Origin of the sequence: Comamonas sp. JUb58 (assembly GCF_004364775.1) — a bacterium.
Lineage (GTDB): Bacteria > Pseudomonadota > Gammaproteobacteria > Burkholderiales > Burkholderiaceae_C > Comamonas.
The window spans coordinates 1-57381 of sequence record NZ_SOAL01000023.1; the positions used below are offsets into that span (position 1 = coordinate 1).

Here is a 57381-nt window from a genome sequence, read left to right on the forward strand (position 1 = left end):
AACTTGTAGTCCAGGCCTTCCTGGTTGCGTTGCTCGATGGCTTGCCCGCCTGGCTCATATCGGTCATAGGCATAGTGGTGCTCCGGCCCGCCGCGCTCCTGGTGGGCAATCATCAAGTGGTTGCGCCAGGCAAAGCGGCGCACGACCTGGCCGTGGCGGTTGGTGACGGAAGTGAGGTCCCCTTGCTCGCTGTAGCTGTACTGCACCAAGGTAGTGGGATTGGTCTGCAGCATGGGTGCCAAAGGGTCGCGATAAAGGTCTACCTTTGACAATCGCACGCCGCTGTCGGCCTGCCAGAAGAAGTGCTCGTCTTCGTGGTCGTCGGTGTCAGTGCTCTTGTGGTGGAAGTGCTGGGCGTCTTGCGCTGCAATGGCTTGCGTGTAGTGCAGCTGGTAGCCCCTGCCTACGCCATCGTCGATGGTGGTGATTCGCTCCTGGCCCAGCACCTTGGTCCAGTGGTAGCGCTGGGACCGCCCCAGCCGGTCCACCTTGCCCAGCAAAATCCAGTTTGCATCGATATCCGGCTCGGTCACCGTGACCGGTTTGCCTGCGGTCTTCTGTTCATAGATAACTTTGCGCGCCGCTTCAATCGCCTGCCAGTTCGCCGGACCAAACACCCAGACGGTATCTCCGCTCCCATTGGCCGCCAGGATCATCAAATCCCCGCAGGCCATATCGCGCCGAATCCAGGAGAAGCGCCCCCGCCACCACAAGGGCGCCTGCTGGCTACGCGGAGGTGGGGCTTCAAAGCTATCTGCTGCGCCTGCCTCAGTGAACTTGGCGGGCCCGGTCATGGCCGCAAGATCGTGCGTCAGATTGCCTGGATGCCAGCCAGAGCGCAGCAGCCAGATATCTTCGCTGGGGCTGTAGATCGACTCCCCTGCTACCAGCGCATCAAAGGTGATCGTGCGGCCCTGGCTGTCGTGCAGCAGAGTGGCGCTTGCTTCCACCTTGATGCGCAGATCCATTGGAAGCCCCCAGCCGTAGCCCAGCACCCCGCAATGGCCGCCATGCTGCGCGTTGACATAGCTGCTGTACTGGCGCTGCCAGACCAGGGGCATGGCGCCGGGAAGGGCGAAGTCCAGATCCGATGAGCCAGACAGAACCTTGGCGCCCAGCTGCGGATTGACAGGATTGCCGACTGCCTCGCCACCCGGGCAGACGGAGCACGCCACCCCGCCTTGGCTACCTATCAGGACCGTCCTGGAGCCGGTGATGATTCGCGCATATTTGACCTTGTCATCTATTGGAGCTGCTGGCTTTCCGGACATGCAATCTCCAATCGAAAATGATTAATAGTTAGTTTTAATCTAACACATAGAAGATTTCGATTTGCAGTTTTGTGGCGGATGTAAGCCAACCCAGGGTTGGCCCTAGTTCATTTTCAGGCGTTTTGTATACACTTAATGTATGCATATGTGCACACAAAGCATAGCCATTGAGGCCCTGATTTTCTGCTGCACATGCCATGCATGGACCCGCGCACATGACGAGACAATGCCGGCCGCAAGGCCGTTAATAAGGCGCACCTGGATGCGCCCGATCCAAGGATGTCAATGACCGATCTTGCAGCAACCCAGAACGCAGGCTTTGCCTTCAACCCCGCCCAGCAGCGGCCCGCCGATGGCGGCGACTTGCCCGCCGGCGTATGCCCCTCGCTCTACAACAAGGACCTGGCTCCCACCAAAAAAGACAGCCGATCCTGGGGCGCTTACAGCCTGTTCACGCTCTGGGCCAATGATGTGCACAGCCTGGGCAACTACGCCTTTGCCATCGGCCTGTTTGCGTTGGGCCTGGGCGGCTGGCAGATTCTGACGGCGCTGATGATGGGCGCCGGCCTGCTGTTTGTGCTGCTGACCTTGTCGGGCTTCATGGGCCCCAAGACGGGCGTGCCTTTTCCGGTGATGAGCCGCATCAGCTTTGGCACCCGGGGCGCGCAGATTCCGGCGCTGATCCGGGGCGGTGTTGCGATTGCCTGGTTTGGCATCCAGACCTACCTGGCCTCCAAGGTGCTCGACGTGCTGTTGATCACCCTCTTCCCCAGCCTGCAGGCGCTGCTCGCGCACCAGGTGCTGGGCCTGCCGGTGCTCGGCTGGATCAGCTTCAGCCTGCTGTGGGTGGTGCAGACGATGATCGCCTGCTGGGGCATGGAGAGCATCCGCAAGTACGAGGCCTTTGCCGGCCCGGTGATTCTGGTGACCTTCATCGCGCTGGCCGGCTGGGTGCTGTACAGCTCGGGCGGCAAGATCCAATGGACGGCGCCCAAGCCCAGCACCGGTGGTGCCATGTGGGTGCAGATCATGGGTGCAGCCTCGCTGTGGGTCGCCATCTACGGCACCTTTGTGCTCAATTTCTGTGACTTCACCCGGGGCGCCACCTCGCGCAGCGCCGTGGTCAAGGGCAACTTCTGGGGCATTCCCATCAACATGCTGATCTTCGGCCTGATCGTCGTCGTGCTGACCGGCGGCCAACTGGCCATCGATGGCACCCTGATCCTGAGCCCCACCGACATCGTCGAGAAGATCCCCAACAAGCCGCTGCTGATTCTGGCCAGCCTGTCGCTGCTGATCCTGACCATCGCCGTCAACCTGATGGCCAACTTTGTCGCCCCCGCGCTGGCCCTGGCCAACCTGCTGCCGCGCCAGCTCAACTTCCGCCGCGCTGCGCTGGTCAGCGCCATCCTCGGCTTTGTGATCCTGCCCTGGAACCTCTACGATTCGCCGCTGGTGATCCTGTATTTCCTGGGCGGTCTGGGCTCCTTCCTGGGCCCGCTGTTCGGTATCGTGATGGCCGACTACTGGCTGATCCGCAAGGAGCGCGTGCATGTGCCTGCGCTCTACAGCGATGACCGCAACGGCCCTTACCATTACGAAAACGGTGTCAACCGCCGCGCCATCCAGGCCCTGGTGCCCTCGGCCCTGATTGCGCTGCTGTTCGCCTTCCTGCCGGCGCTGGAGTCGGTGTCCCATTTCTCCTGGTTTATTGCGGCCGGGCTCGGCGGCCTGTTCTACTGGCTGCTGACCCCCAAGGGCCAGCACTACGAAGACCAGGACGGCGAGGCCATTGCCGTGAACCATGCCCAACATTGAGACGGAGTTTTTTGCATGCGCATTCTGATCGTGAACGTCAACACCACCGAGAGCATGACCGAGGCCATTGGCGCCCAGGCGCGCCGGGCCGCATCGCCAGGCACCGAGATCGTCGCCCTCACCCCGCGCTTTGGCGCCGAATCGGTGGAGGGCAATTTTGAAAGCTACCTCTGCGCTGTCGGCGTGATGGATGCGGTGATGCGCTACGACCAGCCCTTTGATGCCGTCATCCAGGCCGGCTACGGCGAGCATGGCCGCGAAGGCCTGCAAGAGCTGCTGGAAGTGCCTGTGGTCGACATCACCGAGGCAGCGGCATCGACCGCCATGTTCCTGGGCCACAAATACGCCGTGGTCACCACCTTGGACCGCGCCGTGCCGCTGATCGAAGACCGGCTCAAGCTGGCCGGCCTGGATGCGCGCTGCGCCTCGGTGCGCGCCAGCGGCATGGCCGTGCTGGAGCTGGAGAGCCAGCCCGAGCGCGCGGTCGATGCCATCGTGCAGCAGGCGGCCAAGGCCGTTGAAGAAGACCATGCCGAGGTCATCTGCCTGGGCTGCGGCGGCATGGCCGAGCTGGAAGACAAGGTGCGCAGCCGCACCGGCGTGCCCGTGGTCGATGGCGTGGCCGCAGCGGTGACGATCGCCGAATCGCTGGTGCGCCTGGGCCTCAAGACCTCCAAGGTGCGCACCTATGCGCCGCCGCGCGCCAAGCGCATCACCGGCTTTCCGCTGCCCGATTCGCTGGGCCGCTGAACGTCTCCACGAACCCCTCTCCGTTTACTCCAACCGCCCTGCACCGCAGGGCTTTTTTCTGGCCGCCGTTGGCTGCTTTTGGAGGCTACTGGCTGGTCTTGAAGCCCTGGGTCGCCGCCCAGGCGGCTACATCGTCGCGGCGGATCGCAGCGGCCATCAGCTGCGGGAAGGCATCCGGCGTGCAGGCAAAGGAAGGCACGCCCAAAGCGGCCAGCTTGGCGGCCAGCGCGGCATCATAGGCGGGGGCACCTTCGTCGCTCAGCGCCAGCAAGGTGATGAACTGCACACCGGACTCCACCAGCTCATTGGCGCGGCGCAGCAGGCCTGACTCTACCCCGCCTTCGTACAGGTCCGAGATCAGCACCAGGATGGTGTTGCGCGGCTCGCTGATCAGGCTTTGGCAGTAGCCCACGGCACCATTGATGTCGGTACCACCGCCCAGCTGCACGCCAAACAGCACATCGACCGGGTCGTCGAGCTTTTCGGTCAGGTCCACCACGGCCGTGTCAAACACCACCAGCTTGGTAGCTACCGCTGGCAGGCTGGCCATCACCGCACCAAAGATGCTGGAGTAGACCACCGAGTTGGCCATGGAGCCGCTTTGGTCGATGCACAGAATCACCTCGCGCTGCGGGCGGCGCGCCTTGCGGCCGTAGCCGATCAAGGTTTCGGGGACGATGGTCTTGTACTCCGGCTGCCAGTGGCGCAGGTTGGCGCGTATCGTGCGGTTCCAGTCGATCTCGGCATGGCGCGGACGGCGGTTGCGCTGGCTGCGGTCCAGCGCGCCGGCCACGGCGCTGCGCATCGGCTCTTCGAGCTTTTTCATCAGCTCGTCCACCACCTTGCGCACCACCAGGCGCGCGGTGGCCTTGGTGTTTTGCGGGATGACCGAGCCCAGCGAAATCAGGTTGGCGACCAGGTGCACATCGGGCTGCACGTTCTCCAGCATCTCGGGCTGCAGCAGCAGCTCGCGCAGCTGCAGGCGCTCCATCGCGTCGCGCTGCATCACCTGCACCACCTGGCTCGGAAAGTACTTGCGGATATCGCCCAGCCAGCGCGACACCGAGGGCGAAGAATTGCCCCGGCCGCCCTTGCGCGAACCGAGCTGGCTGTCGCCCTCGTAGAGCGCGGCCAGCGCCTGGTCCATCTCCTGCAGGCGTCCGCCCACGGTTCCGCAGCTGGCATCGGCCGGGCTGCCCAGCACCATGCGCCAGCGCTGCAAGCGGGTGGTCGGCTGCAGCGCCTCTGCCGCGTCGGCTGCCAGGGTTTGGCTATCGTCTTGCGCCGGGCCTGGCGCGGGATGGGTGGCATTCGTCATCGTCATCACTCCAGCGTGGGGGCGTCGTTGCGGGGGGCCGAGGCAGCGGTGATCTGCGCCAGCAAATCGGGTGGCAGCTCCAGCCCCAGCAAGGTGTTGAGCAGTGGCAAGGCCAGCACGGCGCGCGCCTCGTCCCAGGGTGCATCCCCATCGCCCAGCGCCAAGGCGGCGGCAGGCACAGCCGCACCGGCCACCGGCGCGCGCCGGGCCTTGTCGCCCAGGCTCTGGCGCTCATGCTTGCTGAAGTTGGCAAAGCTGCGCCGCACCAGCGGCAAAATCTGCGCAAACTGCACTTCGCCCAACCCGGCCAGCCAGGCATCGACGGCACCCCAGATGGCCTCGTCGTGCAGCAGCACCAGTGCCTGCTGGTTCAAAAAGCCATCCAGCCAGGCGGCCACATCCAGCGGCGCCGCGCCCAAGGACAGGTTGCGGTTGAACTGCAGCACCACCTCGGCGCTTTCCAGCAGATGCTCATCGAGCAGCAGCCGGCAGGCCATGCCGCGCAGCAAGGCCGCAGCGGCATCGCCCATCGCCAGGCTGCGCAGCGCAGCGCGCCAGGCATCCACAGCGGCCTGGGCCTCCGTGCCGCGCAGGCGCAGCGCCTCGTGCGCGGCCAGCACCTTGCCCTTCATCGCCGCAGCGGCCTCTTCGTCCATCGCCATGCAGGCCACTGGCAAGCCAATGGCGGCGCGCAGCACCAGCGAATCGATGACCGTGGCCAGCAAGGCCGTATCGGTCTGGCGCACGCTGCCGTAGCGGTACACATTGGCCAGCGGCGGCAGTGCCTGCAGCAGCTGCGCCACATCGCCGGTGGTGGCCGCGCGCTCGGCCAGGGTCTCAATCAGCGACTCGACCAGCTGTGGCAGATTGGCCAGCAGCGCGTCATCAATCGCCTGCGCAATCTCGGGCAAGGGGGTATCGGGCGAGAGGCTGGCGCGCAGGCGTGCGGTGGCGGCCTGCGCCACGGTGGCGCCATGCACACTGGCCTCGATGATGCGCACGGCCAGCTCCGGCTCCCACTGCATCTGCCAGCTCTCGCGGAAGGTGCCACGGTTGCGTTGTGCATCGACCGCACGCGTGCCCCAGCCAATGCCCAACAAGCGCAGGCGGTGCAGAAAATGGCTGCGCGCCAGGTCGGTTTCCTTGCGCAGATCCAAGGCCAGCAGCTTGCTGGCCGCCTCGGGCTTCATGCGCAGCGATTTCTGCTGCTGCTCGATATCGCGCTGCAACGGCACCTGCGGCACATCGGCGGGCACGGTGCCCAGCACATGGCCGACGGTGAGCTCGTCGTCGATCAGGTTCAGCGGCGCGGTCTCTCCCATGCAGACCACCGTGACGATGGCCTCGTTGATCTCCTGCAGCCCCGGTATCGGCTGGCCACGCATGGCAGCCAGGCCTTCGGCCAAACGGGTGGCCTCGATGATGTGGGCGCTGGAGCAGTCCAGGTCCTTGTCGCGCAGCAGGCGTGCCACGCGGGTCAGCCAGCCTGCGGTGCGCAAGGTGGCGGCATCACGCGCGCTGCGGGCAGGTACGGCCAGGCCTTCTGCCGCTTGCTGTGCCAAGGCCGCATCGGCCCGGTAGCACTGCCAGAGATGCTCGTACCAGCCCGGCGAGGTGACGCCTGCGCCATAGCCGCTACGGCTGGCCAGGTTGCGGTAGGTCCAGGGCGCCCAGGTCGCCAGCACCTTGGCTTTGGGCAGGCCCTTGAGCACGGCGCTGTCGGCCTTGGCGGTGGTGCTTTGCTGCAGGGCGGGCACATGCCAGGCGCCGCAGACCACGGCAATGCGCTGGTAGCCGGCCCTAACTGCTTCACGGATGCACTGGCGCATATGCGCCTCCCGCTGGGCCTCGCGCAGCACATAGTGGGGGCCGCGCCAGGCCTCGCCCTCGTCGCCCAACTCGCTGCGCACCGCCGTCATGGCCTCGTTGATGCTGGTAAACAGCGCTTCGCTGTTGCCGCGTTCTTCCACCAGGCGGTTCCACCAGCTCTCGCCATCCTCAAAGCCGGCTGCATGGGCCAGCCAGTCGAGCGGGTCGCGCATCGGCGCTTGCGGGGCTGCAGGGGGTTCGCCGGCATCGCTGTCCACATCCGCCACCGGGGCCGTGTCGGCGCTGGCCTCGGCGGCATCGACAGGCGCCTCCTCCGCTATCGCCACCGCATCGTCCTCGCCCTCTTCCCCGTCCACGTCTTGCGCAGGCTCCGGCTTTTTCAGTGCCTGGCGCCGTGCCCAGTCCTGGGCCATCGCATGGGTTTGGGGCAGGTCGATAAAGCGCGTGGCCACCCCTTGCTCGCTCGCCCATTGCAGCGCCTGCCACTCGGGCGAGAACTCGGCAAAGGGGTAGAACGCCGCCTGGCTGGGCTCGTCTTGCATGTACACCAGCATGGCCACCGGCGGGCGCAGCTCGGCACTGCGCAGCATGGGCAGCAGGGCCTCGCCTTCGGGCGGGCCTTCCACCAGCAGGCAGTCGGGCTGCAGTTGCGCCAGCGCTTGCACCAGGCTGCGCGCACAGCCCGGGCCGTGGTGGCGAATGCCAAAGAAATGGACGTTGTCAGCAGAAGTGGCCATGGGCTCGTCAGCGTTGTCGGGGGCAGAAGAAGAACGGTGTCAGCGGCTTAGATTTGCTCGCGGCAGGCGCGGTACAGGTCTTTCCATTCGGCACGTTCTTTGACCACGGTCTCCAGGTATTCCTTCCAGACCACGCTGTCCTGCACCGGGTCCTTGATGACGGCGCCCAGCAGGCCGGAGGCGACATCGTGCGCACGCAGCACGCCATCGCCAAAATGGCCGGCCAGTGCCATGCCGCTGTTGATCACCGAGATCGCTTCGGCGGTCGACAAGGTGGAGCTGGGCGACTTGATGCGCACGGTCTTGCCGTCTTCGGTCTGGCCATTGCGCAGCTCGCGGAAGATCTGCACCACGCGGCGCACTTCTTCCAGCGCCGGTGCCTCGGCAGGCAGCTGCAGCGCGCGGCTTTGCTCGCCCACGCGCTTGGTGACGATCTGCACCTCCTCGTCCTGCGAGGCCGGCACCGGCAGCACGACGGTGTTGAAGCGGCGCTTCAAGGCGCTCGACAGCTCGTTGACACCCTTGTCGCGGTTGTTGGCCGTGGCGATCACCGAGAAGCCGGCAACGGCCTGGAACTCGGTCGAGAGCTCGGGCACCGGCAAGGTCTTTTCGGACAGCACGGTGATCAAGGTGTCCTGCACATCGGCGGGGATGCGGGTCAGCTCTTCGATGCGGGCGATCTTGCCCAGCTTCATCGCATGCACCAGCGGGCTGGGGATCAGCGCATTTTCCGAGGGGCCATGGGCCAGCAGCTGAGCATAGTTCCAGCCGTAGCGCAACTGCTCTTCGCTGGTGCCGGCCGTGCCCTGGATCAGCATGGTCGAGTCACCACTCACGGCCGCCGACAGATGCTCGGACACCCAGGACTTGGCCGTGCCGGGCACGCCGTACAGCAGCAGTGCGCGGTCGGTGGCCAGGGTCGAGACGGCAATCTCCATCAGGCGTGGGCTGCCGATGTACTTGGCGCTCACCTCAAAACCATTGCTCAGCTTGCCGCCCATCAGGTACTGCAGCACGGCCCAGGGCGAGAGCTTCCAGTTGGGCGGACGCGGACGGTCATCGGCCTTTTGCAGGGCATCTAGTTCTTCGGCAAATTGCTGCTCGGCATGCTGGCGTAGTACTTGGCTCATGGTGTGCTTCCGGTAGAGATCAAAAGGTTCGGGGTGGGCGCCATCAGGCGGGCTGGGCCGCTTGCAGCGCCAGGCGCAGATCGACAATGCGGTTGAGTTGGGTGAGCACCTGCTCGTCATCCCAGGGGCGAAGACGCGAGCGCTCCAGGCGCGCTTGCTGCTCCTGCTTGAGCTTGGCGATGTCGGCCTCGCTGCTGCCTTCGGGCACCACCAGCGCAGCGGCGTCTTCAGTCGCCGTGGGCTCGGCGGGCACTGGCGCCCGTGGCGCGCGCCACAGCTGCGCAAAGCGCTCCAGGTCGCCCTCCTGCAGGCGGCGTGCGCAGGCCAGAATCGCATGGTCGGCCTGCCAGCTGTGCCAGTTGCCGGCAGGCTGGCGCGCCTGCAAGGTGCTGAGCAAGGCCTCCAGCAACCAGCGGGACATCGCAGGCGACAGCAAGGCGGTGCGCTCCATGCTCTCGTCAATGCGGTGGATGGCCTCGATGAAGGCGCTCTTGCCCAGCTTGGCCTGCAGCTGGGCCAGCCACTGGGTTTCGCGTTCTTCGGCGCTGAGTTCGGCCATCAGCAGCGGCAGCACATCGCTGCTGCGCGAGTCGCTCTCCATGCTCTGGATCAGCGGCAGCCAGCGCACATCGCGCTGCGCACGCAGCGCCGCGATCCAGCCCTGGCGCAGCGCGCTTTTCCAGTCGCTGCGGCGGCTCCATTCCCAGAGCTGCTCGGGCGTCTTTTCCAGATGGCGGTGCCAGAAATCGAGGGGCGTGAGCTCTACCAGCTGCTGCAGCCACCAGGCGCGATGGCCCTTGATATAGGCGGGCGGCTGCAAAGTGACGCCGTCGCGCTCCCAGTCCTTGTGACCCTCTTGCGGCGGCTCGATCTGCCACTCGCCCTTGGCATCCTGGCTCAGCATGGCCTGCAGCGCGGCGCCCATGCGCTGGCTGTGCGGGCTGTGCGGCAGGCGTGCCAGCAGGCTGGCGGCCGACTCGCGCACTTCCTTGCTGCGGTCACCCAGCAGCTTTTCCAGCAAGGCCTCATCGTCTGCCGACAGGCCGCGCGCCAGGCTCTGCACCATGGGCGCACGCTCGCGGGCGCCCAGTTCCTTGAGGCTGGCCTCCAGCCGCGCGCGGGCGCCTGCCGGGTCGGTGGCGCGCTGCTGCTGCAGCAAGGCCACGCGCTGCTCCAGCGAGCCTTCCTGCCAGATCTGCTCGGCATCGGCCGTCTCTTGCACGCCATGCGCATAGGCCCACTGCGGGTTCTGTGCGGCCAGCCAGCGGCCGCGCTCGCCCAGCACCGGGGTCAGCCACTGGCGCAGTTCCACCGATTGGCGGCCCTGGTGCAGCGCATCCACCAGCAGCGCATAGGGCAGGCGCTGGCCGGCCGCATCGAGGCTGGCCAAGGCCAGTGCCAGCAGTTCGGGCGCATGGCCCTGCAGCACCTCGCCGAGCAGCCGCAACAGCTGATCGCCCTGGGGCGCCGGGCGCGATTCAGCCGCCGGTGGCGGCAAGGCTGCGGCTAGCGCCGTCGCAGCGGGCGTTGCGGGGCGCCAACCGGCGCGCTCCAGCACCGCAGCCACAGCGGTGGCGCGCAGCAGCTGCACCGCCTTGCTGTCTGCCGGCAGCAGCAGCGCCGCCTGCAGCGCTTGCTGGCTGGCCGGCGCCGTGCGGTCGATGCCCTGGCTAAAGATGGCTGGCAGCGCCAGCCGCTCGGCACCCACCAGCGCCGATTGCTGCAACGCAGCCCAAAGATTTGCATGGCTCACAGCACTTCACCCCGGTTCTGCCAGATGTTGGTCCAAGGCGCCTGGCCATCGCCCGCCTGCCAGGCACTGAGCAGGCGCCAGCGCCCTGACTGCTGGCCGCCTTCCCATTCGCCAAACAGCGCCATCGGAGAGCCACCACCCAGCGCCTGCAGTTGCCAGGCATGGTCATCGGCCACGGCCAGCGGCACCAGCGCGGCGGCCGCGTCCCCTTGCGGCCAGACGGCATACCACTGGCCCGCGCTGACCTGCAAACGCGCCTGGCCGCACCACAGCGGCTGCACCGCCTGCAGGGGGTTGGCGGCAATGCGCTGGCTCAGCTGCGCCAAGGCATCGCGCCATGCGGCCTCGCCCAAAGGGGCGCCGGCGCCGGGCGCCAGCAGTTCGATATCAGCACCCGCAATGGCGCGCAGCGGCGCCTGGCCGGGGTAGAAATGCAGGCTGCCCCGGTAGCATTGCGCCGGCACCCAGGCGGTCTCAAAACCCCGGCCGCCTTGCGCATAATCCAGCAGCCAGGCGATGCGCCCGCTCTGCTGGCCTTGCAGCCATACGCGGCGCTCCAGCAAGCGGCCTTCGCGCTCGATCTGGCGCAGGCCTACGACCCGCCAGTCATCGGCCACCACCTGGCCGCGCGCCTGCACCTCGGCCTTGTCCATGGGCCAGCCCAGCGCGGCCATCACATCGGCACGGGTCTCGGCGCTCAGGGCATCGCGGCGTGCCACCGCATCGGCCAGCAACTGCCAGTGGCCCAGCTGCACCAGCAGGTCACGCGACCATTGCGGGTGGCTGTCCACCAGCTCCCAGGCCTCCTTGATGCGGGCGGCCATGCCGCTGGCCTGCGCATCGATCATGCGCGCGGCCATGGTGTTCCAGTGCTGGCGCGCCTGGTGGTCGCCCGAGAGGTTGGCCAGGCCGTTGCGCAGCATGTCCTGCATCCACAGCTGCAGCTCCTGCATGCCGGCGGCCACCTTGTCCCAGCGCTTGTCGTCGCGCTTGGCCTGTTGCTTGGCCATTACCTCGGGATCGGGCGGCGGCGCAGCAGCAATGGCGGCGGCCTTGGCTTCTTTTTTCTCGGCTTTTTCAGCGCGGCTGTCCAGCCAGGCGCTGACCCAGGCGGGCGGCTCGGCATTGTCAGCCACCTGGCCGGCAGCGCGCAGCAGCATCAGCGCCAGGCCATGTTTGCAGGGGAATTTGCGGCTCGGGCAAGAGCACTTGAAGGAGGGCCCGCTCAGATCAACCTGGGTCTGGTAGGGCTTGGAGCCGCTGCCCTGGCATTCGCCCCAGGCTGCCGTTTCGTTGCAGCCCAGGCTGGGCCATTTGCTGGGGTTCTTCAACCCTTGTGCCGCCTTGGTGGAAGAGGCATCCGGTGACAGCGCCACCACCTCGGCTTCGGTTGCTAAGACACGTGACAAACCGCCTCCCCTTCCGTTCAATCTGTTAGTAATCCGCTTTATAGATTTATTACTAGCGGCATCGCACGATTGTAGGCAGGGTCCAAGACGAAATGATGCAAGACGGGCCTCCAACCCGCCTGGCGTCTCACTTTTTTACAGATTTGCGGCGTTCCCAAGCCAGCATCGTGAGGATGACGATGGCGGCGCTGAGCGAGATATGGCCGCACCAGGTGACCAGGCCCAGCGACCAGCCCTTGAGCCCGACTGCGATGGCCAGCGAGGCCAGCAACGCAAGCCAGCCGGCCAGGCGCAGGCCCCGGGTCTGGCCGGGTGGCAGCTCACGGCCAAACAGGTCGAGCTGGTGGCGGTCCATGGCCAGCGCCAGCAGTGCAAACGCCGGCAGCGATACCAGTTGAATGGCAAGGTGGTTCATGGCCGGGCCTCCTGCAGATCGGACGCAATGGCAGCATTGGCAGCCACGGCGCCACTATCAGCAGCACGGGCGGCAGGCGCTTGCCGTGGCGCCGCCTGGCGCTGCGGCTTGAGCTTGGGCTTGTGGCGCCAGGTGCGCACCGCCAGCCAGGCATGCAGCGCGGCCAGCGCCAGCAAGGTCAGCTCCAGCCCGCTGAACACCCAGTCACCCTCGACCAAGCTGCGCCACAGCGGACGGTCAGTGGTCAGCACATTGAGGACCGGCAGCAAGGCCAGTGCCGCGCAACCGGCCCAGAGCAGCTCCACCCAGGCGCGTTTGGCTGGCCGCAGCATGGCCCAGACCAGGCTGGCACCCCAGAGGATGAAGAACCAGTGGATCTCCCAGTCGCTGCGCTTTTCCATGCCCAGCGGCAACAGGCGGTTGGCCCAGAGCATGGCGGCCATGCCAATGCTGAGGCCGGCAATCGCAGCAATGTTCAGCCGCTCCACCAGCCAGAAGCCAAAGTAAGGCTTGTCCGGATTGGGCAACTTGGTGCGGCGCTTGACGGTCCACATCACCAGGCCGGTGCCGACCATGGCCGTGCCCGCCAGGCTGGTGAGGAAGTAGAGCCAGCGCACGGTGCTGTCGCCAAAGCGGCCCAGGTGCAGGGCATAGAGCACGCCCCGCGTCTCGGCCGCTGCGCCAACCTGATCCTTGACCTCCAGCAGCTTGCCGGTGCTGCCCTCGAACAGCATGTATTTGGGGCTGATCGACACGCGCTCGAAATCGCCATAGGTGACGATCACGCGCGCCGAGGCATCGCCGGCGTTGTTGACGGTGACGCGGCCAATGCGGTCCTCGCCCCAGCGCTGCTGGGCCTGGCGCACCATGTCGCCCAAGGGGGCCAGCGGCGCGGCCACACCACTGGGCTTGCCTGCTGGGATGAACGAACTCAGCTCGCTTTGCATGGCCTGGCGCTCAGCCTGGGTCTTGAAGGCGGCGCTGCCGGCCCAGGGCATGGTCATGGCCATCAAGGTGACCAGGCCGGTATAGGTAATCATCGCGTGGAAAGGCAGCCCGAAGACCGACAGCGCATTGTGCGCATCCAGCCAGGAGCGCTGGCCCTTGCCCCAGCGGAAGGTGAAGAAGTCGACAAAGATCTTCTTGTGCGTGATCACGCCGCTGACAATGGCCACCAGCATGAACATGGCGCAGAAACTGGCCAGCCAGCGGGCCCAGAGCACGGGCATGTAATGGAACTGGAAGTGGAAACGGTAGAAGAACTCACCGCCCACGGTCTCGCGGCCGGCTACCTTCTGGCCGGTCTGCGGATCGAACACCGCGCTGCCAAAGCCGCGCTCGCCCTTTTCGGGCTTGGCAATGCGCCAGAACGCGCTCACGACGTTGTTGCGCGCATCGGGCATGCCCAGGCTCCACTGGTTGCTGCCAGGGGCCACTTGCTCCAGCACCTGCGCCACGCGCGGTGCCACTTCGGCAGCATCGGGCACCACGGCCTGGTGGGCCAGCTCGGGCCGCATCCACTGCGAAATCTCTTCCTTGAAGTAGCTCACCGTGCCGGTGAGAAACATCGCATACAGAATCCAGCCCACCAGCAGCCCGGCCCAGATGTGCAGGTCGGACATGGTCTGGCGAATGCCGCGTACCGCTGGCTTGCTCGGTTTGCTATCTTTTTTATCAATGGCAGTCATGCCGGAGTCACTCCATTCCATACCGGCCAGGCGGCCAGCAGCAGCGGTACCGCGGCCAGCAGCAGCCCCACCCAGGCACGGGTGGCCGAACGCACCGCAAACACCCAGATCACCGCGCCGGTGTAGACCAGAAAGCTGGCCATGGTGCCGGCCAGCACGGCCTGGGGTTTGGCCATGGGCAAGGCCAGCACGGCCACGCTGGCCACGGCCGCCAGCGCGTAGCCGCCGCCAATGGCGGCGACGATGCGCGACAGCAGCGGGCCGACCTGGCAGGCCTTGGCCAGCGCGGCGCGCAAGGCGCCGCTCAGCACTTGGCTGGTCATTTGGCCGGGTTGGGCGTTGCCACAGGGCCAGCAGCCACGGGAGCCACGCCTTCAGGCTTCACATAGGTAACCGAGGTCACATAGCTCACGCCGTCGTACTTTTCGCCAGCGCGTTCGCCGGGCGTGCGGTCGTTGTGCTTGATCTCGGCCACGTACTGGCCTTGCCATGGCAGGTCGAAATGCACCAGGCCTTGGGCATCGGTGTGGCCCTCTTTCATCCAGCCCGATTGGGTGACCACGGCGACCTGGGTCTTGGCCAGCGGCTGGCCCTTGAAGGTGGCCTTGAACTCACCGTCCTTGCCGGTCGGGGTCAGGTCCAGCGCCAGCTTGGGCTTTTGCGCGGCAAAGCCGGTGACCAGGCGTGCAGCGGGGTGGTACCAGTTGGTGACATCCTTGCCATCGCGCTTGAACTTGGACAGCGGGTAGTTGGCATCTTCAGCGACGATGGAGACACCGTCCTGGACGTTGAACGGCAAGGTGAAGCCATTGGCGGTCTTGTTGCCGGCAGCGGCCTTTTCCTCGCCCTTGGCGTTGATCAGCACGCCCTGGGGCTTGCCAAAGTGGTCCAGCAGGCCGGGGGATGCTTCGCGCAGGTTGTCGCCAAACTCGCCAAAGCGCAGCACCACCGCATGGTCTGCACCGGCAGGCTCCAGCCAGATCTGGTGGGCTTGGGCGGACATGGCCAGCACGGCCAGGCTCAGGGCAGACAGGGATTTCTTCAACATATGCTCTCTCTCCTTTTTTGATAAACATGCTGCCGGCGCCTTGCGCGCTCCCGCAGCCCACTCCCCAGAACCGGTGGGCGGTCTCTACGCAGCTGCGCGGAAACCACCCTTAGGTTCTCAAAAATCAACCGTTGCCGACAGCACCACGGTACGCGGTGCGCTCAAGGTCAGGTAGTTATTGCCACTGATCAACCAGACGTTCTTGCCCGTCAGGTTCTCGACATTGGCACGCAGCACCACGGCCTTGCCGCTGACCAGGGTGCGGTAGCGCGCGCCCACGTCAAAGCGGGTCCAGCCCGAGAGCTTGAGGGTGTTGGCATTGCTGGCCCAGGCCGAGCCGGTGTGGATCATGCGGCCGTTGACGGACAGGCCCTGCACGCCGGGTACATCCCAGTCGGCGCCCAGGTTGGCATTGATCTTGGGCACGCCGTAGGCATCGTTGCCCTGGTACTGTGCCGCCTTGGTGACCTTGGCGCGGTTGAAGGTGAGGCCACCCATCAAACGCAGACCGCGCTGCAGCTCGCCATAGGCGGCCAGCTCCAGGCCCCGGTTGCGCTGCTCACCATCAAAGCTGTAGATGTTGGTGGTCGGGTCGGTCATGCTGTTGGGGCGGCTGATCTGGAACAGGCTGGCCGTCGTCATGAAGCTGCCCCAATCCACCTTCACCCCCGCTTCGTACTGCTTGGATTTGAATGGTGGAAACACCTCACCGGCATTGACCGCCGTGTTGGGTGCCGTGGCACCGCGCGACAGGCCAGCCGTGTAGTTGCCGTAGACGGAGACCTGGTCATTGGCCTTGACCACCAGACCGACCAGCGGCGTGGTCGCGCTCTTGGCGTAGCTGCTGGTCTGCGCGCCGGTAGCGGTGCTGAAGTTGCGCAGGTCCACGGTCTGGCGGCGCAGGCCCAGGGTCAGCAGCAGGCGGTCATCGGCCAGTGCCAGGGTGTCCGTCACCGCGATGCCATAGTTGTGCGCCTTGGAGGCCTTGTTGGGCTCGGTGCGCGCGCCTTCGACTGGTGGCAGCGGCGCGGGGTTGTAGATGTTCGATGGCGAGGTGGTCAGGCCGGCCACATAGGCGTTGCCGGATTCCTGGCGCAGGTCGGAGGCGCTGACCACCAACGAGTGCTGGATACCGGCAGTGGCGAACTTGGCACGCAGGCCCAGATCGGCGCTGCTGGTCTCGGTGTAGGAGTCATAGAAGCTGCTGCGCACGGTGAAGTCGCCTGCCGCATTCATCGACGTGGTCGTGGTCGGGAAAATCTGCTGGGCCTTGCCCTTGCGGTAGCCGATGCCGGCAAAGGCTGTGACCTGGTCGTTCAGATCAAATTCGAGGCGCGAGGCGATGACCTTGTCGTCCAGCGACAGATCGGTATCGGGGAACCAGTTGCTGCGCGAATTGGGCGGCTTGGGCAAGGACGTCAGCGCCGGGTTGAAGCCGATCTGCGGGCGGAAGTCTTCCATCTCTTCGCGCTGCGCATAGGCATCGAGCGACCAGCGCAGATTGCTGCCCCGGTAGTCGACCGCGATTGCGCCCACGCCCAGCTTCTGGTCGCCACCACGGATGCTGGCCTCGCCACCGCGCGCTGCGCCATTGACGCGCACGCCCCATTCCTTGTTCTCGCCAAAGCGGCGCGAGATATCGACACTGGTGCCGAATTGCGCACGGCCCAGGTACTGCAGGCCCACGCGGTTCAGCGGCTCATCGCCTGCACGCTTGGTCTGCACATTGATGGCGCCGCCAATGCTGCCGCCCGGCGGCATGCCGCCCACCATCGCGCCTGGGCCCTTGAGCAGCTCGGCACGCTCCAGAATCTCGGCTGGCACCCGGCTGGCCGAGGTCAGGCCATAGAGGCCGTTGAGGCCCACATCGCCACCGCTGATGCCAAAGCCGCGCACCTGGATGTCTTCGCTGAAGCCCTGCGAGGCGGTGGTCAGGCGCACCGAGGCGTCGTTGGCCAGCACCTCGCCCAAGGTGCGTGCCTGCTGGTCGGCCACCGCTTCAGCGGTGTAGGCCACGGTGGAAAACGGCGTGTCCATCACATCCTGGTCGCCCAGCATGCCAATGCGGCTGCCGCGTGCCTGCTTGCCACCGGCATAGGCCTCGGGGCGGTCGCCGGCGCGCGTCGCGGGGGCCGTCACCACCACCGGGTTCAGCGCCACTTCGCCAGCGGTCTGGCCGTTGTCGATGACCAGGGTGGTGCCTTCGATGCGGGCCACCAGGTTGGTGTTGCGCAGCAGCTGGCGCACGGCGTCCTGGGCGCTCATGCTGCCCTTGACGGCAGCGCCGGGGCGGCCTTGTACCAGCGCTGGTGGCGCCATCAGTTGCAGGCCGGCCTGGCGGGCCAGCTGGGCCAGCGCGCTGTCGAGCGGCTGGGCGGAAATATCAAAATCAGCAGCAGAGGCTGCGCCGGCCAGGGCGGCAATGGCCAGGGCGATCAGGTGGCGTTTGCAGGGGTGCGACATATCGTTGGGTACTTTCCTCATGTGGTTCACAAGAGGTAATACGAACGAGACGCAGTTTTCCCTCAACAACAGCGCAAGTATTTTTAAATGGCCGGTCAGCGGCCCATAGTGCATGCGCGCCATCGCTTAACTCTGCGCCTTGCGCCGCGCAATCGTGATGCGGCGCGCAGCGCCCTGGCCTTCTTCGCGCACCACCACCGGCACACTGCGCGGCAGCAGCTGCAGCCAGGCGCGGGCGTCGGCAATACGCACCCGGCCAAAAATCGTCAGGTGTTCGGCATCGGGCGCCACCTGCATGGGCACCTGGCAGTAACGGGCCAGGCGCTGCACGGCCAGGCCCAGCGGTTCGTGGCGGAAGTCCAGCCAGCCATTGCGCCAGGCCGCCACCTCGCCCGCGCTGCTATCGCGCCGAGGCGATTGGCCTTGCTGCCAGTCCAGGGTCTGGCTGTCGGTCAGCTCCCAGCCATCGCCCGCATCGGCCAGATCTCCCTCGCTGCCGCGTTGCTGCACGCGCACCCGGCCCTCTTCCACCGCCACGCGCAGCCCACCCTGGTCATCGAGCGCGACTTCAAACCGGGTGCCCAGCACGGTGATACGGGCCGGGCCGGCATCGACGATAAAAGGCGCATCGGCATTGCGTGCCACCTTGAAGAAGGCCGCACCATGGTGCATTTGCACATAGCGGCGGCTGCCGTAGTAGCGCACATCCAGGCGGGTCTGCGCATCCAGCGCAATGCTGCTGCCATCGGGCAGCGCCTGGTTGAGCTGGCGGCCGGTAGCGGTGCCCAGCTGGATCTGCCACGTCACCACCTGGCTCTGGTACAAGCGCCAGGCCAGGCTGCCGCTGGCACCCAGCCCTGCCACGCCGAGCAAGGCCGACAGAGCGCGGCGCCGGCCCTTGCGCGGCAGCGCCTGCACAACGCCATCGCCACGCCATTCATGCAAAGCCGCTTCGATCGCATCCATGGCGCGCATGATCTCGCGCTCCACCGTCTTGACCGAGACACCATGGGCGGCGGCAATCGCCGTCTGCGATTCGCCATCAAGCCGGTCGGCCAGGAACATGCTGCGGCAGCGCTCGGGCAAGGCGGCAATCGCGGCGTCGACCGCTACCAGCGCCTCGCGCCGCAAGCTGGCCTCGGCGACATCCTGGCCCAGTGCCTGCACACCGGCGCTGCTGTCATGCAGGGCACTGTCAAAGCGCTCGGAGGTGCGCGCCGCCCGGCGCAGGTGGTCGATCACCAGATGCTCGGCCACCGTGTACAGATAGGCGCGTGGCGCCGGATGATGGCTCTGCGCCATCGGCCCCGCTTCCACCACGCGCAGCCAGGCGTCATGCACGATGTCCTGCGCCGATTGGCGGCTGCCGGTACGGCGTGCCACAAAGGCGATCAGCTCGCGATAGCTATCGCGAAAGGCTTCCAACGGGAGGGCGGACATGACGGGGACGGGCGGGCGCTAAAAATGACAAGGCGCGCTAGTATATTACGAATGAGAATAGATCTCATTTGTTATATAAATTCTCTTTAAAAACAGGGTGTTAAATCGCCCGCCCGTGGAGGCGGTTACTGCTGCCAGCGCAACCATTTTCCTGCGATAGATGACGCCATAAAAAACGCCCTGTAGCGCCAGCTACAGAGCGTTGGGGCGGGCAAAAACCGCTTATAGATCGCGCTTGATCAACGCTCCGCTGAACAAGACCGGCCCGGTCGGCCCCGTCTCGCTGGGCACGCCGCCCTTGGGCTCCAGGCTGATCGCCAGCGCTGGGACGGCCTGCACCTGGGCCAGCTGCGCCTGCAGTTGCTCCAGGCGCCCCTCGCCCATGACGCCCAAGGACTGCGGCGCGCCATGGGTGGGCAAGGCCCAAAGCTGGAGCGACCGGTCGGCCGCCTCCTGGTAGCCACCGACCCGCTGCAGCTCCAGCTGGCCATGGCGGGCATCAAAGGTCACCAGCATGGAGGCCTGCGCCTTGCCATCGGCCAGCACGGCCACATACTGCAGCTGCGGGGCGGCCTGCAAGGCGGTCTGGGTCTTTTGCAGCTCCGTCTGCAAGGCGGCCAGCTGCTGGCCGGTGTTGCGTTGCAGGCTTTGCTGCGCATACAGGCCGACGGCGACGGCAGCGACGGTGGCCACGGCACCGGTCAGCGCCAGCGAGCGCCACCAGCTGAGGGCCTTGGGGCTGCGGGCCTGGGCAGTGGCGCGCTGCTGCGCCAGCGCCAGGCCTGCCTGGTCGGCATCGACCAGGTTCTGGATGCGGGTCCAGACGGCGGCATCGGGTTGCACGGGCGACTGCAGCTCGGACAGCGCCGACCAGCGGCCCTGCCACAGCAGTGCGGCCGAGCGCACCTGGGGATGGGCGCGGGCCATCTGCTCAAAACGGCGGCGGGCGCCGGCGCGCAAGGTGCCCAGCGCATAGGCGGCGGCCAGGCGGTCCAGCAGTTCGGGGTGTTGTACCAGGTTCATCAGAGCACTCCTTTGCGCCTACACGTGGCGGTCCATGCACTTGCGCAGCTGCTCCAGACTGCGGCGCATCCAGGTTTTGACGGTGCCCAGCGGCAGCTGGAAATGGCTGGCCAGTTCGCTGTGGCTCAAATCTCGCAAATAGGCCAGGCTCACCACCTGGCGCTGGGCCTGTTGCAGGCGCTCCATGCACTGCTGCAAGACCGTTGCCTGCTCACTGGCCTCCACCGATTGCATGGGGCCTTGGGCCTCGTCGCCCTGCGGCAAGTCATCCATGTCATCCACCACCGCATGCTGGTCCAACCGCTCCGCCTTGCGCCGGCGCAGAAAATCCAGCGCCCTGCTACGCACCAGCATGCCCATCCAGGCCAGCGGCGGGCTGAGCGAATCGCGGTAGCTGTCAGCATGGCGCCAGATGGCGACAAAGCTGTCCTGCAGCACGTCCTCGGCCCAGGCCTTGTTGCCCAGAATGCGCAGCGCCAGGCCATACAGCCGGGACGCCGTCTCGTCGTACAAAAGCCGGAGCGCCTTGTCCTCGCGGGCGGCTATGCGGTCTAACAAAAGCATCAGTTCAGTGTCTGTGGTAGGTGTGCGCATGCAAGCATTGTGGGGCGAAGGTCGGCTGGCCGGTCAATCCGTTGTATTGCTGCCAAGCAGCAAGCACCCGGAAAAACAGCCCTGGTCCGCCCAGGTCAGCGACTGCTCACGCTCCCCACTTCGCTGCATCTGGCCGCTATACGCAGCAAGCCGCCGATTGGATGCAGAAACGATGCAAAAAAATAATCGGCGGCACTGAATCCAAACGTTCTGCTGGCGCGTAGTGATGGGCATAGACCTTGCCGAGACAGGGTCGGATAACCGGAATACCCAATGAAAACAGCCGTCAACGCCCATACCGCCGTACTGCAACCCTCCAGCCCATGCGCCAGCGCCAGGAGGCAGCCATGCCGCTGAACATCCCCATCGAGCGCTGGTACGGCATGCGTGTCTGGCTGGTCGGCGCCAGCGCGGGCATCGGCATGGCGCTGGCCGAGCAGTTACATGCCGCAGGCGCCCAGGTGATCGTGTCGGCGCGCCGGCAGGAGGCGCTGGACGCCTTCGCCGAGCAGCACCCCGGCTGCCTGCCGCTGCCGCTGGACGTCACCGACCGCGACGCGGTTGTCAGTGCCGTGCAGCAGCTGCTGGAAGACGGCCCGCTGGACCTGGTCTGCTACTGTGCGGGCGAGCGGCAGACTATGCGCGCCGATGACCTGGACCTCAACAGCTTGCTACAACACCGCGAAGTCAACCTGACCGGTGCGCTGCATGTGATCGCGGCCATCACGCCCCACCTGCTGGCAGCGGCACGCGGCGGCCGCCAACCCCATCTGAGCCTGGTGGCCAGCGTGGCCGGCCAGCGTGGCCTGCCGGGCAACCTGGCCTATGGGCCCAGCCAGGCGGCACTGATCAACCTGGCCGAGACCTTGCAGCTGGAGCTGGTGCCCCAGGGCGTGGGCGTAAGCCTGGCCGTGGTCAAACCCGGCCTGACCGAGGCTTTCTTTACCGATCCCCATCCCGCCAGCCTGCCGCTCTGGCCGCAGCCCGAACAGGCGGCCAGCGCCATGCTCAAGGGCTGGGCGCGGGGACATTTTCTGCTGGGCGTGCCTTGGCGCTCCCGGCTGAGCTGGCGCCCCGGCTACAAATCGACGGCATCCAGTCTGGTAGCCTGGGTGCGCCGCCTGCAAGGAAACTGAAGCATGCTGACCCTTCACCACCTGGAAACCTCACGTTCGCAGCGCGTCCTCTGGCTGCTGGAAGAGCTGAACCTGCCCTATGCACTGGAGACCTACCCGCGCGATGCCAAGACCCGGCTGGCGCCGCCGGCGCTCAAGCGCATTCACCCGCTGGGCCTGTCGCCCATCCTCTGCGACCGGGGCCTGGTGATTGCCGAATCCGGCGCCATCATCGAATACCTGGCCGAGCGCTATGGCGCCTGGGCACCGCCCGACATGGCCCACCTGGACCCCAAGCGCGGCAGCCCCGAGCACCTGCAGTGCCGCTACTGGATGCACTTTGCCGAGGGCTCGCTGATGAACTGGCTGCTGCTGCAGCTGGTGTTTGACAGCATCGCGGCCAAGCCCTTGCCGCTGCTGCTGCGCCCCATCGTGGGCCCGGTGCTGCGCGGCCTGCGCCAGCAGGTGCACAAACAGCTGATCGCCCCCCATATGGAGGCGGCGATGGCCTATATGAACCAGCACCTGGCCCAGCAGCCCTGGTTTGCCGGCGAGCACCTGACGATGGCCGATTTTCAGATGGGCTTTGCGGTTGAGGCCGCACTGACGCGCTGCGCCAACCCTGCCGACTGGCCGCATCTGCATGCCTACCGCCAACGCATGCAGGCGCGCGACGCCTACCAGCGGGCGATTGCCAAGGGCGGCCCGGTGGTGATGAAGCTCTGAGCGCTTGACAGCCCCCATGAAAAAAGGCCCTGCAGTGCAGGGCCTTCGTCATGGGGCGTTGCGCAGATCAACCCAGCCAGTGGCGGGCATTGCGCCAGACGCGCATCCAGGGGCTATGGGCCGAGCGGTCGCCGTCGGTCCAGCTCATCTGCACGTTGCGGAACACGCGCTCGGGGTGCGGCATCATCGCGGTGAAGCGGCCATCGGCCGTGGTGACCGCCGTCAGGCCGCCAGCCGAACCGTTCGGGTTGAACGGGTACTGCTCGGTCGCCTGGCCGTGGTTGTCCACATAGCGCATCGCAGCGATCACCGCATCGACGTTGCCACGGAAGCGGAAGTTGGCATAACCCTCACCGTGCGCGACGGCGATCGGCAGGCGCGAGCCGGCCATGCCTTGCAGGAACAGGCTGGGCGACTCCAGCACTTCGACCATGGACAGACGCGCCTCGAAGCGGTTGCTCTGGTTTTGCGTGAAGCGCGGCCAGTCTTGCGCACCGGGGATGATGTCGGCCAGCTCGGCAAACATCTGGCAGCCATTGCAGACGCCCAGGCCGAAGGTGTCCTTGCGGCTGAAGAAGGCCTGGAACTGCTCGGACAGCGGCTCATTGAAGGTGATGGAGCGGGCCCAGCCAATACCGGCGCCCAGGGTGTCACCGTAGCTGAAGCCGCCGCAGGCGACGATACCGGCAAAGTCACGCAGCTGGGCACGGCCCGTCTGCAGGTCGGTCATGTGTACGTCCACCGCTTCAAAGCCGGCTTCGCCAAAGGCGTAGGCCATTTCGACGTGGGAGTTCACGCCCTGCTCGCGCAGCACCGCTACGCGGGGCTTGGCCGCCACGTTGACGAAGGGCGCAGACAGCGCTTCTTGCGGGTCGAAAGTCAGGTGCACATGCATGCCGGGGTCAGTCGGCACACCGACCGAGGCGTGCTCGCTGTCGGCGCAGGCAGGGTTGTCGCGCTGCTGGGCAATCTTCCAGCTCACGGCATCCCAGACCTGGTGCAGATCGCTCAGGCTGGCGCCAAACACCTTCTTGGCATCGCGCCAGACTTGCAGCTCGCCCTTGCCCATGTCCATGCTGGACGAGGCCGGACGGGTCTTGCCCACGATGTGGCTGCAGGTGGACAGGCCATGCTCGCGCAGGGTCTGCAGCACCTCGGCGCTGTCGCTGGTCTTGACCTGCAGCACCACGCCCAGCTCTTCGTTGAACAGCGCGCGCAGGGTCAGGTCTTCGCGGCGGCCCGATACCTGGGCGCCCCAGTTCTTGCCTTCGCCACTGTCCATGCGGCTGTCGGAGATGCCATCGCCTTCGGTGATCAGCATGTCCACATTCAGTGCCACGCCGACATGGCCGGCAAAGGCCATTTCCGCCACGGTGGCCAGCAGGCCGCCGTCGCCCTTGTCGTGGTAGGCGAGGATCTTGCCCTGGGCGCGCAGCGCGTTGACAGCGTCGACCAGTGCGATCAGGTCCTTGGCTTCGTCCAGGTCGGGTGTCTCGTTGCCGCTTTGGCCCAGCACCTGGCCCAGGATGGAGCCGCCCATGCGCATCTTGCCGCGCGAGAGATCAACCAGCACCAGGGTGGTGTCGGCTTCGTTGGCATCCAGCTGGGGCGTGAGCGTGCTGCGCACATCATCGATGGAGGCAAAGCCGGTGATGATCAGGCTGACGGGCGAGGTGACCTTCTTGGTTTCGCCGCCTTCGCTCCACTGCGTGCGCATCGACAAGCTGTCCTTGCCCACGGGGATGGAGATGTTCAGCTGCGGGCACAGCTCCATGCCCACAGCCTTGACGGTGGCGTACAGATCCGCGTCTTCACCGGGTTCGCCGCAAGCGGCCATCCAGTTGGCCGACATCTTCACCTTGGACAGCGCAATCGGCGCGGCCAGCATATTGGTGATGGCTTCGGCAACCGCCATGCGGCCCGATGCGGGTGCATTGATGGCGGCCAGCGGGGTGCGTTCGCCCATGGCCATGGCCTCGCCCTTGAAGCCCTGGAAATCGGCCAGGGTCACGGCGACGTCGGCCACCGGCACCTGCCAGGGGCCGACCATCTGGTCGCGGTGGGTCAGGCCGCCCACCGCGCGGTCGCCAATGGTGACCAGGAAGCGCTTGGAGGCCACCGTGGGGTGGGCCAGCACATCGATCACGGCCTTTTCCAACGGCACGCCGGTCAGGTCAATGGCGGGCAGGCTGCGCGCCACGGTCTGCACATCCTTGTGCATCTTGGGCGGCTTGCCCAGCAGCACGTCCATCGGCATATCGACCGGGAATTTCTGGTCGTCTGCGGTCGCAGCCGGGTCTTGCAGCACCAGCTGGCGCTCTTCGGTCGCCGTGCCGATGACGGCAAACGGGCAGCGCTCGCGCTCGCAGAAGGCCGTGAACTGCGCCAGCGACTCGGGCGCAATCGCCATCACATAGCGTTCCTGGCTTTCGTTGGACCAGATTTCCTTGGGCGCCAGGCCCGATTCTTCGAGGTTGACCTTGCGCAGGTCAAAGCGGGCGCCACGGCCGGCGTCATTGGTCAGCTCGGGGAAGGCGTTGGACAGGCCACCGGCGCCCACGTCGTGGATCGCCAGGATGGGGTTGGCCGCGCCCTGCTGCCAGCAGTGGTTGATGACCTCTTGCGCACGGCGCTCGATCTCGGGGTTGCCGCGCTGCACCGAGTCAAAGTCTAGCTCGGCCGCATTGGTGCCGCTGGCCATGGAGCTGGCTGCGCCGCCGCCCATGCCGATGCGCATGCCCGGGCCGCCCAGCTGGATCAGCAAGGTGCCGGCGGGGAACAGGATCTTCTGGGTCTGCTCGGCATCGATCACGCCCAGACCACCGGCGATCATGATGGGCTTGTGGTAGCCACGGGTGATGTCACCGACTTGCTGCTCGTACTCGCGGAAGTAGCCGGTCAGGTTGGGACGGCCGAATTCGTTGTTGAACGCGGCGCCGCCCAGCGGGCCTTCGATCATGATCTGCAGCGGGCTGGCGATGTGCTCGGGCTTGCCGACCTCGCTGCCCCAGAGCTTGGAGACGGTGAAGCCGGTCAGGCCCGCCTTGGGCTTGGAGCCCCGGCCGGTCGCGCCTTCGTCACGGATCTCACCGCCCGCGCCGGTGGAGGCACCGGGGAAAGGCGAGATGGCCGTGGGGTGGTTGTGGGTCTCGACCTTCATCAGCACATGGCTGGTGGCTGCCTGCTTCTGGTAGCTGGGCGCCGTCACCGCATCGGCCTGGGTGTTGAACGGCGCCACATAGCGCTCGACCTGGTGGCCTTCCATGATGGAGGCATTGTCCGAATACGCCACCACGGTGTGCTGGGGCGAGACCGCCTCGGTGTGGCGGATCATGCCGAACAGGCTCTTGTCCTGCGCCACGCCGTCAATGGTGAAGTTGGCATTGAAGATCTTGTGGCGGCAGTGCTCGGAGTTCGCCTGGGCGAACATCATCAGCTCGACATCGCTGGGGTTGCGTGCCAGGCCCTTGAAGGCGTTTTCCAGGTACTCGATCTCGTCCTCAGCCAACGCCAGACCCCATTGCTTGTTGGCTTTTTCCAGCGCGCTGCGGCCACCGCCCAGCACATCGACAAACTCCATCGGCTGGGCTTGCAGTGCGGAGAACAGCTGCTCGGCTTCGGCGCGGGTGCCGAACACCGACTCGGTCATGCGGTCATGCAGCAGCGCGGCGATCTGCGCGGTCTGCTCGGCGCTCAGCTCGGGCTTGCCGCCCAGCAGGCCGGCCTTGAGCTCGATGCGGTACTCGGTCAGGCGCTCGATGCGGAACACCGCCAGGCCGCAGTTGCGGGCAATGTCGGTGGCCTTGGAGGCCCAGGGCGAGATGGTGCCCATGCGGGGGGTGACGATGAAGGCCTGGCCGTCGCTGCCGCCTTCATAGGGGTCGCCATAGGTCAGCAGGGCCGCTACGCGCTCGGCCTCAGCACCCGCCAGAGGCTGCTCCGTGGCTACCAGATGCACAAAACGGGCAGCAATGCCCGTTATCTTTGGATGGATCGCCGTCAATGCGGTCTGCAGTTGTTGGGCGCGGAAGGAGCTGAGGGCGTTACCGCCTGGTAGCTGAGTCAGGTGCAGTGTCACGTGGCAGCCTATGTGGACTAGGAGGATGGGAAGAAAGCACGCATGCGCCTTGCCCACTGCTACGGGCGGACCGTGGCAGCACAATGACAAGGGCGGGATAACCCGGGATTCTACTGTGCTGCGCTAGGTCACGTGGCCGCATGGACAACAGGCCAATGGCAGCGGTGGGATAATCATGGGCTATGACCATCAAAATCAATACGGAAGAAGATATTGCGCAGATGCGCATCGCAGGCCGCCTGGCCTCGGAGGTCCTGGACTACATCACCCCCCACATTCAACCAGGCATCACGACCAAGCAGATCGATCTGCTGTGCGCCGAGGCCATGGAAAAGCAGGGCACCAAGTCGGCCTGCCTGGGCTACCAGCCACCGGGCATGACGCCCTACCCGGCCTATGTCTGTACCTCGGTGAACCATGTGGTCTGCCACGGCATCCCCAATGACAAGCCGCTCAAGAAGGGCGACGTCGTCAATGTGGACGTGACCATCATCACGCCCGAAGGCTATTTTGGCGACAACAGCCGCATGTTCGTGATCGGCGAAGGCACGATTGCCGGCAAGCGCCTGTGCCAGCTGACCTTTGAAGCCATGTGGCATGGCATCGTGCAGGTCAAGAATGGCGCCCACCTGGGCGATATCGGCCATGCGATCCAGAAGTTTGCCGAAGGCCAGGGCCTGTCGGTCGTGCGCGAGTACTGCGGCCACGGCATCGGCAAGGTGTTTCACGATGAGCCCCAGGTGCTGCACTATGGCCGCCCGGGCACCGGCGTCGAGCTCAAGACCGGCATGATCTTCACGATCGAGCCCATGCTCAACCTGGGCAAGAAGGACATCAAGGACCTGGGCAATGATGGCTGGACCGTCATCACCAAGGACCACAGCCTGTCGGCCCAATGGGAAGTCGAAGTGCTGGTGACCGACACCGGCTACGAAGTGCTGACCTGGTCGGAAGGCTCGCCCACGCCGCCGAGCTTTGTGACCACCATCAAGTGCTGATGGCAGCGCGATAGCGCAGCCCTGCAATGCGCCCTGAAGGCGGCACCGCGACAAGCGTGCCGCCTTTTGTTATGGCGGCCCTGCCGCCGGAACGCCCTGATTTGGTGCGCCGTGGCATGGAATGTGCTTATTCGCATGCGCTGTTTATTGCTATGGCACACTGCCAGCGACAGCACAGTTAGGCACCATGAACGATCCTCGCATTCCGCAGCTGCGCGAGCAGTACCAGGCGCAACGCAGCGCCCTGTTTGACGACATCATGGCCGGGGGCAGCAGTACCCGGGGCATACAGACGCAGCTGCGCAAGCTCTCGCAGCTGGCCGATGTGCTGCTGCGCGACCTCTGGCACCTGGCCGGCCTGCCCGGCCGGCTGAACCTGGTGGGCGTGGGCGGTTTTGGCCGGGGCAAGCTCTTCCCCTATTCCGATATCGATGTGCTGCTGCTGCTGCCCGAAGGCACCGACCCGGAGCAGGACAGCGAATTGCGCAGCGCGATCGAACAGTTCATCGGTTCCTGCTGGGATGCGGGGCTGGAGATTGGCTCTAGCGTGCGCACCATCAGCCAGTGCATCAGCGAGGCCCAGGCGGATGTGACGGTGCAGACGGCGCTGCTGGAATCGCGCCGCATCATCGGCTCGCCACGCCTCTACCACCTGTTCCAGGCGGCACTGGCCCAATCGATCAAGCCCGATGCCTTTGTCGTGGCCAAGGTGCTGGAGATGCAGCAGCGCCACAACAAGTACGAGAACACCGTCTATGCGCTGGAGCCCAACTGCAAGGAATCGCCCGGCGGCCTGCGCGATCTGCAGCTGATCCTGTGGCTGGGCCGTGCCACCGGCCTGGGCAGCCGCTGGAAGGAGCTGGCCGACAAGGGGCTGGCCACCGTCTACGAGGTGCGCAACCTGCAGCGCAATGAGGACCTGATTTGCCTCATCCGCGCGCGGCTGCACATTGTGGCGCGCCGCCGCGAGGACCGGCTGGTCTTCGACCTGCAAACGCCGGTGGCCGAGTCCTTTGGCTTCAAGACCATCACGCCGGCCGGCCAGCGCTTTCCCAAGCGCGCCAGCGAGGAGCTGATGAAGCGCTACTACTGGGCCGCCAAGGCCGTGGCCCAGCTCACGCAGATCCTGATGCTGAACATGGACGAGCGTCTGCACCCGGGCAACCACACCCTGCGCCGCATCGATGACGAGTTCTACGACAAGGCCGGACTTATCGAGGTGGCCGACGACGAGGTCTACCAGCGCAACCCGCACGCGATCTTGCGCACCTTCTTGCTCTATGAGACCGAGCCGGGCCTGAAGGACCTGTCAGCCCGCACCTTCCGCGCGCTCTACCATGCGCGCCAGCTGATGGATGCGCAGTTCCGGCGCGATCCGGTCAACCGCGCCACCTTCATGCAGATCCTGCAGCAGCCCCATGGCATCACCCATGCGATGCGGCTGCTGAACCAGACCTCGGTGCTGGGCCGCTACCTCTGGCCGTTCCGCCGCATCGTGGGCCAGATGCAGCATGACCTGTTCCATGTCTACACGGTGGACCAGCACATCCTGATGGTGCTGCGCAATGTGCGGCGCTTCTTCATGGCCGAGCATGCGCATGAGTACCCGTTCTGCTCCCAGCTGGCCGCCGGCTGGGACAAGCCCTGGATTCTGTACCTGGCCGCCCTCTTCCACGACATCGGCAAGGGCCGGGGCGGCGACCATTCGGAGATCGGTGCGCTGGAGGTCAAGCGTTTTTGCCGCGACCACCAGATTGCCAAGGAAGACCGGCAGCTGGTCGAGTTTCTGGTGCGCGAGCACCTGACGATGAGCCAGGTGGCGCAAAAGCAGGACACGTCCGATCCCGAGGTGATCACCGCCTTTGCCGAGCGCATGGGCAATGAGCGCCGGCTCACCGCGCTCTACCTGCTGACCGTGGCCGACATCCGGGGCACCAGCCCCAAGGTCTGGAATGCCTGGAAAGGCAAGCTGCTGGAAGACCTGTACCGCGCCACTCTGCGCGTGCTGGGCGGACGGGCACCCGATGTGGCCGCACAGGTGGAAATCCGCAAGCGCGAGGCCCTGGTGCTGCTAGCGCTGTCGGCCCAGCCGCACGAGTCACAAAAGGCGCTGTGGGACACCTTGGGCCTGGACTATTTTCTGCGCCATGAGGCCGCCGATATTGCCTGGCACACGCGCCACCTGTCGCGCGCCGTGGGCAGCAAGGCCACCCTGGTGCGCGCGCGCCAGTCGCTGGCCGGCGAAGGCCTGCAGGTGATGGTGTATGCGCCGGACCAGCCCGATCTGTTTGCCCGCATCTGCAGCTATTTCGACCAGGCGGGTTTCTCGATTCTGGACGCCCGGGTGCACACCGCCCTCAACCGCTGTGCGCTGGACACTTTCCAGGTGGTGGCCACCGATGCACCGCAAAGCTACCGCGAGCTGATCAACCTGGTGGAGAGCCAGCTGACGCGCGTGCTGGTGGACGCCCAGCCGCTGCCCGAGCCGGCGCAGCGCCGTGTATCGCGCCGGGTCAAGAGCTTTCCGGTGGCGCCACGCGTGCTGCTGCGCCCTGATGACAAGGGCCAGCGCTGGCTGCTGTCGATCTCGGCGGCCGACCGCGCAGGCCTGCTCTACACCGTGGCGCGCATCCTGGCCCGCCACCAGCTGAGTGTGGAGCTGGCCAAGATCAGCACCTTGGGCGAGCGGGTGGAAGACAGCTTTTTGCTGCAGGGCCCGGAGCTGCAGAACAATGTGAGCCAGATCGCGATCGAGACCGAACTGCTCTGGGCACTGGCCGCCACCGGCAGCGGCGCGGCCGGTTGATGTTCACCAGGGGGCGACTCAGTCGTCCTCCGCCGCGCTGATGCCGGGGAACAGCACCTCGGTAAAGCCGAACTGGCTGAAATCGCGCACCCGCATCGGGTAGAGCTTGCCCCAGAGGTGGTCGCATTCATGCTGCACCACCCGGGCATGGAAGCCTTCGGCCACGCGGTCAATCGGGTCGCCATACTGGTCAAAGCCGGTGTAGCGGATCTTGTGCCAGCGCGGCACCATGCCACGCAGGCCCGGCACCGACAAACAACCTTCCCAGTCATCCTCTTCCTCGTCCGACAGGGGCGTGATCACCGGGTTGATCAGCACCGTGGGCGGCACCAGCGGGCGGTCCGGGTAACGCGGGTTGCGATCGGGCGAGCCGAAGAACACCACCTGCAAGTCCACCCCGATCTGCGGCGCTGCCAGGCCCGCGCCATGGGCGTCGCGCATGGTGTCGAGCAGGTCCTGCACCAGCTGGTGCAGCGCATCGGTGTCGAATTCGGTCACGGGCTGCGCCGTGCGCAGCAAACGGGCATCGCCCATTTTCAAGATTGGATAGATCGCCATGCCGGCATGGTAGCGCAGCGGGCAAGCCCATCTGCCGCCTTTTGCCACCCAAAACGGCAGCACTGCAAGAGGCACAGCTTGCCCAGCATCAAGACACTGTTATGCGGCGCGATGCACAATGCGAGACCATGAACGAGCCCGGAGCCTCTTCCCCCGCGCTGCAAGACGTGCAGACGCCGGCCTACTGCCCCATCCGCAGCCCGGTTTTGCGCTGGCTGCTGCTGTTGGCGGCCGTGGCCTGCCTGGCGATGGGCATCATCGGTATTTTTGTGCCGGGCCTGCCCACCACGGTGTTTGTGCTGATGGCCGGGGCCTGCGCGGCACGCAGCTCGCCTCGCCTGCATGCCTGGCTGTGGCGCCACCGCCTGTTTGGCGGCATGCTGCGCAACTGGGCGGCGGGCGGTTTTGTCAGCCGCAAGGCCAAGTGGAGCGCCAGCATCACGATGGCAGTATGCGCCGTCATCATGCTGCTGGTGCCAGCGCCGGGCTGGGCCAAGCTGTTGTCGATTGGCTGCATGGCCTGCGTGCTGGCTTGGCTGTGGTGCCGGCCCGAGCCGCCTACGCCCCAGTGAGCGCAGCGCCCTCCTGGCAGTCCCAGGCAGCCCCTGTCGGCAAAAAATGACCTGGTCTGTTTTTCAGGCCAAAAATTCGTTCTATAATCGCAGTCTTGTTCCTCAATAGCTCAGTTGGTAGAGCGCCGGACTGTTAATCCGTAGGTCCCTGGTTCGAGCCCAGGTTGAGGAGCCAAAGAATTTTTTGGCTTTGCAATCGAACAAAGCCTGTTTACCGATATTCCTCAATAGCTCAGTTGGTAGAGCGCCGGACTGTTAATCCGTAGGTCCCTGGTTCGAGCCCAGGTTGAGGAGCCATCACTTATCTGCCCTGCAATCGTTCAGGGCATTGACCAAAAATTTGTTCCTCAATAGCTCAGTTGGTAGAGCGCCGGACTGTTAATCCGTAGGTCCCTGGTTCGAGCCCAGGTTGAGGAGCCAAAGCATTTTTGGCTTTGCAATCGCACAAAGCCTGTTCACCGTTTATTCCTCAATAGCTCAGTTGGTAGAGCGCCGGACTGTTAATCCGTAGGTCCCTGGTTCGAGCCCAGGTTGAGGAGCCATTCAAAAAGCCTGCACACGTGCAGGCTTTTTTGTTTTTGCCGCTTAAAGCCTGCAGTGGCGGCAGAACTGCAGTATTTGTCACCCCCGCGTGGCCTTGGGGGCCAGCAGCCCGCCATTTGGCCGCTACCATGGCAACAGACACCATGAGCGCCAACCACCACACGCCCCCACTTGCCTGGCTGCAAGCCGATGACGACTTTCCACCGGTCGACATGGCCTGGGGACACAATACCCCCCACCCCGGCCTGCTGGCCGCCGGCGGCGTGCTCGACAGCGCCCATCTGCAACAGGCCTACCGCCAGGGCATCTTCCCCTGGTACAGCGAGGGCTCGCCGATCCTGTGGTGGTCCACCGATCCGCGCATGGTGCTGCAAACGGCTGATTTCCGGCTGCACCGCTCGCTCAAGCAGGCGATCCGCAAGTTCGAGCAGGACCCGCACAGCGAACTGCGCATCGACAGCGACTTTGCCGCGGTGATTGCCGCCTGCAGCCAGCAGGACCGCCCGGGCCAGGACGGAACCTGGATCGTTGACGACATCCAGGCCGCCTACACCCAGCTGCACCGGGATGGCTTTGCCCACAGCGTCGAACTGTGGCAAGGCGGCGAGCTGGTGGCCGGGCTGTACTGCGTCGCCATTGGCCGCGCGGTGTTTGGTGAATCGATGTTCACCACCGTGCCCAATGGCTCCAAGATTGCATTGGCCGCGCTGGTGCAGATCTGCCGGCGCGACCAGGCACCGATGATCGATTGCCAGCAAAACACCGGGCATCTGGCCTTCATGGGCGCCGCCGAGATGCCGCGCAGCCGCTTTTTGGCCAATGTGCAGCGGCAAATAGCGCTGCCCCCGATGCGCTGGGAGTTTGCATCTCGCGATTGGACTGACATAATCCCACTATCTGAAATGACATCTCCGCATCCGGATGAGTAGGCTGAACGAACTACCACTGCACAGCTTGCAGTTTTATGCGACAGCGCCCTACCCATGCAGCTATCTCGAAGCGCGCATGGCGCGGTCTCAGGTAGCCACGCCCAGCCACGCCATCCAGAACGATGTCTATTCCGAGTTGATCCAGCAGGGTTTTCGCCGCAGCGGCCTGTTCACCTACCGCCCTTATTGCGACGGCTGCCAGGCCTGCGTGCCCTTGCGCGTGCATGTGCAGGACTTCAAACCCAAGCGCCACCAGCGCCGCGCGCGCAAGCAGCACGAAGCGCTGGATGTGCGCGTGCTGCCGCTGGGTTTTCTGCGCGAGCACTATGAGCTCTACCTGCGCTACCAATCGGCCCGCCATACCGGCGGCGGCATGGATGAGGACAGCGTCGAGCAGTATTCGCAGTTCATGCTGCAAAGCCGGGTCAACAGCCGCCTGGTGGAGTTCCGCGAACCCACGCAGAACCAGCAGCCCGGCGCCTTGAAGATGGTCTCGATCATCGACATCCTCAATGACGGCCTATCCGCCGTCTACACCTTTTACGAGCCCGAGGCCCACACCAGCTACGGCACCTACAACGTGCTCTGGCAGATTGAACAGTGCCGCGCGATGGGCCTGCCCTACCTCTACCTGGGCTACTGGATTGCCGCCAGCCCCAAGATGCAATACAAGGCCGATTACCAGCCCTTTGAGGTCTATATCGACCAGCGCTGGCAACCGGGCCAGCTCGCCAACCATTGCGCCCCTTGATCGCTGCGATCAAGCGGCCCACCCCTATCTTTGTTATTTGAGCGCCAGTCTACGCATGACCAAAACCACATATGACACCGTCACCAAGCCCAGCGTGCAAGTGCTAGAGCGCATGTTCACGCTGCTGGACGTCCTGGCCACGCGCGAGGAAGCGGTGTCACTCAAGGAGCTGAGCGAGATCACGGGCCTGCACCCGTCGACGACGCACCGCATCTTGAACGACCTGACCATCGGCCGCTTTGTGGACCGCCCCGAATCGGGCAGCTACCGCCTGGGCATGCGCCTCCTGGAGCTGGGCAACCTGGTCAAGGCCCGCATCAATGTGCGCGAAGTGGCCTTGCTGCCGATGCGCCGCCTGCACCTGGCAACCCAGCAGGCCATCAACCTGAGCATGCGCCAGGGCGATGAGATCGTCTATGTGGAACGCAGCTTCAGCGAGCGCTCGGGCATGCAGGTGGTGCGCGCCATTGGCGGCCATGCGCCGCTGCACCTGACATCGACGGGCAAGCTCTTCCTGGCCAATGACGAACCCGAACGCGTGCGCGCCTACGCGATGCGCACGGGCCTGGCCGGCAACACCAAGAACAGCATCACCAACCTGGCGGTGCTGGAGCGCGAACTGTCCAAAACCCGCCAGTACGGCGTGGCACGCGACAACGAAGAGTTGGAGCTGGGCGTGCGCTGCATGGCCGCAGGCATCTATGACGACCAGGGGCGCCTGGTGGCCGGTCTGTCCGTCTCCGCCCCCGCAGACCGGCTGGAAGACGCCTGGACCACGCGCCTGCAGGCCACGGCCAGCGAGATCTCGTCCGCCTTGGGCTTTGACGAACACCGCCAGCCCAACGCGCGCTGAGCCCGTCCCCCATCCCCAGCGCTTAGGCGCAAAAAAACCTGCCGAGGCAGGTTTTTTGTTGGGTGCTTGGCGCTCAGTGCTTGGCCAGCAGTTGCGTGCCCGAGCCTTCCACCCAGTGGCGCACGCGCTCGGCATCGGCCAGACGGCCAAACTTGCCGGCCGAATCCAGGAACACCATGATCAGCTTGCGGCCGGCAACCTGGGTCTGCATCACCAGGCAGCGACCCGCTTCGGAGATATAGCCGGTCTTTTGCAGGCCGATATTCCAGTCCGGGTTGTGTACCAGGCGGTTGGTGTTGTTGAACTGGAGGGTGCGCTCACCCACTTCCACCTGGTAGGACGGCGAGGTGGTCAGATCACGCAGCAGCGGATCGGAATGCGCCACATTCACCAGGGTTGCCAGGTCAAAGGCGCTGGACTGGTTGGAGCTCGACAGGCCGGTGGGCTCAACATAGCGGGTGTCGGCCATGCCCAGCATCTTGGCCTTCATGTTCATCAGGCCGACAAAGCTCTGCATGCCACCGGGGTAGGTACGGCCCAGCGCATGCGCTGCGCGGTTTTCGCTGGACATCAGCGCCAGGTGCAGCAGTTCGCCGCGCATCAAGGTGGTGCCCACACGCAGACGCGAGCTGCTGTGCTTCTCGGTGTCCACATCGTCCTGGGTGATGGTGATCATCTCGTCCATCGGCAGCTGGGCCTGGGAGATGATGAGACCGGTCATCAGCTTGGTCAGCGATGCGATCGGCAGCACGGCATGGTCGTTCTTGGACAGCAGCACTTCGTGCGTGTCCTGGTCCAGCACCAGGGCCACACTGGACTTGAGCGCCAGCGGATCGGTCACATCATGCAGACCGGCCAGCTGGCCAAAGGATTGGCGTTCGGGAATGATGACGGCCGCAGCAACGGCAGCGCGCCCGGCATGGCGACCGGCCTTGGCGACCGTGGTCTTGCCCTTCACGGCCTTGGCGGCCACCTTTTTGGAAGCGGGGGCAGCAGCCTGCTTGTGGCGGCCATTGCGCTCGCCCTTGGAGGCCACGGCTGCCTGCTTTTTGCCCGCCTTGGCCTGCACATGCGCCTTGGCAGCCGGCTTGTTCTTGGTGCTGGCATGCACGCTGGGTGCCGCCAAACCAAAGGCCAGGGTGCAAATTGCAAACAAATGTGAAAAACGACGCAAAACACTGCGATGACGTAGCGCCATTATTCTGCTCCCTACAAATACGATAGCTGACAGCGGAAATTTGGATTCAAAAAATCGCGCAAATTCATGAACTTACGCGACTCTTCAATTATTTAAGTGAAATTATATTCCGAAGTCTCAACCTTGTGCAGCTACTCGCTCCGTAGGATTTTGTAACTTGTTTAGGGCAGCGATGTAAGCCTTCGCTGACGCCACCACAATATCAGGGTCTGCGCCTACACCGTTGACCACACGGCCGCCCATTTGCAAGCGTACGGTCACCTCGCCCTGGCTTTCGGTGGAGCCGCTGATCGCATTGACCGCGTACAGCACCATCTCGGCGCCGCTGCGGGCCTGCGACTCAATCGCCTTCATCGATGCATCGACGGGACCGTTGCCAGTGGACTCGCCGCGCACTTCCTGGCCATTGGCAATCAGCACCACACTGGCCTTGGGCTGCTCGCCCGTTTCGCTCGATTGCGACAGCGAAACAAAGCGGTAGGCTTCGGCCTGCGCCTCGGCGCCTTCCATGTGCACCAGCGCCAGGATGTCTTCGTCAAAAATCTCGCTCTTGCGATCGGCCAGGTCCTTGAAGCGGGCGAATGCGGCATTGATCTCGCTTTCGCTGTCCATCACCACGCCCAGCTCCTGCAGGCGCTGCTTGAAGGCATTGCGGCCCGAGAGCTTGCCCAGCACGATCTTGTTGGCGCTCCAGCCCACATCTTCGGCACGCATGATTTCGTAGGTGTCGCGGGCCTTGAGCACGCCATCCTGGTGGATGCCGGAGGCATGGGCAAAGGCATTGGCCCCCACCACGGCCTTGTTGGGCTGCACCACAAAGCCGGTGGTCTGGCTCACCAGGCGGCTGGCGGCCACGATGTGCTGGGCGTCGATGTTGACATCAAGGCCAAAGTAATCGCGGCGCGTCTTGACGGCCATGACCACTTCTTCAAGTGAGCAGTTACCCGCGCGCTCGCCCAGGCCATTGATCGTGCACTCCACCTGGCGTGCTCCACCGATCTTGACGCCGGCCAGCGAGTTGGCAACGGCCATGCCCAGGTCGTTGTGGCAGTGCACGGACCAGATGGCCTTGTCGCTATTGGGAATGCGCTCACGCAGGTTCAGAATGAACTGGCCATAGAGCTCGGGGATCGCGTAGCCGACGGTGTCGGGCACATTGATGGTCGTCGCGCCTTCGGCAATCACGGCCTCGATCACGCGGCAGAGAAAATCTGGATCGCTGCGGTAGCCGTCTTCGGGGCTGAACTCGATATCGCCCACCAGATTGCGGGCAAAGCGCACCGACATCTTGGCCTGCTCGAAGACCTCATCGGGCGACATGCGCAGCTTCTTCTCCATGTGCAATGGGCTGGTCGCAATGAAGGTGTGGATACGCGCACGGTTGGCGGGCTTCAAGGCCTCGGCAGCGCGGGCGATGTCGCGGTCATTGGCGCGTGCCAAGGAGCAGATGGTCGAGTCCTTGATGATGGAGGCGATGCTCTGCACACAATCAAAATCACCGTTGGAGCTGGCGGCAAAACCGGCTTCGATGACGTCCACCTTGAGGCGCTCCAGCTGGCGCGCAATGCGCAGCTTCTCGTCCTTGGTCATGGACGCGCCGGGCGATTGCTCGCCATCGCGCAAGGTGGTATCAAAAATAATCAGTTGCTCGCTCATCGTGTTCTCCATTGCATTGGTCTTGCGCTGCCGCCGTGCTACCACCGTGGGTGAGTGGAATCTCTAAAACAGGCTGCAGGAAAGCGATCTGCTCGCCCTCCTGCAGCCTGCATCAACCGCGCTACAGTTTACGTGCTTTGCTCTGCCTGTGGTTAGGCAGCAGCCGTTTCCGCAGCTGCTTGTGGCGCTGCCGTTTGCACGCTGGCGACAGCACCGCTACGTGCTACCGCGCTCATCACCGCGCGGAAAGCCGCCTGGGTGCTGTTGCTGTCCATGCCTACGCCGTACAGGCTCTGGCTGTCGCCCACGCGCAGCTCGATATAGGCGGCTGCCGTGGCATTGGCGCCCTTGTCGCCGCGTGCGTCGCTGGCGGCAACGGCATGCTCGCTGTAGTCAAGCAGGCGCACAGGAATACCGATGGCGCTGCTGACCGCCTGCACAAAGGCATCGATCGGGCCATTGCCCTGACCGGCAATGCTGACGGCCTGACCGGCCCACTGCAGCTTTCCGCTGATGCGCACATCATCGCTGTCGCCCGATTCCACGCGGTACTGGGCCAGTGCATGGTTGGCGCTGAGTTGGTACTCGCGCTCGAAGATCTGCCACAGGTCCTTGGCGGTGAACTCGGTGCCCGCCGTATCCATCGCGCGCTGTACCACCTGGCTGAACTCGATCTGCAAGCGGCGCGGCATGGCCAGGCCATAGGCTTCTTCGAGCAGGTAGGAGATACCACCCTTGCCCGACTGGCTGTTGACGCGGATCACTGCTTCGTAGCTGCGGCCCAGGTCCTTGGGGTCGATCGGCAGGTAAGGAATTTCCCAGATATCGGCATCCTGGCGAGCCGCAAAGGCCTTCTTGATGGCGTCCTGGTGCGAGCCCGAGAACGAGGTGTAGACCAGGTCGCCGGCATAGGGGTGGCGGGCGGGCACGGGCAACTGGTTGCAGTACTCGACTTCAGCGCGGATGGCGTCGATGTCCGAGAAATCCAGCTGGGGCGATACGCCCTGCACATACATGTTCAAGGCCACATTGACGATGTCGAGGTTGCCGGTACGCTCGCCATTGCCGAACAAGCAGCCTTCGACGCGATGGGCGCCGGCCATCAAGGCCAATTCGGCGCTGGCCGTGCCGGTGCCGCGGTCGTTGTGCGGGTGCACGGAGACCACCACTTCAGGGCGGGTGGCGAACTTGCGCACCATCCACTCGATCTGGTCGGCAAACACATTGGGGGTGGCGTTTTCCACCGTGGTGGGCAGGTTCAGGATGATGTCGCGGCCCGCACCCCAGGCGGCAATCGCGGTCTCGCAAGCCTGCAGGGACACATCGAGTTCGGCGAGGGAGAAGGTCTCGGGCGAGTACTGCAAGACCCATTCGGTGCCGGGTTGGGCATCGGTCAAGGTCTTGAGGTGGGTGACCTGGTCTTTGACCAGGGTCATTACCTCGGGCACGCTCATGCCGAACACGACCTTGCGCCAGACGGGCGCCACCGCGTTGTAGATGTGGACGATGGCGCGTGGCGCGCCTTGCAGGGCCTCGACCGTGCGCGTGATGAGCTCAGGACGGGCGGGGGTCATCACCTGGATGGTGACGTCAGCGGGAATGCGCTTTTCCTCGATCAACTGGCGCACAAAGTCGAATTCGATCTGCGAGGAAGCAGGAAAGCCGACTTCGATTTCCTTGAAGCCAATCTTGACCAGCATATCGAACATGCGCAGCTTGCGTGCCAGGTCCATGGGCTCGATCAGCGCCTGGTTGCCATCGCGCAGATCGGTGGACAGCCAGATGGGCGCCTGGGTGATCTGGGCATCAGGCCAGGTGCGGTCACGCAACGCAATGGCTGGAAAAGCGCGGTACTTGCTGGAAGGTTGGGTCAACATGGTTGTCTGGTCTTTCTCATCGGAACAAAAAGTTCGGGGTTAGAAACCAGCAACCTGCTAAAACAGAATCGGCCCGTTGCTGGTGCAAACGGGCCGAGGTGTAGGGGTGAAAAACTGCGCGCTACTCTACCTGCCCGTTGGACATGCTAGTAGTAGAGCTAGGGACAGGTTTTGCATGGCGTTCACTCTAACACAGGTTTTGGTAGATGTCTGCAAAAAGTTCAATCGTGGTGCAAGCCGCGCTCTTCGGGCTCATCGGTCGAGGTTGCCACGATCGACACATGCTGGCCCTTGAAGCGGCGCCAGGCGTAGATCACATAGCCCGAGAGCGAATAGGCCACAAAGATCAGGAACAGCATGGTGGCCGGCTCGACGCTGACCACGGCCAGCAGCAGCACCACCACCACCAGCGAGATGAAGGGCACGCTCTTGGCAGCGCCGGCATCCTTGAAGCTGTAGTAAGGAATATTGGTGACCATGGTCAGGCCCGCCAGCAAGGTGATGGCGAACATGATCCAGGACAGGTCATCGCGGCTGGCCGGGTAGCCGCCAAACAGCGCAATCACCTGGCCAAAGATCGGCACATCGCGGTGCGATACCAGCAGCGCACTGGTGAGCCAGATGAAGCCCGCCACCAAGGCCGCTGCAGCAGGCGACGGCATGCCTTGGAAGTAACGCTTGTCCACCACGCCGGTGTTCACATTGAAACGCGCCAGGCGCAGCGCTGCGCAGGAGCAATAGACAAAGGCCGCAATCCAGCCCCAGCGGCCCAGCGGGCGCAGTGCCCATTCATAGGCAATCAGCGCCGGCGCAGCGCCAAAGGACACCATGTCCGACAGCGAATCCATCTGCTCGCCAAAGGCGCTTTGCGTGTGCGTCATGCGCGCTACGCGGCCATCCAGACTGTCGAGCACCATGGCGCAGAAGACACCCACGGCAGCGGCCTCGAAACGGCCATTCATCGCCATCACGATCGAGTAAAAACCGCCAAACAGGGCGGCCAAGGTAAACGAGTTGGGCAGCACATAGATGCCCTTGCGCCATTTGCGCTGCGCAGGCGCCAGCGCATGCGCTGCGGCCTTGGGCTTGGTTTCGTTTTCGTCCAGCATTCAATCCACTCCAGCGCCAGCTATATCTGCGCAATCAGCTACTTATTTTATAGTTTCCGGCGGGCTGCGGCCCGGCCGAGCTTGGCCTACAGTGTAGCTTTTGCCACCAGGGGCCTCTCCGGGATGCCCATGAAAAAAGGACTGCCAAGGCAGTCCTGTGCGAATCAGCGCGGCGCCGCTGCAGGCAGCGGCAGCCGATGCGATTTAGTTGCGGGTCTGGTCGACCAGCTTGTTCTTGGCAATCCAAGGCATCATGGCGCGCAGCTGGCCACCCACTTGCTCGATCTGGTGATCGGCAGTGTTGCGACGGCGGGCAGTCATCGATGGGTAGCTCAGACGGCCTTCCTGGATGAACATCTTGGCGTATTCGCCGTTCTGGATGCGCTTCAAAGCGTTGCGCATGGCCTTGCGCGACTCTTCGTTGATCACTTCAGGACCGGTCACGTACTCGCCGTATTCGGCGTTGTTCGAGATCGAGTAGTTCATGTTGGCAATGCCGCCTTCGTAGATCAGGTCCACGATGAGCTTGAGCTCGTGCAGGCACTCGAAGTAGGCCATTTCAGGCGCGTAGCCAGCTTCCACCAGGGTCTCGAAGCCCATCTTGATCAGCTCGACAGCACCGCCGCACAGAACGGCTTGCTCGCCGAACAGGTCGGTCTCGGTTTCTTCCTTGAAGTTGGTCTCAATGATGCCGGCCTTGCCGCCACCATTGGCCATTGCGTACGACAGGGCCAGGTCACGGGCCTTGCCAGACTTGTCCTGGTGCACAGCGATCAGGTGGGGCACGCCGCCGCCTTGGCTGTAGGTGTTGCGCACGGTGTGGCCAGGGGCCTTGGGAGCCACCATCCACACGTCCAGATCGGCGCGGGGCACAACTTGGTTGTAGTGCACGTTGAAGCCGTGCGCGAACACCAGCGAAGCGCCTTGCTTGATGTTGTCCTTGACGTTGTCGTTGTACACCTTGGCGATGTCTTCGTCAGGCAACAGGATCATGACCACGTCAGCGGCCTTCACGGCGTCGTTGACTTCCATCACGGTCAGACCGGCCTTCTCGGCCTTGGGCCAGGAAGCGCCAGACTTGCGCAGACCGACGATGACCTTCACGCCACTGTCGTTCAGGTTCTGCGCGTGCGCATGGCCTTGCGAGCCGTAGCCGATGATGGCGACGGTCTTGCCTTTGATGAGGGACAGATCACAGTCCTTGTCGTAAAAAACTTTCATGCTTCGCTCCGTTGGTATCAGTCAAAAATGCAAACAAACACTTGTTCAAGAATCTGTATCGTCAGGTGGCCTTGCGGTGTTTCCTGACGCCAGCAAATAAGCCCCCGCTACAAAAGCGCCCAATCCTACTATGAGGGACAACCACAACTGGGAGCCAGGGGTAGCAAAGGCATCGGCCTGTGTGAGCAGTGGATCGCATTGGCGAATCTGGGTCCAGCCGTCCTGTTCCCAGGAGCATTCTGGATCATCTTGCTGTAGCGAAGACTCCACCAGCACAAGCCCCACCAGCAGCAGTACCACACCCACCGCCTGGCGGGCATGGCGTCGCAGCCGGTGACACCAGCGCATTACACGCGCAAGATGCGTTCACCGCGACCGATGCCGCTGGCACCGGTACGCACGGTTTCGAGGATGGCCGACCGATCGATCGCGCTCAGGAACGCATCGTTCTTGGCCTGGTCGCCGGTCACCTCGATGGTGTAGCTCTTCTCGGTCACATCGATGATGCGGCCACGGAAGATGTCGGCCATGCGCTTCATTTCTTCGCGCTCCTTGCCGACCGCCCGCACCTTGATCATCATCAGCTCGCGCTCGGTATAGGCGCCTTCGGTCAGATCGACCACCTTCACCACTTCAATGAGGCGGTTGAGGTGCTTGGTGATCTGCTCGATGACGTCGTCCGAGCCGGTGGTGGTGATGGTCATGCGCGACAGCGAGGCATCCTCGGTGGGCGCCACGGTGAGGGACTCGATGTTGTAGCCACGGGCCGAAAACAGGCCCACCACGCGCGACAGGGCGCCTGGTTCGTTCTCCAGGAGAACCGCAATGATGTGTTTCATAAGAACAGATTCCTCTTTTCGCTACCCTCCCCCAACGCCGGTAAGCGCTGGGCTCGGTAGACAATAGATTCGTCAGAAAGGAAAAACCGAAGGGAAGCTTGGACGCGCGCTTGCAGCAAGGCGCGCCCAGCCAGGAAGGCGTTTACAGATCGTCCGCGCCCAGCAGCATCTCGGTGATGCCCTTGCCGGCCTGAACCATCGGGAAGACGTTCTCGGTCGGATCGGTGCGGAAATCGAGGAACACGCTCTTGCGCTCTTCGCGGGCAATGCGCCGCGCTTCACGCAGGGCGGGCTCCACATCCTCGGGCTTCTCGATCAGAATGCCCGCATGGCCATAGGCTTCGGCCAGCTTGACGAAGTCAGGCAGCGAATCCATGTAGCTGTGGCTGTAGCGGCCCGAGTATTCGATCTCTTGCCACTGGCGCACCATGCCCAGGAAGCGGTTGTTGAGCGCGCAGATGATGATCGGCGTCTCGTACTGGCGGCAGGTGGCCAGCTCCTGGATGTTCATCTGCACCGAGCCTTCGCCGGTGATGCAGAACACCTCGGCATCGGGCTTGGCCAGCTTGATGCCCATCGCATAGGGAATGCCCACGCCCATCGTGCCCAGGCCACCCGAGTTGATCCAGCGGCGCGATTCCTCGAAGCGGTAGTACTGCGCAGCCCACATCTGGTGCTGGCCCACGTCCGAGGTCACATAGCAGTCCGCATCGCGGGTCATCTGCCAGAGCGTTTCGACCACGAACTGCGGCTTGATGACTTCGGTGTTCTCGCGGTCGTAGCGCAGGCAATCGCGACTGCGCCAGCCTTCGATGGTCTTCCACCAGTTTTGCAGCGCCTCGGCATCGGGGCTGGCCACGCTCTCGCGCACCATCGCGATCAGCTCGCTCAGCACTTCCTTGCAGTCGCCGACGATGGGCACATCCACCTTGACGCGCTTGGAGATCGACGAAGGGTCGATGTCGACATGGATGATCTTGCGGTCCACCGACATGAAGTGCTTGGGGTTGCCAATCACCCGGTCGTCAAAGCGCGCGCCCACGGCCAGCAGCACATCGCAGTTCTGCATCGCGTTGTTGGCTTCGATCGTGCCGTGCATGCCCAGCATGCCCAAGTATTTCTTGTCGCTGGCCGGATAGGCGCCCAGACCCAGCAGGGTGTGGGTCACCGGGTAGCCCAGCAGGTCCACCAGGGTGCGCAGCTCTTGCTCGGCGCCGCTCAACAGCACGCCGCCACCGGTATAGATATAGGGGCGCTTGGCCGCCAGCAGCAGCTGCAGGGCCTTGCGGATCTGGCCGCTGTGGCCCTTCTTGACCGGGTTGTAGGAGCGCATTTCCACCGTCGAGGGATAGCCGTTGTAGGCCACCTTCTTGAAGGAAACGTCCTTGGGGATATCGATCACGACGGGGCCGGGACGGCCGGTGCGTGCGATATGGAAAGCTTTTTTCATCGTCAGCGCCAGATCGCGCACATCCTTGACCAGGAAGTTGTGCTTGACGATGGGGCGCGTGATACCGACGGTATCGCATTCCTGGAAAGCATCCGAGCCAATGGCGGTCGTGGATGTCTGACCGGAGATCACGACGATAGGGATGCTGTCTGTGTAAGCAGTGGCAATACCGGTGACTGCATTCGTCAGGCCGGGGCCAGAGGTAACCAGTGCCACGCCCACTTCACCGGTAGCGCGGGCAAAGCCGTCTGCTGCATGCACTGCTGCCTGTTCATGGCGAACCAGCACATGGTTGATGGTGTCTTGTTTGTAGAGCGCGTCGTAGATGTAGAGAACTGCACCGCCGGGGTAGCCCCACAGCTGCTTGACGCCTTCGGCCTGCAGTGCCTTGACCAGCACTTCAGCGCCCATGAGTTCTTGGGATTTCTGCGCGGACTGATGCGCCGCTTGCGCCGAGTTCTGTTCGGCCTTGGACATTTCCATGATCAACCTTTGTGAATTTCTCTAACGAAAAACCTCTGGTGCTCCTCGCCCAGCTCTTGTGGAGCCTGCTTGGAACTTGAGGCCAACGGACATGGGCGAGATGCTTGCGACGCCGGACCGTGACCCTTTTGCTTTTTGATGCTTATACATTATCGCACTGCAGCATTGCTTTGCGACAAGCTACGGATTTTTTTTCGATAGGATGCGATAATCTAGGGCTTGATGCGGTGTTTTTTGCCACACTTGGTTTATTTGCCCGGGTAAAAAGCGAGAAATCTCTGAATAACCACGGTGTTGGGTACGATTTGGCCACAGAACGAGAACTGTCCGACTTTCTGAAAAGCGTTGAAAAGCGAGCTTTCAAGCGCTCGCTTTTTCATGTGCGCGACCAGGAAGCAGCGCTCGACATCGTGCAGGACAGCATGATGAAGCTGGCCGAGCACTATGGGGACAAGCCGGCCAACGAGCTGCCGATGCTGTTCCAGCGCATTCTGTCCAACAGCACGCTCGACTGGTTCCGCCGCCAGAAGACGCGCAATGCGCTCTTCACGACGATGAGCGACTTCGAAGGCCCGGATGACGAGGGGGAATTCAACCTCCTGGACATTTACAACGCCGACAATGGAGATGCGGAGCAAAGTGCCGAGGACCACACCAACCGCAAACAAACCCTTGCATTAATAGAAAAAGAGATACAACAGTTGCCAGCGCGTCAACGCGAAGCGTTTCTGATGCGTTATTGGGAAGAGATGGACATCGCAGAGACTGCAGCAGCCATGGGTTGCTCAGAGGGAAGTGTAAAAACCCACTGCTTTCGCGCCATCCAAACCTTGAGTAAAGTGCTTAAGGCCAAAGGAATCGTGCTATGAACCGCTCAAACACCGCCCAAACCGTTGTCAATGCTGAAATTTTTGCCCGCCGCGTTACCGCCCGGCTGAGCGAAGCCGAGGCTGATCTCGACTACGACATCAGCGAACGTTTGCGAGCGGCCCGGGAGCGCGCCCTGTCCCGCCGCAAGGTGGTGGCGGTGCCTGCGATTGCACGCCAGCCCCAGCAAGAGGCCGCTGCGCCTTCTGGCAAACGCAACTGGTGGCGTGCCGTGGTGTCGGCTGTGCCGCTGAGCGCGATGGTTGCCGGCCTGGCCTTCTTCAACGGTGTTCAGGCAGACGAAGGCGCCAGCGAAATGGCTGAGTACGATGCCACCTTGCTGGCTGACGAGCTGCCGCCAAGCGCCTATACTGATCCTGGTTTTACCCAGTTTCTGAAGATCGCTGCCCAAAAGCAGCCCACTGACAAGCGTTGAGACACGATTACGATAACGATGAGGTAGCCGGCAACACGCCCGCCCCTTCGACCATCCCCGCCATGGCAGCCAGTATTTTGCTGGCTGCTTTTGCTGTTGTGGGCGTCTACGCCGGCAACAAGGCCGCCAATATTTACGGCAGCGCCGCCAGCGATCTGGTCAGCGCCAACAGCGTCACCCGCTCCAGCAGCCCGCGCAATGAGGGCCCCAGTTGGGACGCGCTGGATGACGACCAGCGCACCGTGCTGGCGCCGCTCGAAGAGCAATGGAACTGGCTGACCACCCAGCAGAAAAGCCGCTGGACGATGATCGCCGACAGCTTTGACGATTTCTCCCCCGAAGAGCAGCTGCGCATTGGCGAGCACATGAAGGAATGGGCCAAGTTCAGCCTGTCCGACCAAAGCCAGGCCCGGCTCAACTATTCGAACATCAGCAGCCTGTCGGCCGAGGAAAAGCGCAAGCTCTGGGAAGACTACCAGGCACTCAGCGCCCGTGAGCGCAAGCGCCTGGCCCAGGGCGGCGTGCTCTACCACGGCGGCGTGGCGCTGGCGCCCCGCCCTTCGGCCCGCAGCACCGGGCGCCTGGTCAAGGTGCCGGCAGCGGCCATCAACCCCAACCGCGCCAACCCGCCCAAGATCCTGCCGCCACCTGAGATCCGCGTGCACTCGCGCGGCATGGTGACGCCGGTCGAGGTCGGCCCGCTCACCGGGCCTGCCCCCGCTGCCAACGGCGCAGCACCGGCGCCCGCCTTGCCACCCGCACCGCCCCCAGCCTTGCCGCCCGCCCCGGTGGTAGAGACGGCCCCGGTGCAAATGCCCGCGCCGGTCACCTCCTCGCCGTTGCCCCCGCTGGATTCCCCAAGCCGGCCGCCGGCGGGCGAATCACAGTCGCGCAACAGCGACAGCCCGGTGCACCCGCCGACCTGATACTGTCCGCATGCAGACCTCCACCAGCACAACAGCGCTCCCTCCCGGCCCCCTCGCCACCAGCGCGCTGTTGCGCGCACCGCGCCTGGCGCGGCGCATGGCCTGCTGGTTGTATGAGGGTATGCTGATGTTTGGCGTGGTCTTCATGTCGGGTTACCTCTACAGCTCGCTGAGCCAGACGCGCAACGCGATGGACAACCGCCATGGCCTGCAGCTCTTCCTGTTCATCATCTTTGGCATCTATTTCACCTGGTTCTGGCACAAGGGCCAGACCCTGGCGATGAAAACCTGGCATATCCGCATCGTGGACCGCAACGGCCAGCCCCTGACACAGGGCCGCGCGCTGCTGCGCTATGTCTGCAGCTGGCTGTGGTTTTTGCCGCCGCTGGTGGTCAGCATGCCCTTTGGCCTGCCAGTGGGCGAAATCGTGGTGCTGCTGAGCGGCTGGATCGTGCTCTGGGCGCTGGCCAGCCGGCTGCATCCCCTGCAGCAGTTCTGGCACGATGCACTGGCCGGCACACGCCTGGTCAGTGCCGAGCGCCCGGCGCCACAGAGCAAGACGCCGGATCCAGCGCTATAAGCTTGCCCCTATTGCGCCAGCGCTACCTGGCGCCAGAACCAGGCAGCGCGCCGATCAAATGCTGCAGTGCAATAATATGCGTTGACCTGCCCACGCTATGCCATGATGGGCGATGACCACGCCTCCGATGAACCAGCCCGATCCTCGCTCCCCTGCCGACCCCGCCGTGCCAGCGCACAGCCTGGCCGACATCCATGCCGCCAACCCGCAAAAAAGCCGCACTGGCCTGACGCGTGTCTGGCATGCCGCCGGTTATTCGATGCAGGGCCTGCGGGCCGGCTGGGGCGAAAAGGCCTTCCGCATGGAAGCCATCCTCGCGCTGCTGATGCTGCCCGCCTCGCTCTGGCTGGCGCACGACTGGCGCGATTGGGCCTTGCTGATCACCCCGGTTTTTCTGGTGCTGATTGCCGAGCTGCTCAACACCGGCATCGAGATGGCGATGGACCGCTTCGGCCCCCAATGGCATGACCTGGCCAAAAAGGCCAAGGACATGGGCAGTGCCGCGGTGTTCCTGGCTCTGGTGCTGTGCGCGGCGGTGTGGCTGCCTGCCTTGTATGAAAGATTGCTGAAATGACCAACTCCCCTACCTTCTCGATGTGCGTTTACTGCGGCTCGCGCCCTGGCAAGCTTGAAGCCTTTGGCGAAGCCGCCCAGGCCGTCGGCCACTGGATCGGCAGCCATGGCGGCCAGCTGGTCTATGGCGGCGGCAAATCCGGCCTGATGGGCACGGTGGCCCGCGCCACGCGCGAGGCAGGCGGCCGCGTGGTCGGCGTGATCCCCAAGGCCCTGGTGGACCGCGAACTGGCCAATGAGCTCTGCGACGAGCTGCATGTGGTCACCACCATGCATGAGCGCAAGGCCATGATGGCCGAGCGCAGCAATGCCTTTATCGCCATTCCTGGCGGCATCGGCACTTTTGAAGAGCTCTACGAGATCTGGACCTGGCGCCAGCTGGGCTACCACGACAAGCCCATCGGCATCCTCAATGCCAACGGGTACTACGACGGCATGCTGCAGTTCCTGCAGCAATGCGTGGGCCAGGGCTTTATGGACGAGTGGCAGATGGGCCTGATCAAGAGCGGCAATGACCATGCCGCACTGCTGGCCCAGCTGGTTGAAGAAGCCGGCCTGGCGCAGCAAAGCGATGCACTGCGCGAAGTGATCTAAGCAGCGCCCAGCAAACACAAAAAAGCGGCCCGTTGATGAACGGGCCGCTTTGCTTTTGCTGGATCACCTCGTCCACCATAGAACGAGGTTTTTGGGATAGAGCGCTTAGTCGTTGTCCGCCACGGTCTTTGCAAACGCAATGCCGATCAGCGAGATCATGGCCGTACCCACGATGTACCAGGCCACCGGCACCCAGGAGCCGTTGTAGGTGTTGAGCAACCAGGTGGCGAGCAAGGGGGCGGTGCCGCCGGCCAGCGCAGCGCCAATCTGGTAGCCCAGGGTGATGCCGGTGTAGCGCACGCGGGTCGAGAAAATCTCCGAGAACAAGGTGCCCAGCACGGCGGTGATAGGCGCCCAGACGAGACCCAGGCCGACGACGGTGGCGATAACCAGGCTGGTCATCGTGCGCTGCTCCAGCAGCATGAAGTAGGGGAAGGTGAAGGCGGCCATCACCAGGGTGCCTGCCACAAACATGCGCTTGCGGCCAATGCTGTCCGACAAGCGCCCCATCAGCGGGATCATCAAGGTGGTGACCAGGGTCGCAATCGTCACCGCATTGAGCACGGAAATCCGCTCAAAGCCCAAGGTGGCCGTGGCGTAGCTGACGATGAAGGTCGAGAAGATATAGAACGGCGCCGTTTCCACAAACTTGATGGCAACGGCCACCAGCACCGCACGCCAGTGGTAGCGCAGGGTTTCAACCAGCGGGATCTTGGCCACATTGCCGCTGGCCTTGGCCTGCTTGAAGGCAGGAGTCTCATCAATGCCCTTGCGGATCCACAGACCCAGGAACACCAGGATGGCGCTCAGCAGGAAGGGCACGCGCCAGCCCCAGGCCAGGAACTGGTCATCAGGCAAGGTGCTCATCACGGTGATGGCCAAGGTGGCCAGCACCATGCCGATGGTCACGCCCATCTGCGGCACGCTGCCAAACAGACCCTTGCGGTTCTTGGGTGCGTATTCGTAGGCCAGCAGCAACGCGCCGCCCCACTCACCACCAATGCCCAGGCCTTGCACCAGGCGCAGCACGATCAGCAGGATGGGCGCCCATATGCCGATCTGCTCGTAGCCGGGCAGCAGGCCGATCAGCACGGTGGCGCCGCCCATCAGCGACAAGGTGATCACCAAGGTCTTCTTGCGCCCGATGCGGTCACCGATGTGCGAGAAGATAAAGCCGCCCAGCGGCCGGATGAAGAAGGTCAGCGAGAAGGTCAGGTAGGACAGCATCAGTCCTACCACCGGATCGGCGGTGGGGAAGAACACCTTCCCAAACACCAGCGCTGCTGTAGTCGCATAGAGGAAATAGTCAAACCACTCGATGGAGCTCCCCATCAGACTGGCAATCAGTACTCGCTTGTTGGTGGCCGCAGACGCTGCTGGCTCGGTCGAAGATGTGCGCATGGAAGGAATGAATCAGATAGCAAAGAGAAAGGGGACGGCAGCCCGGCCCGGCCCGCATCGGGCCGGGTCAGCAGATCAAGCGGCAGCGCTGCCTGAGGCGCTGAAGGCGTCATAAGCCAGCGATGCAGCAGCCAGGTCTTCCAGCGCCGTGCCTACGGCCTTGAACAGCGTGATCTCATCGGCGCTTTGGCGGCCGGCGTGCTGGCTGCGGCAGAGCTGCTCTAAGGTGGCGGCCAGGCGGCTGGGCTCCCAGGCGCCGCTGGCGATGGGCTCCAGAATGTCGCCCGCCTTCATCAGCGCCTCGGGCGTATCGACAAAGACGGTGGCACGGGCAAAGCAGCGGTCATCGCTTTCGCGCATCGCCGGGGTAAAGCTGCCGATCAGGTCCAGGTGCACACCGGGCTGCAGCCATTCGCCACGCACCAAGGGCGCGTTGGACAAGGTGGCGCAGCTGATGATGTCAGCCTGGCGCGCCGCCTGCTCCAGGTCAGTGGCGACCGAAGCTTGCAGACCCTGCGCCTGCAGGCGTTCCACCATCGCTTGCGCGGCCTCGGGGCGGATGTCCCAGACCTGCACCTCTTGGATATCGCGCACACAGCGGTAGGCATCGGGCAGCAGGCTGGCCACACGGCCGGCGCCCACCACCAGCAGACGGTGGGCATCGGGGCGGCTGAGCCAGCGCGCCGCCAGGGCCGATGCCGCAGCGGTGCGGCGCGAGGTGATGGCATCTCCATCCAGCACTGCCAGCGGGGCACCGGTGGTCGCGTCGTAGAGGATGAAGACCGAATGCAGGCCAGGCAGGCCATGCGCCTGGTTGCCCGGGAAGATGGACACGGTCTTGACCCCGATGCGCTTGCCTGGTTGCCATGCGGGCATCAGCAGCAAGATGCCGTCTTCGGCACTGGTCTGGCCGACGATCTTGTGGTTGTGGCGCAGCGGCACTTCGCAGCCGGCGATGAACATTTGTTCAAGGCTGTCAATCAGTGCTGCCATGGGCAGGTGTTGCGTGGTGTGGTTGGAATCCAGGATCTGCATACGGCGCGATAAATCTACTAAAGAGAAATAATTTTCGTATACGAAATTTAATGCAGCTTGAGACAATAAATTTCTTAAATCCACTCTTTCTCTCTAGGGTTTACCCGAGAATTGGGCCTAAAACACGGCCGCCACGGCTGCGCTGCGCCACCGGCCAGCGCAGCGCCCCCTACACTGGCGAGCACCACAAGAGCCTGCCATGCCCCACGCCCCCCTGCCCCACCACAACGCCGGCGCCGATGCCACCACCGATGTGCTGGCCACCAAGCTGCGCCTGCTGCGGCGCAACGCCGATCTGACCCTGCAGCAGCTGAGCCAGCGCTGCGGCATCTCGGCTTCTGCCCTGTCCAAGATCGAGCACGGCCAGCTCTCGCCCACCTATGAAAAGATCGCGGCGCTCGCGCGCGGGCTGGATGTGGATGTGGGCGAGCTGTTCAGCCCGCTGCAGCAACCCGGCCTGCGCGCGCGGCGCAGCATCACCCGCCAGGGCGATGGCCTGGTGCACCGCACGCCGCAATATGTCTATGAGCTGCTGCATGCCGACCTGGCCGACAAGCGCTTTATTCCGCTGCTCACCACCATCAAGGCCCATGAGCGCAGCGCCTTTCCCCAGTTGCTGAGCCACGATGGCGAAGAAATGCTCTATGTGATGCGCGGCACCGTGGTCGTGCACACCGACAGCTATGCGCCGCTGGAGCTGGCTGCGGGCGACTCCTGCTATTTCGACAGCGTCATGGGCCATGCCTGCATCTCGGGCGGCGATGAGGATGCGCAGGTGCTGTGGATCTGCTCGCACACCACCATCAAGCCCTGAACCCGCTGCCCAGCAACCGGCAGCAGGCATGAAAAAAGCGCCTGGCTTGCCAAGGCGCTTTTGCGGATGCAGCTGCGGTCTGGATCAGACGGCTGCTTCGTCCAGATCACCGGTACGGATACGGATCACGCGCTCGATCTCGGTGACGAAAATCTTGCCGTCGCCGATCTTGCCGGTGCGGGCCGCGTTGACGATGGCGTCCACGCAGCGGTCCACGTCCTCGTCCTTCACGGCGACTTCGATCTTCACCTTGGGCAGAAAGTCCACGACATATTCCGCGCCACGGTAGAGCTCGGTGTGGCCCTTCTGGCGGCCAAAACCCTTGACTTCGCTGACGGTCAGACCGGTCACGCCCACATCCGCCAGAGCTTCACGCACCTCGTCCATCTTGAAAGGTTTGATAACGGCGGTAATCATTTTCATAAAGCTCTCCTGGGATGGGCATATACACGCTGCGCAGGCGATGCGCGCAGCAACTGGGGCTATTGTGCGTCAAGATTCCGCCTTCGGCACCTCCGGGGCCAAATCTCCAGCCAACGGCAGCATTGGCCCGTAGCTAGATGCCATCCAGACGCAGGTCCAGCCGGGCCGCCAGCGCCTGGCTTTGGGCATTGAGCCCCGTTACCTGCACCGCACTGCCATGCTTGCGCAGCCGCGCGCAGACCTTGGCGAGCGCCTGCACCGCCGTGATGTCCCAAAGATGCGCCTGGGCCATGTCGATGCGCACCGGCCGGCCCTCGATCTCGCGCACATCAAAGGCATCCACCAGCAGATCTGCCGAGGCAAAAAACACCTGGCCGCGCACGGCATAGAGCAGCTCGGCATCGCCGCTGCGCTGCATCTGCAGCAGCGTCGACACCTTGAACATGAAGAACACCCCGCTGAGCAGCACACCCACGGCCACACCGGCAGCGAGGTTGTGCGTGGCGATGGTGACCACCACGGTGGCCAGCATCACCAGGCTCGACAGCTTGGGATGTTTGAGCAGCGCGCGGGCCGATCCCCAGTCCAGGGTCGAGGCCGACACCATGACCATGATCGCCACCAGCGCCACCACCGGCACCTGGGCCACCCAGGGCTTGAGCAGCACCATCAAGCCCAGCAGAAAGGCGCCGGCAAACAAAGTGGACAAGCGCCCGCGCCCGCCATAGCGCACATTGCTCACGCTCTGGCCGATCATGCCGCAGCCCGCAATGCCGCCAAAGCAGCTGGCCGCCACATTGGCCAGGCCCAGGCCGCTGCATTCGCGGTTCTTGGCGCTGGGGGTGTCGGTCTGCTCATCGACCACGCTGGCCGTCATCAAGGATTCGAGCAGGCCCACCATCGCAATGGCTAGCGCCGGCAGCGCAATCAGCTGCAGGGTCTGCAGAGAGAACGGCACATCGGGCAGCGCCCAACTGGGCAAGGTATCGGGCAGCAGGCCCAGGTCGGCCACGGTCTTCAGGGGCAGGTCCAGCGCATGGGCCACGCCCGTCAACACCAGGATGCAGATCAGCGGCGACGGGACGGCCGTACTGATGCGCGGCAGGCCGTAGATGACCACCAGGCCCAGCGCCAGCATGGCCCAGGTGGCGCCATTGGCGCCCACCAGATGTGGCAACTGGGCCGCAAAAATAAGAATGGCCAGCGCATTGACAAAGCCGGTGCGCACCGAGCCGGAGACAAAGCGCAGCAGCACCCCCAGGCGCAGCCAGCCAAACAGCATCTGCATGGCGCCCGCCAGCAAGCCGGCGGCAAACAGGTACTGCACGCCATGGGCCTGCACCAGCGGCGCAGCCACCAGGGCCACCGAGCCCGCAGCGGCCGACACCATGGCCGGCCGCCCACCCACAAAAGCAATCACGATGCTGATGACAAAGGAGGCGAACAAGCCCACCGAGGGGTCCACACCGGCGACAAAGGAAAAGGCGATGACCTCGGGGATCAGCGCAAAGGTGGCGACCGCGCCGGCCATCAGCTCGCGCGGCACGCTCGGCGCCCACTGGGCGCGGAAATAATGCAGAAAAGGGGACATGGCAAAGCCCGCACCCGGCAATACCGGGTACAGCTCCAAAAAAAGACGCAGGAATGGCGGCGGCGCAGGCAGGCTGCGCAATGCCGCGATCAACAAAAGCGAGGAAGGCGCGCTGCGCTATGGCGGATTGAGCCGCGAGAAGCCCGACTGGCGCGTGGCCACCTGGCGCGCGATGCGTGCACGCACAAAGCTCAGAAAACGCGCAGCCCCCAGCCGCCCCGCGTCAGGCGCGAGGGGTGGGCAGGCACAGCGCATCAAAGGCATAGGCAAGGCGTGGGGAGCGGCCTGGCCGCTCAGCCCCGGAAACCATTGGTGATGGGGTAGCGCCAGTCGCGGCCAAAACCCCGGGCCGACAGGCGCGGGCCCACGGCGGCCTGGCGGCGCTTGTATTCGTTGATGCGGATCAGGCGCACTACCCGCTCCACATCGGCGCAGGGGTAGCCGGCAGCCACAATGCTGTCGATGTCGGCGTCCTGCTCCATGTAGCGCTCGATGATGGCATCCAGCACTTCATAGGGCGGCAGGCTGTCCTGGTCCTTCTGGTCCGGGCGCAGCTCGGCGCTGGGCGGGCGGGTGATGATGCGCTCGGGGATCGGGTTGCGGCCGGTGCCATAGGGGTCACGGGCATTGCGCCAGCGCGCCAGCTCAAACACGCGGGTCTTGGGCACATCGCGCAGCACCGCAAAGCCGCCGGCCATGTCGCCGTACAAGGTGCAGTAGCCGGTGGCCATCTCGCTCTTGTTGCCGGTGGTCAGCACGATGGAGCCAAACTTGTTCGACAAGGCCATCAGCAAGGTGCCACGGATACGGGCCTGCAGGTTTTCCTCGGTCGTGTCTTCGGCACGGTCGGCAAAATCATGCGCCAGTGCGGCCTTGAAGGCCTCGAACTGCGGCGCAATCGAGATCTCTTCATAAGCCACCGACAGGCGCTCGGCCATCTCGCGCGCATCGATCCAGCTGATGTCGGCCGTATAGGGCGACGGCATCATCACCGTGCGCACCTTGTCGGCCCCCAGCGCATCGACCGCAATCGCCAGCACCAGGGCCGAATCGATGCCGCCGGACAGGCCCAGCACCGCACCGGGAAAACCGGTCTTGCCCAGGTAATCGCGCACCGCCACCACCAAGGCCTGCCACAGCTGCTGGTTGGTATCACCAGGCGCGGCGATGGGGCCAGACAACTGCAGGCCTGTGGCTGTGGCCTCGACCTGCAGCGACAGCAGATGTTCGTCAAAACCCGGCGCGCGGGCTGCTACCTGGCCATCGGCATTCAGCGCAAAGGAGTGGCCATCGAACACCAGCTCATCCTGCCCACCCACCAGGTGGGCATAGACCAGCGGCAAACCGGTTTCGCGCGTGCGCTCGGCCAGCAAGGCCTCGCGGTGGCCGGGCTTGTCCATCTGGAACGGCGAGGCATTGATGACAGCCAGCAGCTGCGCGCCCGCTGCCTTGGCCGCACGCGCGGGCTGGCTGGCCCAGGCGTCTTCACAGATCAGCAGGCCAATGCGGCTGCCCGCCACCTCGAACACGCAGGTCTGCGAGCCTTCAACAAAGTAGCGGGTCTCGTCAAATTCACGGTAGTTGGGCAGCAGCTGCTTGCGGTAGCAGTCCAGCACCTGGCCGGCGCGCACCACACTGGCGGCGTTGTAGCAGCGGCCATGGGCAGCATGCTGCGCCGCCTGCGGGTGGCCCAGCACGACGGTCAGCTCCGGCCACTGCGTGCTGGCCTGCACCACCTGGGCCACCGCCGCATCGCAGGCCGCCAGGAACGAGGGGCGCTGGAACAGGTCTTCGGCGGCATAGCCGCAAATGCCCAGCTCGGGGGTCAGCAATAGCTGCACGCCCTGGGCAGCCGCCTGGGCCGCAGCATCAATGATCTTGCGGGCATTGCCCGGCATATCACCCACAACAAAGTTCAGCTGGGCGCTTGCGATGGAAAAATTGGACATGGATGACTCGATGGCAAGGGGGCGGCGCACCAGGGCCACAAAGAGAGTGGGCGGGGCCCGCGCCCGGTGCAGCCAAAGAGTCTAGCCTACAAAGCCTCAGGCCTGCGCAGCGGCGCGCAAATCCCGCCAATCCGGGACAGCGGGCGCGGGCGGTTTGCAGGCAGAATCAGGCTTTTGCACCACTACCCGCAGCGTCCCATGAACTTTGGCAGCGACAACCAAGCCGGCGTCTCCCCCCGCATCCTGCAAACCCTGGTGGAGGCCGCCAGCGGCATCCAGTCCGCCTACGGCAACGACGAATGGAGCCAGCGCGCCGAGCAGATGCTGGGCGAGGCCTTTGGCACCCCGGTGAAAGTGTTCTTCGTCACCACCGGCACGGCGGCCAACTGCCTGGCGCTGTCCACCATCGCCCAACCCTGGAACGCCGTGGTCTGCCACAACATGGCCCATATCGCGGTCGATGAGAACAGCGCCCCGGCGCTCTTCACCGGCGGCGCCAGCCTGCTGCCGATGGCCACGGGCAACGGCAAGATCAGCGCCGACGACCTGGCCGCCTTTGTGGAACGCACCCCCCATGACGCGCCCCACAACATGGTGATCAGCGGTCTGAGCATCTCCCAGGTGACCGAGAACGGCCTGGTCTACCAGCCGCAAGAGATTGCCGCACTGGCCGCCCAGGCGCATGCGCTGGGCCTGCGCCTGCATATGGATGGCGCGCGCCTGGCCAATGCCATCGCCGCGCTGCAATGCCACCCCGGTGATATTACCTGGCGCGCCGGTGTCGATGTGCTGAGCCTGGGCGCCTCCAAGAACGGCGCGTTGATGGCCGAGGCGGTGGTGTTCTTCGACCAGGCACTGGCCCAGAACTTCTCGCTGCGCATCAAGCGCAGCGGCCAGCTGGTGTCCAAGAGCCGCACCATCGGCGCGCAGTTCTGCGCCTGGCTGGAGGGCGGCCACTGGATGGAGCTGGCCCGCCATGCCAATGCGATGGCGGCCAAGCTGTCGGCCGCGCTGGTCGCCACGCCCGGCGTGCGCCTGAGCTGGCCCACGCAGGCCAATGAAGTGTTTGTGCTAATGCGCATTGCGCTCTATGAGCAGCTGCGCGCCCAGGGCGTGCGCTGCTCCGACTGGTACGCCACCAGCGTGCCGGCCGGCACCCAGCTGCAGGCGGGCGAGGTGGTGGTGCGCTTTGTCACCTCCTGGTCCAGCAGCGACGAGGAGATCGCCGCGTTGATGGACCTGGTGCACAGCCACCAGCGCAAAGCCGCATAACCTGCCCCCTGCAGCGGCGCGGCAGGCAGACCACAATCGGGCCATGACCTCGCTGCCCGCTGACCCCACGCCCGCACCCCACCCCGGCCCCAGCCTGGAGCTGCGCATTCTGCCCAGCATGGCGGAGTTCGATGGCCCCGCCTGGGATGGGCTGCTGGCCGTGCAGCAGCGCCCCACCCCCTTCATGCGCCACGCCTATCTGCAGGCGTTGGAGGACAGCGGCAGCGCGACTGTGGAGAGTGGCTGGCAACCTTGCCACCTGAGCCTGTGGCAGGACGACACGCTGGTGGGCGCCTGCCCCATGTACCTCAAAAGCCATTCCTACGGCGAGTACGTGTTTGACTTTGCCTGGGCGCGGGCCTATGCCGAGCATGGCCTGGATTACTTCCCCAAGGCGGTCATCGCCGTGCCCTTTACCCCCGTGCCCGGCAGCCGCCTGCTGGTGGCCGATGACCGCTTTCGCGCGCCCTT

At 64.5% G+C, this 57381-nt stretch carries 48 protein-coding genes and 4 tRNA genes (1 of these 52 only partly in view); 24 read left to right on the plus strand and 28 right to left on the minus strand.

Features of this window, described 5'->3' with window-relative positions; all coding sequences use genetic code 11:
• On the minus strand, positions 1-1271 hold a 1271-nt coding region (locus EDF71_RS21030), incomplete at its 3' end, for a DUF6531 domain-containing protein (protein ID WP_243854385.1).
• Positions 1272-1556: 285 nt separating this feature from the next.
• Here EDF71_RS21030 and EDF71_RS21035 point away from each other — a divergent pair.
• Both EDF71_RS21035 and EDF71_RS21040 read left to right on the plus strand, forming a co-directional pair.
• Positions 1557-3089 carry an NCS1 family nucleobase:cation symporter-1 gene (locus EDF71_RS21035; RefSeq protein WP_133858503.1) on the plus strand — a complete coding sequence of 511 codons (1533 nt, stop codon included), beginning with the start codon at positions 1557-1559 and terminating at the stop codon, positions 3087-3089.
• Positions 3090-3104: 15 nt separating this feature from the next.
• Entirely contained in the window at positions 3105-3839 is a 735-nt protein-coding gene (locus tag EDF71_RS21040) for an aspartate/glutamate racemase family protein (RefSeq protein WP_133858504.1), read from the plus strand.
• An 85-nt stretch (positions 3840-3924) separates the two neighbouring features.
• Here EDF71_RS21040 and EDF71_RS21045 read toward each other — a convergent pair whose 3' ends face one another.
• The 13 genes from EDF71_RS21045 to EDF71_RS21105 form a co-directional block, all read right to left on the minus strand.
• Positions 3925-5046, minus strand: a complete 1122-nt coding sequence (locus tag EDF71_RS21045) for a VWA domain-containing protein (RefSeq protein ID WP_243854390.1) — start codon at positions 5044-5046, stop codon at positions 3925-3927.
• 116 nt (positions 5047-5162) lie between these two features.
• Positions 5163-7724: a DUF5682 family protein gene (locus EDF71_RS21050; RefSeq protein WP_133858506.1), complete on the minus strand. Its 2562-nt coding sequence runs from the start codon at positions 7722-7724 to the stop codon at positions 5163-5165.
• 47 nt (positions 7725-7771) lie between these two features.
• Positions 7772-8854, minus strand: coding sequence for an AAA family ATPase (locus EDF71_RS21055; protein ID WP_133858507.1), 1083 nt, complete (start codon positions 8852-8854; stop codon positions 7772-7774).
• 43 nt (positions 8855-8897) lie between these two features.
• Entirely contained in the window at positions 8898-10607 is a 1710-nt protein-coding gene (locus tag EDF71_RS21060) for a DUF5691 domain-containing protein (protein WP_133858508.1), read from the minus strand.
• Positions 10604-12016, minus strand: a complete 1413-nt coding sequence (locus EDF71_RS21065; protein ID WP_133858509.1) for an SWIM zinc finger family protein — start codon at positions 12014-12016, stop codon at positions 10604-10606. The genes EDF71_RS21060 and EDF71_RS21065 overlap by 4 nt, the downstream gene beginning before the upstream one ends.
• Before the next feature lie 127 nt (positions 12017-12143).
• Positions 12144-12431: a DUF3325 domain-containing protein gene (locus EDF71_RS21070; RefSeq protein ID WP_133858510.1), complete on the minus strand. Its 288-nt coding sequence runs from the start codon at positions 12429-12431 to the stop codon at positions 12144-12146.
• Positions 12428-14119 (minus strand): PepSY-associated TM helix domain-containing protein, encoded by a 1692-nt coding sequence (locus tag EDF71_RS21075; RefSeq protein WP_133858511.1) that lies wholly within the window; start codon positions 14117-14119, stop codon positions 12428-12430. The genes EDF71_RS21070 and EDF71_RS21075 overlap by 4 nt, the downstream gene beginning before the upstream one ends.
• Positions 14116-14442 (minus strand): DUF3649 domain-containing protein, encoded by a 327-nt coding sequence (locus EDF71_RS21080; RefSeq protein ID WP_133858512.1) that lies wholly within the window; start codon positions 14440-14442, stop codon positions 14116-14118. Before EDF71_RS21080 ends, EDF71_RS21075 begins: the two co-directional genes overlap by 4 nt.
• The gene (locus EDF71_RS21085) at positions 14439-15167 is read right to left on the minus strand and encodes a DUF4198 domain-containing protein (protein ID WP_133858513.1); all 729 of its coding nucleotides are present in this window, start codon (positions 15165-15167) and stop codon (positions 14439-14441) included. Before EDF71_RS21085 ends, EDF71_RS21080 begins: the two co-directional genes overlap by 4 nt.
• Positions 15168-15284: 117 nt before the next feature.
• Positions 15285-17651 (minus strand): TonB-dependent receptor, encoded by a 2367-nt coding sequence (locus EDF71_RS21090; protein ID WP_243854386.1) that lies wholly within the window; start codon positions 17649-17651, stop codon positions 15285-15287.
• A 105-nt stretch (positions 17652-17756) separates the two neighbouring features.
• Positions 17757-19070 (minus strand): sigma-70 family RNA polymerase sigma factor, encoded by a 1314-nt coding sequence (locus EDF71_RS21095; RefSeq protein ID WP_133858514.1) that lies wholly within the window; start codon positions 19068-19070, stop codon positions 17757-17759.
• A gap of 222 nt (positions 19071-19292) precedes the next feature.
• Positions 19293-20093: an anti-sigma factor gene (locus tag EDF71_RS21100; RefSeq protein WP_133858515.1), complete on the minus strand. Its 801-nt coding sequence runs from the start codon at positions 20091-20093 to the stop codon at positions 19293-19295.
• An 18-nt stretch (positions 20094-20111) separates the two neighbouring features.
• Positions 20112-20687 (minus strand): sigma-70 family RNA polymerase sigma factor, encoded by a 576-nt coding sequence (locus EDF71_RS21105; RefSeq protein WP_133858516.1) that lies wholly within the window; start codon positions 20685-20687, stop codon positions 20112-20114.
• A gap of 323 nt (positions 20688-21010) precedes the next feature.
• Here EDF71_RS21105 and EDF71_RS21110 point away from each other — a divergent pair, with 323 nt between their 5' ends.
• Together EDF71_RS21110 and EDF71_RS21115 are read left to right on the plus strand one after the other, a co-directional pair.
• Positions 21011-21823, plus strand: coding sequence for an SDR family NAD(P)-dependent oxidoreductase (locus EDF71_RS21110; protein ID WP_243854387.1), 813 nt, complete (start codon positions 21011-21013; stop codon positions 21821-21823).
• Between the two features lie 3 nt (positions 21824-21826).
• Positions 21827-22528, plus strand: coding sequence for a glutathione S-transferase (locus EDF71_RS21115; protein ID WP_133858517.1), 702 nt, complete (start codon positions 21827-21829; stop codon positions 22526-22528).
• Between the two features lie 67 nt (positions 22529-22595).
• Here the strand turns inward: EDF71_RS21115 and purL are convergent, their stop codons facing one another.
• The gene (gene purL, locus EDF71_RS21120; protein WP_133858518.1) at positions 22596-26606 is read right to left on the minus strand and encodes a phosphoribosylformylglycinamidine synthase; all 4011 of its coding nucleotides are present in this window, start codon (positions 26604-26606) and stop codon (positions 22596-22598) included.
• 182 nt (positions 26607-26788) lie between these two features.
• Between purL and map the strand changes: the two genes are divergently transcribed.
• Both map and EDF71_RS21130 read left to right on the plus strand, forming a co-directional pair.
• The gene (map, locus tag EDF71_RS21125; protein ID WP_133858519.1) at positions 26789-27604 is read left to right on the plus strand and encodes a type I methionyl aminopeptidase; all 816 of its coding nucleotides are present in this window, start codon (positions 26789-26791) and stop codon (positions 27602-27604) included.
• A 187-nt stretch (positions 27605-27791) separates the two neighbouring features.
• Complete coding sequence (locus tag EDF71_RS21130; protein WP_133858520.1) at positions 27792-30410, plus strand: [protein-PII] uridylyltransferase; 2619 nt, start codon at positions 27792-27794, stop codon at positions 30408-30410.
• Between the two features lie 18 nt (positions 30411-30428).
• Here EDF71_RS21130 and def read toward each other — a convergent pair whose 3' ends face one another.
• On the minus strand, positions 30429-30968 hold the full coding sequence (def, locus tag EDF71_RS21135) for a peptide deformylase (RefSeq protein ID WP_133858521.1): 540 nt from the start codon (positions 30966-30968) through the stop codon (positions 30429-30431).
• A gap of 128 nt (positions 30969-31096) precedes the next feature.
• On the opposite strand from def, the gene EDF71_RS21140 reads away from it, so the two are divergent.
• The 8 genes from EDF71_RS21140 (at position 31097) to EDF71_RS21175 (ending at position 34616) form a co-directional block, all read left to right on the plus strand.
• On the plus strand, positions 31097-31540 hold the full coding sequence (locus tag EDF71_RS21140) for a YbaN family protein (RefSeq protein ID WP_133858522.1): 444 nt from the start codon (positions 31097-31099) through the stop codon (positions 31538-31540).
• 99 nt (positions 31541-31639) lie between these two features.
• Positions 31640-31715: transfer RNA gene (locus EDF71_RS21145), tRNA-Asn, on the plus strand.
• A 46-nt stretch (positions 31716-31761) separates the two neighbouring features.
• Positions 31762-31837 (plus strand) — tRNA-Asn (locus EDF71_RS21150).
• Positions 31838-31884: 47 nt separating this feature from the next.
• Positions 31885-31960 (plus strand) — tRNA-Asn (locus EDF71_RS21155).
• A 46-nt stretch (positions 31961-32006) separates the two neighbouring features.
• Positions 32007-32082: transfer RNA gene (locus tag EDF71_RS21160), tRNA-Asn, on the plus strand.
• Between the two features lie 144 nt (positions 32083-32226).
• Complete coding sequence (gene aat, locus EDF71_RS21165) at positions 32227-33012, plus strand: leucyl/phenylalanyl-tRNA--protein transferase (protein WP_133858523.1); 786 nt, start codon at positions 32227-32229, stop codon at positions 33010-33012.
• Positions 33005-33763: an arginyltransferase gene (locus EDF71_RS21170; protein ID WP_133858524.1), complete on the plus strand. Its 759-nt coding sequence runs from the start codon at positions 33005-33007 to the stop codon at positions 33761-33763. The genes aat and EDF71_RS21170 overlap by 8 nt, the downstream gene beginning before the upstream one ends.
• A gap of 55 nt (positions 33764-33818) precedes the next feature.
• Positions 33819-34616, plus strand: a complete 798-nt coding sequence (locus EDF71_RS21175) for an IclR family transcriptional regulator (protein WP_133858525.1) — start codon at positions 33819-33821, stop codon at positions 34614-34616.
• 73 nt (positions 34617-34689) lie between these two features.
• Here the strand turns inward: EDF71_RS21175 and EDF71_RS21180 are convergent, their stop codons facing one another.
• The 7 genes from EDF71_RS21180 to EDF71_RS21210 form a co-directional block, all read right to left on the minus strand.
• Positions 34690-35814 carry a serine hydrolase gene (locus EDF71_RS21180; RefSeq protein ID WP_208301107.1) on the minus strand — a complete coding sequence of 375 codons (1125 nt, stop codon included), beginning with the start codon at positions 35812-35814 and terminating at the stop codon, positions 34690-34692.
• A 117-nt stretch (positions 35815-35931) separates the two neighbouring features.
• Positions 35932-37470 (minus strand): 2-isopropylmalate synthase, encoded by a 1539-nt coding sequence (locus EDF71_RS21185; protein ID WP_133858526.1) that lies wholly within the window; start codon positions 37468-37470, stop codon positions 35932-35934.
• Positions 37471-37622: 152 nt separating this feature from the next.
• On the minus strand, positions 37623-39347 hold the full coding sequence (leuA, locus tag EDF71_RS21190; RefSeq protein WP_133858527.1) for a 2-isopropylmalate synthase: 1725 nt from the start codon (positions 39345-39347) through the stop codon (positions 37623-37625).
• A gap of 221 nt (positions 39348-39568) precedes the next feature.
• Positions 39569-40456 carry a CDP-diacylglycerol--serine O-phosphatidyltransferase gene (gene pssA, locus EDF71_RS21195; RefSeq protein WP_133858528.1) on the minus strand — a complete coding sequence of 296 codons (888 nt, stop codon included), beginning with the start codon at positions 40454-40456 and terminating at the stop codon, positions 39569-39571.
• A 204-nt stretch (positions 40457-40660) separates the two neighbouring features.
• Complete coding sequence (gene ilvC, locus EDF71_RS21200) at positions 40661-41677, minus strand: ketol-acid reductoisomerase (protein WP_133858529.1); 1017 nt, start codon at positions 41675-41677, stop codon at positions 40661-40663.
• Positions 41678-42024: 347 nt separating this feature from the next.
• Entirely contained in the window at positions 42025-42516 is a 492-nt protein-coding gene (gene ilvN / locus EDF71_RS21205; protein ID WP_021024891.1) for an acetolactate synthase small subunit, read from the minus strand.
• A 142-nt stretch (positions 42517-42658) separates the two neighbouring features.
• Positions 42659-44449, minus strand: a complete 1791-nt coding sequence (locus EDF71_RS21210; protein ID WP_133858530.1) for an acetolactate synthase 3 catalytic subunit — start codon at positions 44447-44449, stop codon at positions 42659-42661.
• Between the two features lie 305 nt (positions 44450-44754).
• On the opposite strand from EDF71_RS21210, the gene EDF71_RS21215 reads away from it, so the two are divergent.
• The 6 genes from EDF71_RS21215 to EDF71_RS21240 all read left to right on the plus strand — a co-directional run bounded on the left by EDF71_RS21215 (position 44755) and on the right by EDF71_RS21240 (position 48425).
• Complete coding sequence (locus EDF71_RS21215; protein WP_133858566.1) at positions 44755-45318, plus strand: RNA polymerase sigma factor; 564 nt, start codon at positions 44755-44757, stop codon at positions 45316-45318.
• Positions 45315-45752, plus strand: a complete 438-nt coding sequence (locus EDF71_RS21220; RefSeq protein WP_133858531.1) for a DUF3619 family protein — start codon at positions 45315-45317, stop codon at positions 45750-45752. The genes EDF71_RS21215 and EDF71_RS21220 overlap by 4 nt, the downstream gene beginning before the upstream one ends.
• Positions 45753-45814: 62 nt before the next feature.
• Positions 45815-46678 (plus strand): DUF3106 domain-containing protein, encoded by an 864-nt coding sequence (locus EDF71_RS21225; protein ID WP_166656613.1) that lies wholly within the window; start codon positions 45815-45817, stop codon positions 46676-46678.
• 10 nt (positions 46679-46688) lie between these two features.
• Positions 46689-47258 carry an RDD family protein gene (locus EDF71_RS21230; RefSeq protein ID WP_279586302.1) on the plus strand — a complete coding sequence of 190 codons (570 nt, stop codon included), beginning with the start codon at positions 46689-46691 and terminating at the stop codon, positions 47256-47258.
• Positions 47259-47370: 112 nt separating this feature from the next.
• Positions 47371-47832 carry a diacylglycerol kinase gene (locus EDF71_RS21235; protein WP_243854388.1) on the plus strand — a complete coding sequence of 154 codons (462 nt, stop codon included), beginning with the start codon at positions 47371-47373 and terminating at the stop codon, positions 47830-47832.
• Positions 47829-48425, plus strand: coding sequence for a TIGR00730 family Rossman fold protein (locus EDF71_RS21240; protein ID WP_133858533.1), 597 nt, complete (start codon positions 47829-47831; stop codon positions 48423-48425). The genes EDF71_RS21235 and EDF71_RS21240 overlap by 4 nt, the downstream gene beginning before the upstream one ends.
• 105 nt (positions 48426-48530) lie before the next feature.
• Here EDF71_RS21240 and EDF71_RS21245 read toward each other — a convergent pair whose 3' ends face one another.
• Complete coding sequence (locus EDF71_RS21245; protein WP_133858534.1) at positions 48531-49826, minus strand: MFS transporter; 1296 nt, start codon at positions 49824-49826, stop codon at positions 48531-48533.
• A 75-nt stretch (positions 49827-49901) separates the two neighbouring features.
• The gene (locus EDF71_RS21250) at positions 49902-50861 is read right to left on the minus strand and encodes an ornithine cyclodeaminase family protein (RefSeq protein WP_133858535.1); all 960 of its coding nucleotides are present in this window, start codon (positions 50859-50861) and stop codon (positions 49902-49904) included.
• Positions 50862-51060: 199 nt separating this feature from the next.
• On the opposite strand from EDF71_RS21250, the gene EDF71_RS21255 reads away from it, so the two are divergent.
• Positions 51061-51675, plus strand: a complete 615-nt coding sequence (locus EDF71_RS21255) for an XRE family transcriptional regulator (protein ID WP_133858536.1) — start codon at positions 51061-51063, stop codon at positions 51673-51675.
• 84 nt (positions 51676-51759) lie between these two features.
• On the opposite strand, the gene glnK is transcribed toward EDF71_RS21255, so the two are convergent.
• The gene (gene glnK / locus EDF71_RS21260; RefSeq protein WP_116925027.1) at positions 51760-52098 is read right to left on the minus strand and encodes a P-II family nitrogen regulator; all 339 of its coding nucleotides are present in this window, start codon (positions 52096-52098) and stop codon (positions 51760-51762) included.
• Positions 52099-52231: 133 nt separating this feature from the next.
• Complete coding sequence (locus EDF71_RS21265) at positions 52232-53689, minus strand: SulP family inorganic anion transporter (RefSeq protein ID WP_133858537.1); 1458 nt, start codon at positions 53687-53689, stop codon at positions 52232-52234.
• Between EDF71_RS21265 and EDF71_RS21270 the strand changes: the two genes are divergently transcribed.
• Positions 53688-54005: a hypothetical protein gene (locus tag EDF71_RS21270; protein ID WP_133858538.1), complete on the plus strand. Its 318-nt coding sequence runs from the start codon at positions 53688-53690 to the stop codon at positions 54003-54005. The two genes, EDF71_RS21265 and EDF71_RS21270, sit on opposite strands and share 2 nt — an antisense overlap.
• Here EDF71_RS21270 and EDF71_RS21275 read toward each other — a convergent pair.
• Positions 53983-55638: an NAD+ synthase gene (locus EDF71_RS21275; protein WP_133858539.1), complete on the minus strand. Its 1656-nt coding sequence runs from the start codon at positions 55636-55638 to the stop codon at positions 53983-53985. The genes EDF71_RS21270 and EDF71_RS21275 overlap by 23 nt on opposite strands.
• A gap of 198 nt (positions 55639-55836) precedes the next feature.
• Between EDF71_RS21275 and EDF71_RS21280 the strand changes: the two genes are divergently transcribed.
• Both EDF71_RS21280 and EDF71_RS21285 read left to right on the plus strand, forming a co-directional pair.
• Positions 55837-56910: a beta-eliminating lyase-related protein gene (locus tag EDF71_RS21280; protein WP_133858540.1), complete on the plus strand. Its 1074-nt coding sequence runs from the start codon at positions 55837-55839 to the stop codon at positions 56908-56910.
• Positions 56911-56953: 43 nt separating this feature from the next.
• On the plus strand, positions 56954-57381 hold the 5' portion of the coding sequence (locus tag EDF71_RS21285; protein ID WP_133858541.1) for a GNAT family N-acetyltransferase. 799 nt of this gene lie beyond the right edge of the window; the window shows 428 of its 1227 coding nt (coding positions 1-428); the start codon lies at positions 56954-56956; the stop codon falls past the right edge of the window.

What these genes read in the sequence shown, in the direction of transcription:
- EDF71_RS21035 (WP_133858503.1), top strand. Translation starts at nt 1,557, where the DNA reads ATGACCGATCTTGCAGCAACCCAGAACGCAGGCTTTGCCTTCAACCCC.
- EDF71_RS21040 (WP_133858504.1), top strand. Translation starts at nt 3,105, where the DNA reads ATGCGCATTCTGATCGTGAACGTCAACACCACCGAGAGCATGACCGAG.
- EDF71_RS21045 (WP_243854390.1), bottom strand. Translation starts at nt 5,046, where the DNA reads ATGGTGCTGGGCAGCCCGGCCGATGCCAGCTGCGGAACCGTGGGCGGA.
- EDF71_RS21050 (WP_133858506.1), bottom strand. Translation starts at nt 7,724, where the DNA reads ATGGCCACTTCTGCTGACAACGTCCATTTCTTTGGCATTCGCCACCAC.
- EDF71_RS21055 (WP_133858507.1), bottom strand. Translation starts at nt 8,854, where the DNA reads ATGAGCCAAGTACTACGCCAGCATGCCGAGCAGCAATTTGCCGAAGAA.
- EDF71_RS21070 (WP_133858510.1), bottom strand. Translation starts at nt 12,431, where the DNA reads ATGAACCACCTTGCCATTCAACTGGTATCGCTGCCGGCGTTTGCACTG.
- EDF71_RS21075 (WP_133858511.1), bottom strand. Translation starts at nt 14,119, where the DNA reads ATGACTGCCATTGATAAAAAAGATAGCAAACCGAGCAAGCCAGCGGTA.
- EDF71_RS21080 (WP_133858512.1), bottom strand. Translation starts at nt 14,442, where the DNA reads ATGACCAGCCAAGTGCTGAGCGGCGCCTTGCGCGCCGCGCTGGCCAAG.
- EDF71_RS21085 (WP_133858513.1), bottom strand. Translation starts at nt 15,167, where the DNA reads ATGTTGAAGAAATCCCTGTCTGCCCTGAGCCTGGCCGTGCTGGCCATG.
- EDF71_RS21090 (WP_243854386.1), bottom strand. Translation starts at nt 17,651, where the DNA reads ATGAGGAAAGTACCCAACGATATGTCGCACCCCTGCAAACGCCACCTG.
- EDF71_RS21095 (WP_133858514.1), bottom strand. Translation starts at nt 19,070, where the DNA reads ATGTCCGCCCTCCCGTTGGAAGCCTTTCGCGATAGCTATCGCGAGCTG.
- EDF71_RS21100 (WP_133858515.1), bottom strand. Translation starts at nt 20,093, where the DNA reads ATGAACCTGGTACAACACCCCGAACTGCTGGACCGCCTGGCCGCCGCC.
- EDF71_RS21105 (WP_133858516.1), bottom strand. Translation starts at nt 20,687, where the DNA reads ATGCGCACACCTACCACAGACACTGAACTGATGCTTTTGTTAGACCGC.
- EDF71_RS21110 (WP_243854387.1), top strand. Translation starts at nt 21,011, where the DNA reads ATGCGCCAGCGCCAGGAGGCAGCCATGCCGCTGAACATCCCCATCGAG.
- EDF71_RS21115 (WP_133858517.1), top strand. Translation starts at nt 21,827, where the DNA reads ATGCTGACCCTTCACCACCTGGAAACCTCACGTTCGCAGCGCGTCCTC.
- map (WP_133858519.1), top strand. Translation starts at nt 26,789, where the DNA reads ATGACCATCAAAATCAATACGGAAGAAGATATTGCGCAGATGCGCATC.
- EDF71_RS21130 (WP_133858520.1), top strand. Translation starts at nt 27,792, where the DNA reads ATGAACGATCCTCGCATTCCGCAGCTGCGCGAGCAGTACCAGGCGCAA.
- def (WP_133858521.1), bottom strand. Translation starts at nt 30,968, where the DNA reads ATGGCGATCTATCCAATCTTGAAAATGGGCGATGCCCGTTTGCTGCGC.
- EDF71_RS21140 (WP_133858522.1), top strand. Translation starts at nt 31,097, where the DNA reads ATGAACGAGCCCGGAGCCTCTTCCCCCGCGCTGCAAGACGTGCAGACG.
- aat (WP_133858523.1), top strand. Translation starts at nt 32,227, where the DNA reads ATGAGCGCCAACCACCACACGCCCCCACTTGCCTGGCTGCAAGCCGAT.
- EDF71_RS21170 (WP_133858524.1), top strand. Translation starts at nt 33,005, where the DNA reads ATGAGTAGGCTGAACGAACTACCACTGCACAGCTTGCAGTTTTATGCG.
- EDF71_RS21175 (WP_133858525.1), top strand. Translation starts at nt 33,819, where the DNA reads ATGACCAAAACCACATATGACACCGTCACCAAGCCCAGCGTGCAAGTG.
- EDF71_RS21180 (WP_208301107.1), bottom strand. Translation starts at nt 35,814, where the DNA reads ATGGCGCTACGTCATCGCAGTGTTTTGCGTCGTTTTTCACATTTGTTT.
- EDF71_RS21185 (WP_133858526.1), bottom strand. Translation starts at nt 37,470, where the DNA reads ATGAGCGAGCAACTGATTATTTTTGATACCACCTTGCGCGATGGCGAG.
- leuA (WP_133858527.1), bottom strand. Translation starts at nt 39,347, where the DNA reads ATGTTGACCCAACCTTCCAGCAAGTACCGCGCTTTTCCAGCCATTGCG.
- pssA (WP_133858528.1), bottom strand. Translation starts at nt 40,456, where the DNA reads ATGCTGGACGAAAACGAAACCAAGCCCAAGGCCGCAGCGCATGCGCTG.
- ilvC (WP_133858529.1), bottom strand. Translation starts at nt 41,677, where the DNA reads ATGAAAGTTTTTTACGACAAGGACTGTGATCTGTCCCTCATCAAAGGC.
- ilvN (WP_021024891.1), bottom strand. Translation starts at nt 42,516, where the DNA reads ATGAAACACATCATTGCGGTTCTCCTGGAGAACGAACCAGGCGCCCTG.
- EDF71_RS21210 (WP_133858530.1), bottom strand. Translation starts at nt 44,449, where the DNA reads ATGGAAATGTCCAAGGCCGAACAGAACTCGGCGCAAGCGGCGCATCAG.
- EDF71_RS21220 (WP_133858531.1), top strand. Translation starts at nt 45,315, where the DNA reads ATGAACCGCTCAAACACCGCCCAAACCGTTGTCAATGCTGAAATTTTT.
- EDF71_RS21225 (WP_166656613.1), top strand. Translation starts at nt 45,815, where the DNA reads ATGGCAGCCAGTATTTTGCTGGCTGCTTTTGCTGTTGTGGGCGTCTAC.
- EDF71_RS21230 (WP_279586302.1), top strand. Translation starts at nt 46,689, where the DNA reads ATGCAGACCTCCACCAGCACAACAGCGCTCCCTCCCGGCCCCCTCGCC.
- EDF71_RS21235 (WP_243854388.1), top strand. Translation starts at nt 47,371, where the DNA reads ATGACCACGCCTCCGATGAACCAGCCCGATCCTCGCTCCCCTGCCGAC.
- EDF71_RS21240 (WP_133858533.1), top strand. Translation starts at nt 47,829, where the DNA reads ATGACCAACTCCCCTACCTTCTCGATGTGCGTTTACTGCGGCTCGCGC.
- EDF71_RS21245 (WP_133858534.1), bottom strand. Translation starts at nt 49,826, where the DNA reads ATGCGCACATCTTCGACCGAGCCAGCAGCGTCTGCGGCCACCAACAAG.
- EDF71_RS21250 (WP_133858535.1), bottom strand. Translation starts at nt 50,861, where the DNA reads ATGCAGATCCTGGATTCCAACCACACCACGCAACACCTGCCCATGGCA.
- EDF71_RS21255 (WP_133858536.1), top strand. Translation starts at nt 51,061, where the DNA reads ATGCCCCACGCCCCCCTGCCCCACCACAACGCCGGCGCCGATGCCACC.
- glnK (WP_116925027.1), bottom strand. Translation starts at nt 52,098, where the DNA reads ATGAAAATGATTACCGCCGTTATCAAACCTTTCAAGATGGACGAGGTG.
- EDF71_RS21270 (WP_133858538.1), top strand. Translation starts at nt 53,688, where the DNA reads ATGGCAAAGCCCGCACCCGGCAATACCGGGTACAGCTCCAAAAAAAGA.
- EDF71_RS21265 (WP_133858537.1), bottom strand. Translation starts at nt 53,689, where the DNA reads ATGTCCCCTTTTCTGCATTATTTCCGCGCCCAGTGGGCGCCGAGCGTG.
- EDF71_RS21275 (WP_133858539.1), bottom strand. Translation starts at nt 55,638, where the DNA reads ATGTCCAATTTTTCCATCGCAAGCGCCCAGCTGAACTTTGTTGTGGGT.
- EDF71_RS21280 (WP_133858540.1), top strand. Translation starts at nt 55,837, where the DNA reads ATGAACTTTGGCAGCGACAACCAAGCCGGCGTCTCCCCCCGCATCCTG.